This is a genomic window from Mycolicibacterium sp. ND9-15, from assembly GCF_035918395.1.
GTDB lineage: Bacteria > Actinomycetota > Actinomycetes > Mycobacteriales > Mycobacteriaceae > Mycobacterium.
The window spans coordinates 1175734-1232800 of sequence record NZ_CP142362.1 but is presented as its reverse complement, the minus strand read 5'-3'; the positions used below and the strand labels follow the sequence as shown (position 1 = coordinate 1232800).

50 protein-coding genes and 3 pseudogenes (2 of these 53 running past the window's edge) are annotated in these 57067 nt (G+C 68.4%); 31 read left to right on the top strand and 22 right to left on the bottom strand.

Annotated elements, in window-relative coordinates; translation table 11 throughout:
- On the bottom strand, positions 1-777 hold the 5' portion of the coding sequence (locus tag QGN32_RS06020; RefSeq protein ID WP_326547720.1) for a purine-nucleoside phosphorylase. It extends 18 nt beyond the left edge of the window; 777 of the gene's 795 nt are visible here — the first part of the coding sequence; it begins with the start codon at positions 775-777; its stop codon lies beyond the left edge, outside the window.
- A 56-nt stretch (positions 778-833) separates the two neighbouring features.
- On the opposite strand from QGN32_RS06020, the gene QGN32_RS06015 reads away from it, so the two are divergent.
- The 3 genes from QGN32_RS06015 (at position 834) to QGN32_RS06005 (ending at position 4259) form a co-directional block, all read left to right on the top strand.
- Positions 834-2015 carry a M20 family metallopeptidase gene (locus QGN32_RS06015; protein ID WP_326547719.1) on the top strand — a complete coding sequence of 394 codons (1182 nt, stop codon included), beginning with the start codon at positions 834-836 and terminating at the stop codon, positions 2013-2015.
- Positions 2012-3184, top strand: a complete 1173-nt coding sequence (locus tag QGN32_RS06010; protein ID WP_326547718.1) for an amidohydrolase — start codon at positions 2012-2014, stop codon at positions 3182-3184. Before QGN32_RS06015 ends, QGN32_RS06010 begins: the two co-directional genes overlap by 4 nt.
- A gap of 187 nt (positions 3185-3371) precedes the next feature.
- On the top strand, positions 3372-4259 hold the full coding sequence (locus QGN32_RS06005; protein WP_326547717.1) for a type IV toxin-antitoxin system AbiEi family antitoxin: 888 nt from the start codon (positions 3372-3374) through the stop codon (positions 4257-4259).
- A gap of 67 nt (positions 4260-4326) precedes the next feature.
- Here the strand turns inward: QGN32_RS06005 and QGN32_RS06000 are convergent, their stop codons facing one another.
- Complete coding sequence (locus QGN32_RS06000) at positions 4327-4800, bottom strand: gamma-glutamylcyclotransferase family protein (protein WP_326547716.1); 474 nt, start codon at positions 4798-4800, stop codon at positions 4327-4329.
- Positions 4801-4865: 65 nt separating this feature from the next.
- Here QGN32_RS06000 and QGN32_RS05995 point away from each other — a divergent pair, with 65 nt between their 5' ends.
- The 3 genes from QGN32_RS05995 (at position 4866) to QGN32_RS05985 (ending at position 8979) form a co-directional block, all read left to right on the top strand.
- Entirely contained in the window at positions 4866-6281 is a 1416-nt protein-coding gene (locus QGN32_RS05995; protein WP_326547715.1) for an NAD(P)H-quinone dehydrogenase, read from the top strand.
- A 104-nt stretch (positions 6282-6385) separates the two neighbouring features.
- Entirely contained in the window at positions 6386-8125 is a 1740-nt protein-coding gene (locus QGN32_RS05990) for a glycerol-3-phosphate dehydrogenase/oxidase (RefSeq protein ID WP_326547714.1), read from the top strand.
- The gene (locus QGN32_RS05985) at positions 8122-8979 is read left to right on the top strand and encodes a pseudouridine synthase (protein WP_326547713.1); all 858 of its coding nucleotides are present in this window, start codon (positions 8122-8124) and stop codon (positions 8977-8979) included. Before QGN32_RS05990 ends, QGN32_RS05985 begins: the two co-directional genes overlap by 4 nt.
- 1 nt (position 8980) lies before the next feature.
- On the opposite strand, the gene QGN32_RS05980 is transcribed toward QGN32_RS05985, so the two are convergent.
- Positions 8981-10915: a glycoside hydrolase family 2 protein gene (locus QGN32_RS05980; protein ID WP_326548956.1), complete on the bottom strand. Its 1935-nt coding sequence runs from the start codon at positions 10913-10915 to the stop codon at positions 8981-8983.
- 599 nt (positions 10916-11514) lie between these two features.
- Here QGN32_RS05980 and QGN32_RS05975 point away from each other — a divergent pair.
- Entirely contained in the window at positions 11515-11829 is a 315-nt protein-coding gene (locus QGN32_RS05975; RefSeq protein WP_326547712.1) for an RNA-binding protein, read from the top strand.
- Positions 11830-11858: 29 nt separating this feature from the next.
- Complete coding sequence (locus tag QGN32_RS05970) at positions 11859-12629, top strand: SDR family NAD(P)-dependent oxidoreductase (RefSeq protein ID WP_326547711.1); 771 nt, start codon at positions 11859-11861, stop codon at positions 12627-12629.
- On the opposite strand, the gene QGN32_RS05965 is transcribed toward QGN32_RS05970, so the two are convergent.
- Positions 12595-13383: an enoyl-CoA hydratase/isomerase family protein gene (locus QGN32_RS05965; RefSeq protein WP_326547710.1), complete on the bottom strand. Its 789-nt coding sequence runs from the start codon at positions 13381-13383 to the stop codon at positions 12595-12597. The two genes, QGN32_RS05970 and QGN32_RS05965, sit on opposite strands and share 35 nt — an antisense overlap.
- Before the next feature lie 26 nt (positions 13384-13409).
- Complete coding sequence (locus QGN32_RS05960; RefSeq protein WP_326547709.1) at positions 13410-14096, bottom strand: TetR family transcriptional regulator; 687 nt, start codon at positions 14094-14096, stop codon at positions 13410-13412.
- A gap of 69 nt (positions 14097-14165) precedes the next feature.
- On the opposite strand from QGN32_RS05960, the gene QGN32_RS05955 reads away from it, so the two are divergent.
- Both QGN32_RS05955 and QGN32_RS05950 read left to right on the top strand, forming a co-directional pair.
- Complete coding sequence (locus tag QGN32_RS05955) at positions 14166-15245, top strand: ferredoxin reductase (RefSeq protein WP_326547708.1); 1080 nt, start codon at positions 14166-14168, stop codon at positions 15243-15245.
- Between the two features lie 16 nt (positions 15246-15261).
- The gene (locus QGN32_RS05950; RefSeq protein ID WP_326547707.1) at positions 15262-16392 is read left to right on the top strand and encodes a fatty acid desaturase family protein; all 1131 of its coding nucleotides are present in this window, start codon (positions 15262-15264) and stop codon (positions 16390-16392) included.
- Between the two features lie 65 nt (positions 16393-16457).
- Here the strand turns inward: QGN32_RS05950 and nei2 are convergent, their stop codons facing one another.
- The 3 genes from nei2 to QGN32_RS05935 form a co-directional block, all read right to left on the bottom strand.
- A complete protein-coding gene (nei2, locus tag QGN32_RS05945; protein WP_326547706.1) occupies positions 16458-17216 on the bottom strand; it encodes an endonuclease VIII Nei2 in 759 nt (252 codons plus the stop codon).
- A gap of 52 nt (positions 17217-17268) precedes the next feature.
- Positions 17269-21795 carry an ATP-dependent helicase gene (locus QGN32_RS05940; protein WP_326547705.1) on the bottom strand — a complete coding sequence of 1509 codons (4527 nt, stop codon included), beginning with the start codon at positions 21793-21795 and terminating at the stop codon, positions 17269-17271.
- A gap of 91 nt (positions 21796-21886) precedes the next feature.
- Positions 21887-22537 carry a TetR/AcrR family transcriptional regulator gene (locus QGN32_RS05935; protein WP_326547704.1) on the bottom strand — a complete coding sequence of 217 codons (651 nt, stop codon included), beginning with the start codon at positions 22535-22537 and terminating at the stop codon, positions 21887-21889.
- Positions 22538-22637: 100 nt separating this feature from the next.
- Between QGN32_RS05935 and QGN32_RS05930 the strand changes: the two genes are divergently transcribed.
- The gene (locus tag QGN32_RS05930) at positions 22638-23039 is read left to right on the top strand and encodes a hypothetical protein (RefSeq protein ID WP_326548955.1); all 402 of its coding nucleotides are present in this window, start codon (positions 22638-22640) and stop codon (positions 23037-23039) included.
- Between the two features lie 91 nt (positions 23040-23130).
- Complete coding sequence (locus QGN32_RS05925; protein ID WP_326547703.1) at positions 23131-23970, top strand: SDR family oxidoreductase; 840 nt, start codon at positions 23131-23133, stop codon at positions 23968-23970.
- Here QGN32_RS05925 and amaB read toward each other — a convergent pair.
- Together amaB and hglS are read right to left on the bottom strand one after the other, a co-directional pair.
- A complete protein-coding gene (gene amaB, locus QGN32_RS05920) occupies positions 23967-25541 on the bottom strand; it encodes an L-piperidine-6-carboxylate dehydrogenase (protein ID WP_326547702.1) in 1575 nt (524 codons plus the stop codon). The genes QGN32_RS05925 and amaB overlap by 4 nt on opposite strands.
- Positions 25538-26772 (bottom strand): annotated as a pseudogene (gene hglS, locus QGN32_RS05915) (2-oxoadipate dioxygenase/decarboxylase). The gene amaB and the pseudogene hglS overlap by 4 nt, the downstream one beginning before the upstream one ends.
- Positions 26773-26803: 31 nt before the next feature.
- Here hglS and QGN32_RS05910 point away from each other — a divergent pair.
- Positions 26804-27280 (top strand): Lrp/AsnC family transcriptional regulator, encoded by a 477-nt coding sequence (locus QGN32_RS05910; RefSeq protein WP_326547700.1) that lies wholly within the window; start codon positions 26804-26806, stop codon positions 27278-27280.
- A gap of 9 nt (positions 27281-27289) precedes the next feature.
- On the opposite strand, the gene QGN32_RS05905 is transcribed toward QGN32_RS05910, so the two are convergent.
- Entirely contained in the window at positions 27290-27676 is a 387-nt protein-coding gene (locus QGN32_RS05905; RefSeq protein WP_326547699.1) for a hypothetical protein, read from the bottom strand.
- 118 nt (positions 27677-27794) lie between these two features.
- The gene (locus QGN32_RS05900) at positions 27795-32294 is read right to left on the bottom strand and encodes a cation-translocating P-type ATPase (RefSeq protein ID WP_326547698.1); all 4500 of its coding nucleotides are present in this window, start codon (positions 32292-32294) and stop codon (positions 27795-27797) included.
- Positions 32295-32699: 405 nt separating this feature from the next.
- On the opposite strand from QGN32_RS05900, the gene lat reads away from it, so the two are divergent.
- Positions 32700-34052 carry an L-lysine 6-transaminase gene (lat, locus tag QGN32_RS05895; RefSeq protein WP_326547697.1) on the top strand — a complete coding sequence of 451 codons (1353 nt, stop codon included), beginning with the start codon at positions 32700-32702 and terminating at the stop codon, positions 34050-34052.
- Here the strand turns inward: lat and QGN32_RS05890 are convergent.
- Complete coding sequence (locus QGN32_RS05890) at positions 34045-34617, bottom strand: restriction endonuclease (RefSeq protein WP_442791825.1); 573 nt, start codon at positions 34615-34617, stop codon at positions 34045-34047. The two genes, lat and QGN32_RS05890, sit on opposite strands and share 8 nt — an antisense overlap.
- Positions 34618-34719: 102 nt before the next feature.
- Here QGN32_RS05890 and QGN32_RS05885 point away from each other — a divergent pair, with 102 nt between their 5' ends.
- Together QGN32_RS05885 and usfY are read left to right on the top strand one after the other, a co-directional pair.
- A complete protein-coding gene (locus QGN32_RS05885) occupies positions 34720-35400 on the top strand; it encodes a PAS and ANTAR domain-containing protein (protein ID WP_326547695.1) in 681 nt (226 codons plus the stop codon).
- A gap of 249 nt (positions 35401-35649) precedes the next feature.
- A complete protein-coding gene (gene usfY / locus QGN32_RS05880) occupies positions 35650-35958 on the top strand; it encodes a protein UsfY (protein ID WP_326547694.1) in 309 nt (102 codons plus the stop codon).
- Between the two features lie 53 nt (positions 35959-36011).
- Here the strand turns inward: usfY and mbp1 are convergent, their stop codons facing one another.
- The 5 genes from mbp1 to QGN32_RS05855 form a co-directional block, all read right to left on the bottom strand.
- The gene (mbp1, locus tag QGN32_RS05875; protein WP_326547693.1) at positions 36012-36248 is read right to left on the bottom strand and encodes a microaggregate-binding protein 1; all 237 of its coding nucleotides are present in this window, start codon (positions 36246-36248) and stop codon (positions 36012-36014) included.
- An 82-nt stretch (positions 36249-36330) separates the two neighbouring features.
- Positions 36331-36684, bottom strand: a complete 354-nt coding sequence (locus QGN32_RS05870; RefSeq protein ID WP_326547692.1) for a PRC-barrel domain-containing protein — start codon at positions 36682-36684, stop codon at positions 36331-36333.
- Positions 36671-37066 (bottom strand): hypothetical protein, encoded by a 396-nt coding sequence (locus QGN32_RS05865; protein ID WP_326547691.1) that lies wholly within the window; start codon positions 37064-37066, stop codon positions 36671-36673. Before QGN32_RS05865 ends, QGN32_RS05870 begins: the two co-directional genes overlap by 14 nt.
- Complete coding sequence (locus QGN32_RS05860; RefSeq protein WP_326547690.1) at positions 37063-38292, bottom strand: Nramp family divalent metal transporter; 1230 nt, start codon at positions 38290-38292, stop codon at positions 37063-37065. The genes QGN32_RS05865 and QGN32_RS05860 overlap by 4 nt, the downstream gene beginning before the upstream one ends.
- Positions 38292-38753 (bottom strand): hypothetical protein, encoded by a 462-nt coding sequence (locus tag QGN32_RS05855; protein ID WP_326547689.1) that lies wholly within the window; start codon positions 38751-38753, stop codon positions 38292-38294. The genes QGN32_RS05860 and QGN32_RS05855 overlap by 1 nt, the downstream gene beginning before the upstream one ends.
- Before the next feature lie 451 nt (positions 38754-39204).
- On the opposite strand from QGN32_RS05855, the pseudogene QGN32_RS05850 reads away from it, so the two are divergent.
- Positions 39205-39921 (top strand): annotated as a pseudogene (locus QGN32_RS05850) (glycosyltransferase family 1 protein); the annotation flags it as partial.
- A 16-nt stretch (positions 39922-39937) separates the two neighbouring features.
- Here the strand turns inward: QGN32_RS05850 and QGN32_RS05845 are convergent.
- The gene (locus QGN32_RS05845; protein ID WP_326548954.1) at positions 39938-41182 is read right to left on the bottom strand and encodes an IS701 family transposase; all 1245 of its coding nucleotides are present in this window, start codon (positions 41180-41182) and stop codon (positions 39938-39940) included.
- A 121-nt stretch (positions 41183-41303) separates the two neighbouring features.
- Between QGN32_RS05845 and QGN32_RS05840 the strand changes: the two are divergent.
- Positions 41304-41612 (top strand): annotated as a pseudogene (locus tag QGN32_RS05840) (glycosyltransferase); the annotation flags it as partial.
- Positions 41613-41635: 23 nt separating this feature from the next.
- Entirely contained in the window at positions 41636-42862 is a 1227-nt protein-coding gene (locus QGN32_RS05835; protein WP_326547688.1) for a glycosyltransferase, read from the top strand.
- 5 nt (positions 42863-42867) lie between these two features.
- Here QGN32_RS05835 and QGN32_RS05830 read toward each other — a convergent pair whose 3' ends face one another.
- Positions 42868-43752 carry a glycosyltransferase family 2 protein gene (locus QGN32_RS05830; RefSeq protein WP_326547687.1) on the bottom strand — a complete coding sequence of 295 codons (885 nt, stop codon included), beginning with the start codon at positions 43750-43752 and terminating at the stop codon, positions 42868-42870.
- Between the two features lie 37 nt (positions 43753-43789).
- On the opposite strand from QGN32_RS05830, the gene QGN32_RS05825 reads away from it, so the two are divergent.
- The 9 genes from QGN32_RS05825 to QGN32_RS05785 are packed head-to-tail and all read left to right on the top strand — an operon-like array spanning position 43790 to position 53800.
- Positions 43790-44767, top strand: a complete 978-nt coding sequence (locus QGN32_RS05825; protein WP_326547686.1) for an NAD-dependent epimerase/dehydratase family protein — start codon at positions 43790-43792, stop codon at positions 44765-44767.
- Positions 44767-46422 (top strand): carbamoyltransferase family protein, encoded by a 1656-nt coding sequence (locus QGN32_RS05820; RefSeq protein ID WP_326548953.1) that lies wholly within the window; start codon positions 44767-44769, stop codon positions 46420-46422. Before QGN32_RS05825 ends, QGN32_RS05820 begins: the two co-directional genes overlap by 1 nt.
- Positions 46419-47912: an HAD-IIIA family hydrolase gene (locus QGN32_RS05815; protein ID WP_326547685.1), complete on the top strand. Its 1494-nt coding sequence runs from the start codon at positions 46419-46421 to the stop codon at positions 47910-47912. Before QGN32_RS05820 ends, QGN32_RS05815 begins: the two co-directional genes overlap by 4 nt.
- The gene (locus tag QGN32_RS05810; protein WP_326547684.1) at positions 47909-48928 is read left to right on the top strand and encodes a glycosyltransferase family 9 protein; all 1020 of its coding nucleotides are present in this window, start codon (positions 47909-47911) and stop codon (positions 48926-48928) included. The genes QGN32_RS05815 and QGN32_RS05810 overlap by 4 nt, the downstream gene beginning before the upstream one ends.
- Positions 48929-48933: 5 nt before the next feature.
- The gene (locus QGN32_RS05805; protein ID WP_326547683.1) at positions 48934-49503 is read left to right on the top strand and encodes a D-sedoheptulose-7-phosphate isomerase; all 570 of its coding nucleotides are present in this window, start codon (positions 48934-48936) and stop codon (positions 49501-49503) included.
- Positions 49496-50854 (top strand): PfkB family carbohydrate kinase, encoded by a 1359-nt coding sequence (locus tag QGN32_RS05800; RefSeq protein WP_326547682.1) that lies wholly within the window; start codon positions 49496-49498, stop codon positions 50852-50854. Before QGN32_RS05805 ends, QGN32_RS05800 begins: the two co-directional genes overlap by 8 nt.
- Positions 50855-50871: 17 nt before the next feature.
- Positions 50872-51567, top strand: coding sequence for an SDR family oxidoreductase (locus tag QGN32_RS05795; RefSeq protein WP_326547681.1), 696 nt, complete (start codon positions 50872-50874; stop codon positions 51565-51567).
- On the top strand, positions 51564-52505 hold the full coding sequence (locus tag QGN32_RS05790; RefSeq protein ID WP_326548952.1) for a glycosyltransferase family 9 protein: 942 nt from the start codon (positions 51564-51566) through the stop codon (positions 52503-52505). The genes QGN32_RS05795 and QGN32_RS05790 overlap by 4 nt, the downstream gene beginning before the upstream one ends.
- Positions 52502-53800, top strand: a complete 1299-nt coding sequence (locus QGN32_RS05785; protein WP_326547680.1) for a UDP-glucose dehydrogenase family protein — start codon at positions 52502-52504, stop codon at positions 53798-53800. Before QGN32_RS05790 ends, QGN32_RS05785 begins: the two co-directional genes overlap by 4 nt.
- Here the strand turns inward: QGN32_RS05785 and QGN32_RS05780 are convergent.
- Complete coding sequence (locus tag QGN32_RS05780) at positions 53794-54813, bottom strand: DNA topoisomerase IB (RefSeq protein ID WP_326547679.1); 1020 nt, start codon at positions 54811-54813, stop codon at positions 53794-53796. The genes QGN32_RS05785 and QGN32_RS05780 overlap by 7 nt on opposite strands.
- A 262-nt stretch (positions 54814-55075) precedes the next feature.
- On the opposite strand from QGN32_RS05780, the gene QGN32_RS05775 reads away from it, so the two are divergent.
- The gene (locus QGN32_RS05775; RefSeq protein ID WP_326547678.1) at positions 55076-55519 is read left to right on the top strand and encodes an ATP-binding protein; all 444 of its coding nucleotides are present in this window, start codon (positions 55076-55078) and stop codon (positions 55517-55519) included.
- A complete protein-coding gene (locus QGN32_RS05770) occupies positions 55516-56304 on the top strand; it encodes an RNA polymerase sigma factor SigF (RefSeq protein WP_326547677.1) in 789 nt (262 codons plus the stop codon). Before QGN32_RS05775 ends, QGN32_RS05770 begins: the two co-directional genes overlap by 4 nt.
- On the opposite strand, the gene QGN32_RS05765 is transcribed toward QGN32_RS05770, so the two are convergent.
- Complete coding sequence (locus QGN32_RS05765) at positions 56239-56712, bottom strand: STAS domain-containing protein (RefSeq protein ID WP_326547676.1); 474 nt, start codon at positions 56710-56712, stop codon at positions 56239-56241. The two genes, QGN32_RS05770 and QGN32_RS05765, sit on opposite strands and share 66 nt — an antisense overlap.
- 272 nt (positions 56713-56984) lie before the next feature.
- Here QGN32_RS05765 and QGN32_RS05760 point away from each other — a divergent pair, with 272 nt between their 5' ends.
- A protein-coding gene (locus tag QGN32_RS05760; RefSeq protein WP_326547675.1) for a nucleotidyltransferase family protein crosses the window boundary here: on the top strand, positions 56985-57067 show its 5' end (the start). 454 nt of this gene lie beyond the right edge of the window; 83 of the gene's 537 nt are visible here — the first part of the coding sequence; it begins with the start codon at positions 56985-56987; its stop codon lies beyond the right edge, outside the window.

Sequence of the window (57067 nt, the reverse complement as noted above, 5' to 3'; positions counted from 1 at the left end):
CGCGGCGAGCAGGGCGCCCATCCGCGTCGCCGACTGACGCCCGGCGTCCAGCACCTCTTCATGGTTCAGCGGTTGCCCCGTCATCCCCGCCGCGAGGTTGGTCACCAGCGACACCCCCAGCACCTGCGCGCCCGCTTCGCGTGCGGCGATGGTCTCGTGCACGGTCGACATGCCGACCAGGTCCGCACCCAAGGTGCGCAGCATGCGGATCTCGGCGGGGGTCTCGTATTGCGGTCCCGGCAACCCGGCGTAGACGCCGTCGGACAACGACGGGTCGATTTCGCGGGCGATCCCGCGCAGCCGCGGTGAGTACGCGTCGACCATGTCGACGAACCGCGGCCCCAGCAGCGGCGACCGTCCGGTCAGGTTGAGGTGGTCGCTGATCAGCACCGGTTGGCCGACCGTGAAGTCCTCGCGCAGGCCACCGGCGGCGTTGGTCAGCACCACCGTGTGCACGCCGGTCGCGCAGGCGGCGCGAATCGGATGCACGACGTGGCGCAGGTCGTGCCCCTCGTAGGCGTGGGTCCGGCCCACGAACACCAGCACCCGGTGGCCGGCGATGGGCATCGACAGCAATCGGCCGCCGTGTCCCTCCGCGGCCGGCGGCGTGAACCCCGGCAATTCGGCGACCGGCACCACCGCGACCGGGTCGCCCAGCCGTTCGACCGCCGGCGCCCATCCCGAACCCAGGACGACGGCGACGTCGTGGCGGCTGACGCCGGTGCGGTCGCCGATCACGGTCGCCGATTCGGCGGGCAGGGCCTGCGCGTCGGTCACAGTCGGCGAGCTTATCTGTCGGAACCGGGACCCGAGGGCAGTGAGATACTGCCAAGATGCCAGCACTCACCGCGTCGGACGCCGTCGAGGCCGCCGTCAGCCGACGCCGTGACGACCTGGTGGAACTTTCGCACTCCATTCACGCCGAGCCCGAACTCGCGTTCGCCGAACACCGCAGCTGCGCCAAGACGCAGGCGCTGGCGGCCGAGTACGGGTTCGCGGTCGAGTCGGCACCCGGCGGGCTCGAGACGGCGTTTCGCGCCGTGTACGGCAGCGGCCCCCTCGTCGTCGGGGTGTGTGCCGAGTACGACGCGCTGCCCGGGATCGGGCACGCCTGCGGACACAACATCATCGCGGCGTCGGCCGTCGGCACCGCCCTGGCGTTGGCGGAGGTGGCCGACCGACTCGGGTTGACCGTCGTGCTCCTCGGCACCCCGGCGGAGGAGGCCGGCGGAGGCAAGGTGTTGCTCCTGAACGCGGGGGCGTTCGACGACATCACCGCGACGGTGATGCTGCATCCGGGTCCCCTCGACATCGCCGCCGCGCGGTCGTTGGCGCTGTCGCAGGTCGCCGTGCGGTACGACGGCAGGGAAGCGCACGCCGCCGTGGCGCCGTACCTGGGACTGAACGCCGTCGACGCGGTCACGGTGGCTCAGGTGGCGATCGGACTGTTGCGACAGCAGATGGCGCCGGGTCAGATGGCGCACGGCATCGTCACCGACGGTGGTCAGGCCACCAACGTCATCCCGGCGCGCGCCGAGATGCAGTACACGATGCGGGCCAACGACGCCGCGTCGCTGCGCGAACTAGAACAGCGGATGGCGGACTGTTTCCTGGCCGGAGCGGTGGCCACCGGATGCGGTCACGAGGTCACCGAGACCGAACCCAGCTATCTGGAACTGACGCCGGACGACTGGCTGGCGGAGACGTTTCGTGCCGAGATGCAGCGGGCGGGTCGTGAGCCGCTGTCCGCAGACCTCGAGGCCGCGTTGCCGTTGGGCAGCACCGACATGGGCAACGTCACGCAGGTGATGCCCGGCATCCATCCGATCGTCGGTATCGATGCGGGCGGCGCGTCGGTGCACCAGCCCGCGTTTGCGGCGGCCGCAGTGGGGCCCGGCGCCGACAAGGCCGTCGTCGAGGGCGCGATCATGCTGGCCCGCACGGTCGTGCGGTTGGCCGAGACGCCGCACGAACGCGACCGGGTGATGGAGCTTTTCGCGAGGCGGGCGTCATGAGCGTGCTGCCCCACGCCGCCGCACGGTGGCTCTCGGCCCACTACGACGAGCTCGTGGAGTGGCGCCGCCACATCCACATGCATCCGGAGCTGGGACGTCAGGAGTTCGCGACCACGCAGTTCGTCGCGTCGCGGTTGGCCGACGCGGGCCTGAACCCGAAGGTGCTGCCCGGCGGCACCGGGTTGACGTGCGACTTCGGGCCCGAGCACGCGCCTCTGATCGCCTTGCGGGCCGATATGGACGCCCTGCCGATGACCGACCGCACCGGCGCGCCGTACGCGTCACGGGTGGCAGGCGTCTCGCATGCCTGCGGGCACGATGCGCACACCGCGATCTTGCTGGGCGCCGCGCTGGCGCTGGCGTCGGTGCCCGAGCTTCCGGTCGGGGTGCGGCTGATCTTCCAGGCCGCCGAAGAGCTGATGCCCGGCGGCGCGATCGACGCGATCGCCGCCGGTGCGTTGACCGGGGTGTCACGAATCTTCGCGCTGCACTGCGATCCGCGGCTGGCCGTGGGCAAGGTGGCGATGCGGCCCGGGCCCATCACCTCGGCGGCCGATCAACTCGAGGTGACGCTGCACTCGTCCGGCGGCCACACGTCGCGGCCGCACCTGACCGGCGACCTGGTCTACGGTCTCGGGACACTGATCACGGGAGTGCCCGGGGTGCTGTCGCGCCGCATCGATCCCCGCAACAGCACCGTGATGGTGTGGGGTGCGGTCAACGCGGGCGTGGCCGCCAACGCGATCCCGCAGACCGGGACACTGGCCGGCACCATCCGCACCGCGAGCCGTGACACCTGGGATTCCCTCGAAACGATTGTGCGCGAGGCGATTTCGTCGTTGTTGGCGCCGCTGCATATCGAACACAGCGTGCAGTACCGCCGCGGTGTGCCCCCAGTGGTCAACGAAGAGATCTCGACGCGCATTCTCACCCACGCGATCGAGGCGATCGGTCCCGACGTGCTGGCCGACACCCGTCAGTCCGGCGGCGGCGAGGACTTCTCGTGGTATCTGGAGGAAGTGCCGGGTGCCATGGCCCGCCTGGGTGTGTGGACCGGCCGAGGCCCCCAGTTGGATCTGCATCAGCCGACGTTCGACCTCGACGAGCGGGCGCTGGCGGTGGGGGTGCGGGTCTTGGTCAACATCGTCGACCGCGCCGCCGCATTCTGACTTGGGTTTCCCCTTCTCGCGAGCGGCCGTGTTTGCACGCCGACACGCCGGTTCTAGCGGGCAATTCGCGGTCTTCCCCGACTCCGTGTGGGCCCACGCGCGGATTGATTGTCCACATATTGCTTTTCATCCACAGTCTCGGGCGACGCCCTTCCCGCGAAAGTCGTACCTCGCTGACGATCGGCATGTGAACCCCGACCTGGTACGACTTTTCGACGCGCAGGCAGGACTCGCCACGAGTGGCCAGATCCTGCAACACATGACGAGACGCGGCTTCGAGTCAGCGCTCGAAGCCGGTCCACTGCAACGGCTTTGGCCTGGTATTTACTGCTTGGAAGAACCTGACGACATGTTGCGGCTGCGGGGATTGGATTTCCGCTGCGGCACGCCGGTCGCTGCTTGCCTTCATACAGCGGCGGCCATGTTCGGCTTCGATACCGAAGAGCCCGACGGACTTCATGTGCTCAGCCCACCGGGCTCACGGTTGCGCTCAACCGACGGCTTGGTGGTCCATCGTCGTGAGGGTGCGCCGCTGACCGTCATCGACGGCAGACCAGCAACCGCGCCCGCCTGGACCGCCGTGGAGGTGGCCCGCTCACAACGCCGGCCGAGAGCGCTGGCCACTCTTGACCTCGCTCTGCGCAGCGGTTCCTGCAGTCGGGTCGAACTGTGGCGCGCCGCGGTCGCGCAGGCCGGGCGACGTGGCATCGTCGCCATTCGGGACCTGATTACCTTGGCCGACGCGCGCTCGGAGTCGCCGATGGAGAGTGAAGCTCGGCTCGCGATGATCGATGGCGGCCTGCCGACACCCGAGCTGCAATACGAGGTCATCGACGGAAACGGGGAGCAGCGTCGCCTGGACTTCGCCTGGCCCGGCGCGCAGGTGGCCGTCGAGTACGACGGTCTCGACTGGCACAGCGACGCCGCGGCGATGCGGCGCGACCGCAGGCGTACTGCCGCGCTGCTCGACGTCGGCTGGGTGATCATTCCAATCCTCTTCGAGGACGTCCGGCACCGGTCGTGGGAGTTCGTTGCTCGCATCAACAAGCAGCTTCGGGTCGCTCGCGCGGCCTGAGTGACCGCGAACTGTCAGCGACATACGGCGTGTCGGCGTACAGACACGGTCGCTCGCGGCGAAGAGGTTAGGTTCCCGGACCGATGTTGCGCGCCGGGCGGGTTCGCAGGCTGTGCACGTAGTCGGCTGGTGCGCCCGCGATTTCGGCGGCATCCGCCATCACGCCGAGATAACGTGCCGACGGCAGGCCGCCCTCCCACGCGTCGACCACGTACAGCCAGGCCAGCACGGGCTCGAAGTCGGTGTCCGACGAAATGCGGTGCACCCGGCAGCGGATCTTCTTGTGGATTCCGAGCTCTGAGCCCTCCCAGCGGTCGAGGAGCTGCTCGTCCTCCTTGGTCATGTCGTAGAGCACGACGAAGACCTTCGAGGTCGGGTCCTCGACGACCGTGGCGAGCGCACCCTCCCAGCCGATGTCCTCTCCGCCGAACGTCAGTCGCCAGCCGTGCAGCCACCCCGTGCCTGCCATCGGAGAATGAGGCGCCCGCTGCAACATCTGCTCCGGATGCATGTTGGATCCGTACGCGGCGTAGAGCGGCACCAGGAAAGACTAAGCGTTCGTGCATCGGGTGGGTGATCAACCTCCCGCTTCGTTAGGTTGGGGGCGTGGCAACCCGCATCGTGATCATCGGCGGCGGGCCCGCCGGCTATGAGGCCGCACTGGTCGCCGCGGCGCGCGGACCCGAAGTTGCCGAGGTCACCGTCGTCGACTCGGGCGGCATCGGCGGGGCCTGCGTGTTGTGGGACTGCGTGCCGTCCAAGACGTTCATCGCGTCGACGGGGGTGCGCACCGAACTGCGTCGTGCGCCCGACCTAGGCTATGCGCTGGAGTTCTCCGACGCCGAGATCTCGCTGCCGAAGATCAACGAGCGGGTCAAGGGGCTGGCCGCGGCGCAGTCCGCCGACATCGCCGAGCGGCTGCGCAACGACGGTGTCACGCTGATCGCGGGCCGCGGCGAACTGGTCGACGACCTGCAGGGCCTGGCGACCCACACCGTCAAGGTCACCGCACATGACGGCGCCGTCAGCACCATCAAGGCCGACGTCGTGCTGATCGCCACCGGCGCCAGCCCACGCGTACTGCCCGGTGCCGAACCCGACGGCGAACGCATCCTGAACTGGCGCCAGCTCTACGACCTCGAGGAGCTGCCCGAGCATCTCGTGGTCGTCGGTTCCGGGGTAACCGGCGCGGAGTTTGTCAACGCCTACACCGAGCTGGGGGTGAAGGTGACGGTGGTGGCCAGCCGCGACCAGATCCTGCCCCACGAGGATTCCGACGCCGCCGCGGTGCTGGAGGACGTGCTGGGTACCCGCGGTGTCACGTTGGTGAAGAACGCGCGTGCCCAGTCGGTGACTCGGGGCGACGACGGCGTCCAGGTCACGATGACCGACGGCCGCTGCGTCGAGGGCAGCCACGCATTGATGACGGTCGGGTCGGTGCCCAACACCGGTGGCCTGGGCCTCGAGCGGGTGGGCATCGAACTGGGGCCGGGCGATTACCTGAAGGTCGACCGGGTGTCGCGCACCAAAGTGCCGGGCATCTACGCCGCCGGTGACTGCACCGGCCTGATGCTGCTGGCATCGGTGGCGGCCATGCAGGGTCGGATCGCGATGTATCACGTGCTGGGAGAAGCCCTCGAACCGATCCGGCTGCGCACCGTGGCCGCCGCGGTGTTCACCCGGCCGGAGATCGCCGCGGTCGGGGTGCCGCAGTCCAAGATCGACGACGGGTCGGTGGCCGCGCGCACGATCATGCTGCCGCTTCACACCAACGCGCGGGCCAAGATGTCGGGACTGCGCCGCGGCTTCGTCAAGATCTTCTGCCGTCCGGCGACGGGGGTGGTGATCGGTGGGGTCGTGGTCGCGCCGATCGCCTCCGAGCTGATCATGCCTATCGCGTTGGCGGTACAGAACGGCAACGACGTCGAGGATCTGGCGCAGACGTTCTCGGTGTATCCGTCGCTATCGGGTTCGATCACCGAGGCGGGCCGACGGTTGATGGCGCACGACGATCTCGACTGATCACAGCGCAGACCGGCGATCACCCCGTGATCTCGACGGCACAGCGACGACGACCGGGCAAGTAACCTGGTTTCGTACCGACGAGTAACTAGGAGTCGATTCCGGTGAGCGACCCGATCCCGGCCAACGGGCAGACCCTTCTGGGTCCCCAGCAGCGGGCCGAAGCCTGGGAGCGGCTCGGCGGCGAGCAGTTCGACGTCGTGGTGATCGGCGGTGGAGTCGTCGGCGCGGGTGCGGCGCTGGATGCAGCGACGCGCGGGCTCAAGGTCGCCCTCGTCGAGGCCCGTGACTTCGCCTCGGGCACGTCGAGTCGATCGTCGAAGATGTTCCACGGCGGGCTGCGCTATCTCGAGCAGTTGGAGTTCGGGCTGGTGCGCGAGGCGCTGTACGAGCGTGAGCTGTCGCTGACGACGCTGGCGCCGCATCTGGTCAAACCGCTGCCGTTCCTGTTTCCGCTGACCAATCGGTGGTGGGAGCGTCCGTATGTGGCAGCGGGCATCTTCCTCTACGACCAGTTGGGTGGCGCGAAATCGGTTCCCGCGCAGAAACACTTGACGAAGTCCGGGGCGCTTCGGCTCGCGCCGGGGCTCAAGCGGTCGTCGCTGATCGGCGGCATCCGGTATTACGACACCGTCGTCGACGACGCGCGTCACACCATGACCGTGGCCCGCACGGCCGCGCACTACGGGGCCGTGGTGCGGACGTCGACGCAGGTGGTCGCGTTACTCCGCGAGGGCGACCGGGTCACCGGTGTGGAGGTCCGCGACTCTGAGGATGGCGCGGTCACCGAGGTGCACGGGCACGTCGTCGTGAACGCCACCGGCGTCTGGACCGACGAGATCCAGGCATTGTCGAAGCAGCGCGGGCGATTTCGGGTGCGCGCCTCCAAGGGCGTGCACATCGTGGTGCCGCGCGACCGGATCGTCAGCGAGGTGGCGATCATCCTGCGCACCGAGAAGTCCGTGCTGTTCGTGATCCCGTGGGGCACGCACTGGATCATCGGAACGACGGACACCGACTGGAATCTGGATTTGGCGCACCCGGCGGCCACCAAGGCCGACATCGACTACATCCTCGAAACCGTCAACACGGTGCTGGCGACGCCGTTGACTCACGACGACATCGACGGCGTGTACGCCGGCTTGCGACCGCTGTTGGCCGGGGAGAGCGAGGAGACGTCGAAACTCTCGCGCGAGCATGCGGTTGCGGTGCCGGCGCCGGGCCTGGTGGCGATCGCCGGCGGCAAGTATACGACGTACCGGGTGATGGCCGAGGACGCGATCGACGCTGCGGCGGAGTACATTCCAGCGCGGGTGGCGCGGTCGATCACCGAGAAGGTGCCGTTGATGGGCGCCGACGGCTACTTCGCGTTGATCAACCAGACCCAAAGCGTCGGAAAGCATTACGATTTGCACCCGTATCGGGTGCGCCATCTGCTGGACCGTTACGGCTCGCTGATCGGCGAGGTGCTCCAGATGGCGGACGGGCGTCCGGAGTTGCTGACCCCGATCACCGAGGCGCCGGTCTACCTGAAGGTCGAGGCGTGGTACGCCGCGGCCGCCGAGGGCGCGCTGCATCTGGAGGACATCCTGGCGCGGCGGATGAGGATATCGATCGAGTATCCGCACCGCGGGGTCGACTGTGCGCGTGAGGTCGCCGAAGTTGTTGCGCCGGTGCTGGGTTGGACGGCAGAAGACATCGACCGCGAGGTGAACACGTACCTGGCGCGGGTGGACGCCGAGATCCGCTCGCAGCAGGAGCCCGACGACGAGTCGGCCGACGCGTTGCGCGCGGCGGCACCGGAGGCACGCGCCCAGATCCTCGAACCGGTGCCGCTGAATTGAGGCGGGTGGCGCCGTTACCGGTGCGCGATGGCTTGGGCCCGGCGCGGGTGCGGTTACGTGGCGGGGCGGTGCTGGTCGAGCTGGCATCGCGGTTCGGCGAGGCGGCGGCGGCGAAAGTGTTTGCCGGCGAGGTTGTTTGCGCGGACGGCACCGTGGTGAGCGCGGGGACGGTGCTGCCGCCGGGTGCGTTCGTGTACATGTACCGGGAGTTGCGTGACGAGGTGCCGGTGCCGTTCGACATGCCGATCCTGTATCGCGACGACGACATCGTGGTGGTCGACAAGCCACACTTCCTGGCGACGATGCCGCGCGGCCGTCATGTGGCGCAGACGGCAACGGTGCGGTTACGACGCGAGTTGGGGTTACCGGAGTTGTCGCCGGCGCATCGGCTGGACCGGTTGACCGCGGGGGTGCTGGTGTTCACTGCGCGACGCGAGGTGCGGGGTGCGTATCAGACGATGTTCGCGCGGGGTGAGGTACGAAAGACGTACTCGGCGCGGGCAGGACTGGATCCGGGTCTTGAGTTCCCTTTGACGGTGCGGAGCCGGATCATCAAGCGGCGCGGTCAGTTACAGGCGGCGGAAGAGCCGGGAGAGCCGAACGCGGAGTCGGTGGTCGAGCACCTCGGTGGGGGACTGTACCGACTGACGCCGCGGACGGGCCGGACGCACCAGCTGCGGGTGCACATGGCGTCGCTCGGGTTGCCGATCATCAACGACCCGTGGTATCCGGAGGTCCTCCAAGTCGCGCCGGATGACTTCTCGCGGCCGCTGCAGCTATTGGCGCACCGTCTCGAGTTCAGCGACCCGGTCAGCGGTCGTCAACGAAAGTTCGTCAGTACCCGGACGCTGTGAGTCAGCGGCGCTCGAGCGGCTCGTCCACCCGGGCCCCCGCGGCGATCACCGCGCGGTTGCGTTCGGCGACCGTGCGCAACGTCACCTTGACCAGCCAGCGGTCGTAGGTCATGAATCCGTTGACCTCGTTCTCCACGTCGGTGGTCTGGGTGTAGATCGCACCGGACAGGCCGCCCCTGCGTACCGCGTCTTCCAAATGGCGGCTGACCTCTACGTAGCGCTCCGTCAACCGCGCCCGGCTGTCGGTCATCTCGTAGGCCTGCGGTTTCCCCGGCCAGCGGTTGCCCTCGGGTACCAGTCCGAGGCCGCCGTACTCACCGTCGACCACGACCCGGTGTTCGAGTGGAATGGGGCGGTTGCCGAGCATGGTCCGCTCGTCGCTGGGGGTCGCCGGGTTGTCGTGTAGCACCGGACGACCGGGTCCCACATACGTGTGATCGTCGTAGACGTCGCCGGCCCTGCTGTCGGGTCGTGACTTGCAGCAGTTCACCCCGCTGTTGGCGTTCACCATCCGGGAGGGGTCGGCGGCTTTGGCCATGCCCGCGATCCTCGCAGTGTCGAATTCGCCCCAGCCCTCGTTGAACGGAACCCAGCCGACGATCGAAGTGACACTGCGCAACTGGTCGATCATCTCGACGAGTTCGCGCTCGAAATTGACCTTCGCTTCGTGCGACGGCTCCGGCGCCGGGCCGACCGGGACATCGAGGGACACGTCAAGCGACGGCATGTCTTGCCACACCATGAGCCCGAGCTTGTCGGTCCAGTAGTACCAGCGCGCCGGTTCCACCTTCGCGTGCTTGCGGACGAAGTTCATGCCGAGCGCCTTGGTGCGCTCGAGGTCGAACCTCAGCGCGTCATCGGTGGGCGCGGTGAAGATGCCGTCGGGCCAATAGCCTTGGTCCAGCGGGCCGTGCAGGAAGGTTATCTTGTCGTTCAACGCGATTCGTGGCCGTCCGCGCGGATCCTTGACCGTCTTGATCGTCCGCAGGCCGCCGTAGCTGGCCACCTCGTCGACAACCTTGCCGCCCGGGCTCACCAACCGCACCGTCAGGTCGTACAGGTACGGGTCGTCCGGCGTCCACAGCTGCGGGTCCGGCACCTTGACGCGTATCGGCTTGCCTGGTTCACCGGAGGAGCGGGCCAGTGTCGCACCATCTGGGGCGGCCACGACCACCTCGGCCCGCTCCGCAGTTGTCCCGGAGGTTCGGGCGGTGACGGTGAAACCCGTCAGATCCGCTGTGACGTCGAGCTTGTCGACATGGGCGGCGCGCACCGGTTCCATCCACACGGTTTGCCAGATTCCCGACGCGCCGGTGTAGAAGAGCCCCTTCGGATCGTTGCGCTGCTTGCCGACCGGGAAGGGCCCGGCCTCGTTGCGGTCCTCCGCTCGCACCACGATCTCCTGGCCACCGGTCCAGCGCAGCGCATCGGTGACGTCCGCGCTGAAACCGGTGAACCCGCCCTCGTGGTGGGCCACGCGCTGGTTGTTCACCCAGACCGTGGCGGTCTGATCGACCGCGCCGAAGTGCAGCAGTACACGCTGTCCGCGCCACGTACCGGGCAGCTGAAAGACCTTGCGGTACCACATCTGGTCGTCGTGACGCTTGATCCCGGACAGCGCCGACTCGGTGGGGTAGGGCACCAAGATCTTCTCGTCGTACTCATCCGCCGCGGGCGGTGTCGTCACCGCGGTGTCCGAGGACCGGCCCGTATAGGCCCACACCCCGTTCAGGTTCAGCCACCGCGACCGCGCCATCTGGGGGCGGGGGTACTCCGGCAGCGCGTTGTTCGGTCCGACCAGGTGGGTCCACGGCGTCGACAGCGGGGGGCTCTGCCGTTGCCATGCCTCGGCCGCGTTCGCCGGCGCGGCGAGGACTGCAAGGCCGGTCACCAGCACGACGGGCACGGCTGCGACACGGCCCACCACCTTGCGCATCCGGCGGCGGTCGTTCGACGGCTCGGTGTCTGCGGACACTACGTAGTCCCCCCTGCTGGAAACCGGTGACGAATGCGGTCGAGTGCGATACCTGAACCCCCATGGCAAACCTAATCAGCGGTAGGCCACGCTGGAATCAGGAGTTTCCCTATGCTTTGCATCGGCATGCCGAACGAACATGTCCGGTCAGGCGCCGGCGAGCCGACGGTGAAGTCGATCAAGATCGCGTGGATGCATGAGTAGTGTTGTGGCACTTCATCGATGCGAAGTCGGTACGCTTGGCGAGCCTAGCATCTTGCTGTGTCAGACGCCACCGGGCAAGCCGGTGGAACGGCCCGTGAGGCACGCTGACCGACGTCGATGCCGTGGGGGACCTATCGAGCTATAGACGGCACAAGCAAACGTTGGATAGCTGTGCTCAGCGTGGCATGCGGCCCACGATACGCAAAGGGATGCATCAGGCATCACTGAAGACATCGATGTGGTGCCGGGCTTCGTTACTGACCCGCCGATCGCATTCATTTCGATCCCGGGCCGCCTCACCACTGACACAATCGCGGTGGCGACGGCGTCTCGGCATGTCGCCCGAAGGAGGAGATGTGCGCAAGCTATTGCTGTGCGCTGCTGCGGCCCTGTTTGCCGGGGGACTGGTGAACGTGAACCCGCCGAGCGCTGAGGCGACGCTCTGCGGTTCGGTCGGCGGCAGGTTCGTCGACGTGACGGGGTGTGCGGACCCGCTCTCGTATCTCAACGAGTTACCGCCGCCGCCACCACCGCCGCCGCCGCCACCACCCGGCGAACCGCCCCCACCACCGCCTCCGCCGCCGCCACCGGCGTACATCCCGCCTCCGGCGCCGAACGTCAACGTCTGCGCGAGCATCGGGCGACGGGTCAGCGTCAGCGGTTGCATCTGAGACGAGGCCACTCTGATTGACTGACGGCCGTGGACCGCACTTCATTCGACCGTCTCTTCGATATGACCGACCGCACCGTGATCGTCACGGGCGGGACCAGGGGGATCGGCCTCGCGCTGGCCGAGGGTTTCGTCCTGGCGGGCGCGCGCGTCGTGGTCGCCAGCCGCAAGCCCGACGCCTGCGAGCAGACCGCCCGGCATCTGCGCGACCTCGGGGGCCAAGCGATCGGTGTGCCGACCCACCTCGGTGACACCGACGCCCTCGAGACGCTCGTGCAGCGCACCGTCGACGAGTACGGCGGCATCGACGTCGTGGTCAACAACGCTGCCAATGCGCTGGCGCAACCCCTCGGTGAGATGACAGCCGAGGCGTTGACGAAGTCCTACGAGGTCAACCTGCGCGGGCCGGTGTTTCTCGTGCAGTCGGCGTTGCCTCATCTCAAGGCCAGCGCGAAAGCCTCGGTGATCAACATGGTTTCGGTGGGCGCGTTCAACTTCTCGGCGATGACCTCGATCTACTCCTCCAACAAGGCCGCGCTGATGTCGTTCACCCGATCGATGGCCGCCGAGTTCGCGCCGTCGGGCATCCGGGTCAACGCGATCGCTCCGGGTCCCGTCGACACCGACATGATGCGCAACAACCCGCAGGAGGCGATCGACGGGATGGCCCGTAGCACGCTCCTCAAACGCCTGGCGTCACCTGACGAAATGGTCGGTACCGCACTGCTGCTGGCGTCCGACGCCGGCAGCTACATCACCGGCACGGTCATGATCGTGGACGGCGGCGGAACGCCTCGCTAGCCTCGCGCATCTCACCGCTGGTCGAGGCCAGGATCTGGCTGCGGTTCTCCAGGTGCAGCGCGGCTTCCAGACTTGACGCCTCGAGATTGGCCCACAGCACCTGTTTGGTCGACTCGACGCCGAATTTGCCGTAACCGCACAGCGTCTCGGCGATTGCCATGGCGTCGAAGATCACCGCTTCGTCGGTCGACACCCGCGACACCAGGCCCAGCCGCAGCGCTTCGGGGGCGTCGACCGCCCGCGCGGTCAGGATGAGATCGAACGCCGGCCCGGCGCCGATGATCCGCGGGAGCGTGTAGCTGACGCCGATGTCGCAGCCGCCGAGGCCCAACTTGATGAACTGGGTGCAGAAGCGCGCCGACTCCGAGGCGATGCGGATGTCGCAGGCCAACGCGACTCCCATTCCGCCGCCGTACGCCACCCCGTTGACCGCCGCGATGACGGGTTGGCGCAGCCGGTGGATGCGGGCGGTCAGGTCGGCGATGCGCTCCTGCCAGCGCATGCCCGAGCGGGGGAACTCCGTTCCTTCGCCGGCCTTGTCGGGATTCGCATCGGTCAGGTCCAGTCCGGAGCAGAAGCCGCGGCCGGCCCCGGTGAGCACGACGACCCGGCAGTCGTTGTTGTTGTTGATCTGCGCCAGCGTCGAGTGCAGGTCCTCGACGAGTTCGTAGGACAGCGCATTGAGCTTCTCGGGCCGGTTCAGCGTGAGCACGGCGATGTCGGGACGGGGGTAGGCCAGTTCGAGGTGCGGCATGCGCACACGCTAACCCGCCGCCGACCTCAGACGCTGCTGCGCCAACCGGCGACGCCGACCGCGATCATCCGCAGCTGTTTGACGGCAACCCGTTTGATCTCGTTGAGCGCGGCCTGGTCGTGGGCGTCCTCGATGGCCTCGGCGATCACGATCATCGAGTTGACGAACACGCTGGCCAGAATGTTGAGGTCCTCACTGCTCCAGGTGTTCAAGCCGGGAAACCGAGCCAGGTCGATCGCCAACTCCGAGGTGATCAGCCGGATCTCGGTACGGATCGCGTACCGCAACACGGTGACGCCGCTGTTGCGTTCGCGGCCGATGAACCGCCAATGCTCCCGGCGCTCGTTCACGCCGTCGATCAGGATGTCGACGCTCGACTCGATGACGCGCTTGGGGTCGAGCTTGCCCGCACGGGCGCCGCGCAACATGTCGCGCAGGCTGCGGAACGACTCGTCGATGAGGACGAGGCCGAGGGCTTCCATCGAGTCGAAGTGCCGGTAGAACGCCGCGGGCACGATGCCGGCTTCGCGGGTGACCTCGCGCAGGCTCAGCGCAGAGAAGCTGCGCTCCTCGAGCAGTCGCAGGGCGGCGGCGACGATCGCCTGCCGCGTGGCCTCCTTGCGCTCCTCACGCGACAGGCTCGAACGCGAGTCATCGCGTGACCGGGACCGACCCGATCGACTCGACCGTGAGCCAGGCGTACGACTGTTCACTATGTGAAACCTAGCACAACCTGGACTAATGGGTTGACGAGATGCTACGAAGCCGTAGACAGTGTACATATGTTCACCCAAACTTTGACGCGCGGTCTGCGGGACAGGGTGCTCGGGTCACCGCTGGTCGACCTGCTCACCGGCCCCCACGGCGTGGACCGATACACCGAGCTCGTCACCCCCACCTGGACCCGGGCGGACGCTCGCGCAGAAGTCGTCGCGGTGCGGCGCCAGACGCCACGGAGTGTCACCCTCACCCTCGAACCGAATCAGGCGTTCACCGGTTTCCGTGCTGGTTTCCGTGCCGGGCAGCACATCAACCTCACCGTCGAGATCGACGGCCGTCGCCGCACCCGGCCGTACTCGCCGGCCAACGCCGAGAACGCTCCCTACCTGGAACTCACAGTGGGGCGTCACGACGGCGGTCTGGTATCGGGGTATCTGTGCGAGCACGCCCGCCCGGGCATGGTGGTGGGCTTGGATTCGGTCGGCGGCGAGTTCGTGCTGCCCACCACTAGGCCCCAGCGCATCCTGTTCGTGTCCGGCGGCAGCGGCATCACCCCGGTGATGTCGATGTTGCGGACGCTGCGGGCCGAAGGCTTTTCCGGCGAGGCCGCGTTCATCCACTACGCCCGCTCGGCCGAGGAGGCCTGCTACCGCGCCGAGCTCGACGCGATGCCGGGCGTACGGGTTCTGCACGGCTACACCCGGTCGACGGCCGGGTCCCAACTCGACGGCCGGTTCGGCCCCGCGCACCTGGCCGCGGCCATACCCGAGCCTGACGCGGTGTTCGTCTGCGGGCCACCCGAACTGGTGACCGCTGTGCGCGAGCACTGCCCGAACGTTCGCTCCGAGAGCTTCGTCCCGCCGGCGTACACCATGTCGACCGAACCCTCCGGTGGCACCGTCACCTTCGCCGACAGCGGGGTCGCGGTGACCGATGACGGCCGCCCGCTGCTGGAGCAGGCCGAGGGTGCCGGGCTGAGCCCGGAAAGCGGATGCCGGATGGGCATCTGCCACAGCTGCACCCGCCGCAAGACCCGCGGCGTGGTGCGCAACGTGATCACCGGCGCGGTGTCGACCGCCGATGAAGAGGACGTGCAGATCTGCGTGTCGGCCCCCATCGGCGACGTCGACCTCGCGCTCTGAAACCGAAGGAGATGACATGACCGTCACCACCGCACCACAACGAATCATCGAGAAGACCGTCGCCGGGGAGAAGATCAGCCTCACCGCAGACCAGGCCGAAGCCTTCGGCCGCGAGCTCGACGCGCTGAAAGACCGCGTGATCGCCGACCTCGGCGAGCGCGACGCCACCTACATCCGTCGGATCATCAAGGCGCAGCGGGCCTTCGAGGTCGGTGGCCGGGCCCTGCTGTTCGGCGGCATCTTCCCGCCGTTCTGGTTGGCCGGCACCGCCATGCTCGGCCTGTCGAAGATCCTCGACAACATGGAGATCGGCCACAACGTCATGCACGGTCAGTACGACTGGATGGGCGACCCGGCGTTGTCGGGAAAGAAGTTCGAGTGGGACACCGCCTGCCCGGCCGACCAGTGGCGACACTCGCACAACTACATGCACCACACCTACACCAACATCGTCGGCATGGACCGCGACGTGGGCTACGGCATCCTGCGGATGAGCAAGGATCAACCATGGGAGCCCTACTTCCTCGGCAACCCGGTGTACGCCTTCCTGCTGATGGTGTTGTTCCAATACGGCGTCGCCCTGCATGAACTCGAAACCGAACGCATCCGCGCCGGCGAGATCACCGTGGCCGACAAGCGAGAAGTCCTCGAGGGCATTTGGCGCAAGACCAAACGCCAGACGGTCAAGGACTACGTGGCGTTCCCGTTGCTGGCCGGCCCCTTCGCGCCGTGGGTCTTCGCGGGTAATCTCACCGCGAACCTGATCCGCAACGTGTGGTCGTACATGATCATCTTCTGCGGCCACTTCCCCGACGACGTCCAGGAGTTCTCCATCGAGGAGACCAAGGCCGAGACACGTGGGCAGTGGTACTTCCGGCAGGTGCTGGGATCGGCGAACCTCACCGGGTTGTTCCCCCGTCGCTTCGCTCGCCCCGGATCGGCAAGGCTGTTTCACATTCTGAGCGGCAACCTGTCGTTCCAGATCGAGCACCATCTGTTCCCCGACATCCCGGCGCACCGGCTGGCCGAGATCTCCGAGGAGGTCAAGGAGATCTGCACCCGCTACGGGATTCCCTACAACATGGGGTCGCTGCCGCGGCAGTTCGCGACGGTGGTGCGCAAGATCGTCAGGCTGGCGCTGCCGTAACGCGAGACTGCCGATTGTGATGGAAATCGGCTGAGATCCGTCACAAACCGTAGCCTCGGCGTGGCTCAGGTCTGGCAGACCGGGCACCAGTAGGACACGCGATCGCCGGCGCTGTCCGACGCGATGGGCGTGCCGCACCGGCGGCACGGCCGACCGCGGCGGCCGTAGACCCACAGGTCGCGGCCGATGCGGGTGTCGCCGGTGGTGGTGCGATTGACCCGAGAGCGGTTCAGCCACAGCATGTCTCGGGCCCGCTGCACCATACGCAGCGGGTCGTTGACGTTGCCGACCGGGGTGGTGGGCAGATAGCCGGTGACGAAGCACAGTTCATTGGCATAGACGTTGCCGATGCCTGCCATCACCCGTTGGTCCAACAACGCCTCGGTAAGCGGGCGGTCCGGATCCGCGACGAGGTTGGCCCTGGCGACGCGCGGTTCCCAGTCGTCGCCGAGCAGATCCGGCCCGAGATGGGCGACGGTTTCCATATCGTGGTCGCGCCGCAGAATCTCGAGCACGCCGAGGTCGACACCTGCCGCGCGAGAGTCGCTGGTGTGCAGCAGGATCCGGATCTTGAATTCGGGTACGCGGCGAATCTGGCCGCCGATCAGCCAGGCGCCTTCCATCTTGAGATGCGAATGGATGCTGGCATCACCGACTCGGATGAACAGGTGCTTACCGCGGCTGAGCACCTCGTCGACGACGCGACCCGTCAGGTCGACGGTGGCGAACCGCGGCACCCGCACGTCGCAGCGTGTGAGTTCCTTGCCCTGCAACGCTTCGCGAAGTTTGGTGGCAGTGCGGAAGACGGTGTCGCCTTCGGGCATCACCTGCTCCTACATGCGCCGAGCGCACGATTGTCTGCCGGTTGTCTCGGGGTCAACGTAGCCGCAGTCCGCGCGGAGTGCGGGCGAAGCCGGCGCCCGACAATGCGTCCTGTACCGCCGCTCGCTCGCCCTCGGCGCCCGGCTCGAGAACCGGCACGCCGTTGACCTTCTCGACGAGGAAGGAGCCGACGCGGCCGCTGCTGACCAGATCCGCCAGGGCTGCTGCCGCGGCGATATGAGCGTCGGCGTCACCGGTGAAGCCCAGCAGCGAGCGCCCGCCGCGTTCCAGAAACCACACGAGTTCGCCGTCGACGAGCGCTACCAGCGCGCCCGCCTTGCGTCCCGGCCGGTGCGCGACGTCGTCATCGGACCGCTTCGTCGGCCACGGCAGCGCGGCGCCGTAGGGGTTGGCCGGATCGGCCGCCGCCAGCACCACCGCCTGGTATTCACGGTGATCCTGGTCCACCCCGTCCAGGTAGGTGCGCAACCGGTCGACCGTGGAGGCGACCGCGAACTGGGCACCGCCCAGCGACTCGACGAAATAGCCGCGTTGGCATCGTCCGGCGTCCTCGAACGCCGTCAGCACCTTGTAGAGCATCGCGAAGCCGCCGGGCACGCCCTCCGCGCCGACCGCGCCCTTGGTCAGCACACCGTGCCGGTTGAGCAGCAGCTCAGCCTGAAAGTGTGCGCGCACAGTCGATTCCGGCTCGGCGGCGGGCAGCTCCGACCACCGTCCGGCCACTGTGGGGTCGGCAATGCGGGTCTGGGCATGCGCTACGCTGTAGCGGCTCAACCGCGGCGCGCGTTGCCGCTGCCGGTGCGCGGGTGCGCTCCGTCGCCCCGCCGGGCCGCGGGTGCCCATCAGCTTCGCCCGCACGGGGGCGAACGTGTCGCCGGTGATCCAGCCCGCCCAGATCAGGTCCCACAGCGCAGTCTTGTGCTCCTCGGTCGGGTGGTCCGCGAGCCGGCGGAAGAAATACGCGCCGCCGCCATTGAGCGTGTCGAGGATGGCCTGATGGGTTTCGGTGAACTCGATCTCGGCCCGAGCGGCCAACGTCAACGGCGCCGTCTCCGCCGGATGGAAGGCGATCCAGCCGTCACCGCCGCCGATCTGCCCCGCACCCGACCACGTGACCTCACCGGAGGCCAGCAGTTCGTCGAGCATCGCGGGGTGGTAGTCGCGGACACGCTGACCGAACACCAACGGCTCGACGGCAGACGCCGGAACCGGCACGCCCGCAAGCTGATCGATCGCTGCCGCGAGACCGTCGACGCCGGTGTTGTGCGTCGAACCGACCAGCTGCCACGCGGGTAGGAACCGGCCGTAAGCGGCGGTGCTGACCGGCTCGATTTGCGCACGTAACGCGGCAAGCGAGCGGCGGCGCAGGATCTTCAGCACGTCGGCGTCACACCACTGCTCACTGTCGAGGGCGGCGCTGGCGAACTCGCCGCGAATCAGCTTGCCGTCGATCGCCTTTCGGCCCAGCACGTCGGCGGTGACCCGCAGACCGAGGCCAAACCGGGCGGCCGCGTCATGGGTGGTGAACGGTCCGCGGGTGCGGGCGTACCGGCCGAGCAGCTCGCCGAGTGGATCATCGACCGTCTCAGTGAACGCCGTCGGCACCCCGACGGGTACGGCGACTCCGACCCCGTCGCGCAGTAGACCGATGTCCTCGATGGCCACCCACCAGGTCTCGTCGGCGAAGGAGACGGTCAACGCGCGCTTGGCGGCGCGCAGGCCCTCGAGCCAGCCGCCGATGTCGTCAGTCGTGCAGCGCTTGGCGATCTCGGCTTCGGTCAGTGGACCCAGCAGCCTCAGCAGGTCGGCGATGCCCTCGGCGTCGCGGGCGCGGCGGTCGTCGCTGAGGTGCTGGAGTTGGCGGTTGGTGCTCTCGATGACCTGCGGGTCGAGCAGCTCCCGCAGCTCCACGCGGCCCAGCAACTCGGCCAGTAGCACGCTGTCCAGCGACAGCGCCGCGGCCCGGCGTTCGGCGAGCGGGCTGTCGCCCTCGTACATGAACGCGCCGACGTAGCCGAACAACAGCGACGCCGCGAACGGCGACGGCGTGGTGGTCTCGACCTCGACGATCCGCAGCCGGCGCTGCGCGACCCGGTGCATCAGCTCCGTCAGCGCGGGCACGTCGTAGACGTCCTGCAGGCACTCCCGCACGGCCTCGAGCACGATCGGGAAGTCGGGATACTTGCGCGCGACGTCCAGCAACTGCGCGGCGCGCTGGCGCTGATGCCACAGCGGTGAGCGTTTACCGGGGTGGCGGCGCGGCAACAGCAGTGCGCGCGCGGCACATTCGCGGAACCGCGACGCGAACAGCGCCGAGCCACCGACCTCGGCGGTGACGATGGGCTCGATCTCGTCGGCGTCGAACACGAACAGGTCGGCGCCGGGAGCTACGTCTTCGGTGTCGGGCAAGCGCACGATGATGCCGTCGTCGGATGCGGTGGGTTTCTCCTCGATGCCGTAACGCTCCCGCAGCCGGCGTGACACCGCCAACGCGAGCGGCCCGTGCACCCGCAGGCCATAGGGGGAGTGCAGGATGACGCGCCAGTCGCCGAGTTCGTCGCGGAACCTTTCGACGACGAACGTGGTGTCTGACGGGACGACGCCGGTCGCCTGGCGCTGATCGTCGATCAGCCGCCAGAGGTTGTCGGCGGCGAAATCATCGAAACCCATTGCACGGCAACGCTGGTCGAACTCTTCCTTGCCGAGGCTGGCCAGCTCACCGGTGTACGCACCGACCGCCGCGCCCAGCTCGGCCGGTCGGCCGACACCGTCGCCGCGCCAGAACGGAAGCCGCGCCGGCTGTCCGGGCGCCGGGATGACCAGCACGCGGTCGTGGGTGATCTCGGTGATCCGCCAGCTCGTCGCGCCCAAGGAAATCACGTCGCCGGGGCGCGACTCGTAAACCATTTCCTCGTCGAGTTCGCCTACGCGGGAAGGCTTCTCGGAGTCGGTGGCAAGATACACGGTGAACAGGCCGCGGTCGGGGATCGCACCGCCGCTGGTGACCGCGAGGCGCTGGGCACCGGGGCGGCCAGTGAGCGTGCCGGTGTCGCGGTCGTAGACCAGCCGGGGCCGCAGCTCGGCGAACTCCGTCGACGGATACTTGCCCGACAGCAGGTCCAGCGTCGCCTCGAACGCGCTGCGTGGCAGGGTCGCAAACGGGGCGCTGCGCCGCACCGCGTCGAACCAGCGGTCGGCGTCGAGAGGTTCCAGCGCGCACGCCGCAACCGTGTGCTGCGCGAGCACGTCGAGCGGGTTGGTCGGCACCCGCATGCTCTCGATGTCACCGGCCAGCATCCGTTTCACCGTCACCGCGCAGCCGATCAGGTCCGTGCGGTGCTTGGGTAACAGCACGCCCTGCGAGATTTCGCCGACCTGGTGGCCGGCGCGGCCGATGCGCTGCAGGCCGCTGGCCACCGACGGCGGCGCCTCGACCTGGATGACGAGATCGACGGCGCCCATGTCGATGCCCAGTTCCAGGCTCGACGTCGCGACGACGGCCTTGAGCCGGCCGCTCTTGAGGTCGTCCTCGACGATCGCGCGCTGCTCCTTGCTGACCGAACCGTGGTGCGCGCGGGCCAACAGCGTCGGCGCGCCCGACGCCTGACCGCTGCCCATGATGTGGGCCGGCGAACCGCCCGCCACCCCGGTGTTGGGTCCTGTCTTCAGGTCGACGCCGGTTCGTTCGGCGTGAATCTCGTTGAGCCGCGACGTGAGTCGCTCCGCGAGCCGCCGCGAATTGGCGAATACGATCGACGAGTTGTGCGACTCGATCAGATCGACGATGCGTTCCTCGACGTCCGGCCAAATCGTGTTGCTTTCGAGGTTGGCCATGTCAGGCACCGGCACCTGGACCGACAGGTCGAACGTCTTGGCCGCGGGCGGGGCCACGATCGTCGTGCGGGCCTGACCCGACAGGAACCGCGCCACCTCTTCGGGTGGACGGACGGTGGCCGATAGTCCGATCCGCTGCGCGGGCGTCTCGAGGAGTTGGTCGAGGCGCTCGAGCGAGAGCGCGAGATGCGCACCCCGCTTGGTGGCCGCGACCGCGTGCACCTCGTCGACGATGACGGTCTGGACGCTCGCGAGAGTGTCGCGGGCCGCGGAGGTCAACATCAGGAACAGCGACTCCGGCGTGGTGATCAGGACGTCCGGCGGCCGGGTGATCAATTCGCGGCGCTGAGCGGGGGACGTGTCGCCCGAGCGCACGCCGACGCTGATCTCCGGCGCCGGGACTCCGCGCCGATCGGCCACGCGGGCGATGCCGGTCAGCGGTGTGCGCAGGTTGCGTTCGACGTCGACGGCGAGCGCCTTGAGCGGCGATACGTAGAGCACTCGGGCACCGGCCCGGGGCGGCTTCGGTTCGGCGGCCAACCGGTCGATGGCCCACAGGAAGGCGGCCAGCGTCTTACCCGATCCGGTCGGGGCGATGACTAAAGTGTGGTCGCCGTCGGCGATCGCCGCCCAGGCTTCGGCCTGGGCGGGCGTCGGCTCGACGAACGTGCCGCTGAACCACTCCCGGGTCAGGCCGCTGAACCGGGCGAGAGCGCTGGTGCTCATCAGACCATCGTGCCAACCGGGTCCGACACTTCTCGGCGGTTTCGGTGCGCTACCAGTCGCTGAGCGACCGGTTGCGCACCGAAATCACTGGTCAGCGGTGGTCCGGTGAGACCGCTGTGCGCAGAGCAGAAGGTATGCCGGGCACCCGGCCGACCGCGTCCAGGAGGGCGTGCGCGCAGCGGTCGGCGACCTGGCCGGCGTCGATCGACGGGTCGATCAGCCGCTGCCTGCACATCTCGAAGGTGAACGCCAGCCAGCCGTAGACGGTGATGCGCAGGTCGCGCTCGACCTTGGCGTCCCCGTCGCCGCCGAGCGCCGCGCGGATCCGCGAGAGGATCCGCTCGGCCTGGCGGTCGTTGTCGATGTCCTCGATGCCGCGCAGCACGGGGTCCGAGCGGCCCATGCCCACATACGCCGCCCACGCGCCGTGCGGGTGCTCGTCGTCGTAGCGCAGGTAGGCCAGCACGCCCTCGCGCACCTGATCGAAAAGGCTCTGCCCGGGCAGCGGGGGTGTGTTGGTGGCCGCGAACAGTCGCTCGCCCTCGGCGCGCACCACCGCGGCGAAGAATTCGCGCTTGTCGGGAAAGTAGTGGTACATCAGCGCGCGCGACACCCCGGCGCGCTCGGCGATCTCGTCGATGCGGACTTCGTCATAGGGCCGTTGCCCGAACACCTCCGCGCCGAGCGCCAGCAACTCGCTGCGTCGGTCGGCGGGGGAGAGCCGCCGTCGGGACTCGGCCATGTCCCCATCGTAGTGAACACATGTCCAACAGCGGTTCGCGCTCACCGCGGCGGCGGTAGTCTGGATGGTTACCCAACGCATAACCGAGGCAGGGATGACGATGGACATTGTCCGAGGCGCAACGCGATTCGTCACCAACACCGCGAACGCCACGACCGCCGCCGCCGGGGCGGTCAGCGGCGCGGCGATCAACGGCGTCATCGGCGGGGTGAAGGGCACCGCCAGCGGCATCCGCGACGGCCTGTCCAGCGGCAGCCACTCCACCCCCGCGGCGCTGTTGACGGTGGGCGCCGTCGGCGCCGCCGGGCTCGTGGAGTGGCCCGTGCTGCTCACGCTCGGCGGTGCTGTCCTGCTCATCCGCCAACTAGGGTCGCGCAACGGCGAGCAGCCCGAACCCGCCGCTGTGGCCGCGAAACCCGCGTCGACGCGGAGCACACCGGCCAAGTCGCCCGGCAAGCGTGCCGGCAGCGCTCCGCGTAAGCGCAGCGCGGCGAAGAAGTAGGCCCGCAGAGAACGGTTCGCTGCTCGTGGCGGTTCATTGCCTACGCATGGGGTAGCCAAGGCCCGACCGTTCAACTGGAAGGACCTGATCGATGAGCTTTCCCGAGCAGCAGCAGTCGCCTCCTGGCATACAGGCCCAGATGCAACCCCTGCCCGATTGCGGCGAGAGCAGCTACCAAGGGCATGGACGGCTGGCGGGCAAGCGGGCGATCGTCACCGGCGGCGACAGCGGTATCGGGCGCGCGGTCGCGATCGCGTTCGCGCGTGAGGGCGCCGACGTGCTGATCGCCTACCTCAACGAAGACCAGGATGCGCGCGACGTCGAGCGCTACGTCACCGAAGCCGGACGCAAGTGTGTGCTGGTGCCCGGCGACCTCTCCGACCCCACGCACTGCAGGGCGGTGGTGGACAAGGCGGTCGAGCAGTTCGGCGGCATCGACATTCTGGTGAGCAACGCCGCGTACCAGATGACCCACGAGACCCTCGACGAGATCACCGACGAGGAATTCGACTACACCTTCCGCCTCAACATCGGCGCGTACTTCTACCTCGTCAAGGCCGCACTGCCGCACATGGGGCCCGGGGGTTCGATCATCGGCAGTTCGTCGGTCAACTCCGACATGCCCAACCCCAAGCTCGCACCTTACGCCGCCACCAAGGCGGCGATCGCGAATTTCTCGGCCAGCCTCGCCGAGATGTTGGGAGAGAAGGGAATCCGCGTCAACAGTGTCGCTCCGGGCCCGATCTGGACGCCGCTCATCCCGTCGACGATGCCCCCGGAAAAGGTCAAGCAGTTCGGCGAGAACGTGCCGCTGGGCCGGGCCGGTCAACCGGTGGAACTGGCGCCGGTGTATGTGATGCTCGCGTCCGACGAGGCGAGTTACGTGACCGGCGCGCGGGTGGCGGTGACGGGCGGGCGGCCGATCCTCTAACCGAAGTGCACGCCCTGGGCGAGCGGCAGTCCGGGCGAGTAGTTGACGGTGTTGGTGGCGCGGCGCATGTATGCCTTCCAGGCGTCGGAACCCGACTCACGGCCGCCGCCGGTCTGCTTCTCGCCGCCGAACGCGCCCCCGATCTCTGCGCCCGACGTTCCGATGTTGACGTTGGCGATGCCGCAGTCTGATCCGTCGGCGGCCAGGAACCGCTCGGCCTCGCGCATGTCGAGCGTGAAGATGGAGGACGAAAGCCCCTGTGGGACAGCGTTGTTCATCACGATAGCCTCATCCAGCTCGGTGTAAGTCATGACATAGAGGATCGGGGCGAAGGTCTCGTCGTGGACGACGTCGGTCTGGGCGGGCATGCGCACCACCGCGGGTGCGACGTAGTAGGCGCTTTCATCACCGAGGTCGTGACGCTCGCCGCCGATGACCTCACCGCCGTCGGCGGCGGCCCGTTCGAGCGCCCGTACCATGTCGCGGTACGCGGTCTCGTGGATCAAGGGCCCGACCAGCGTGCCGTCGGCAGCCGGGTTTCCCAGCGGCAGTTGGCGATACGCCGCGACGATCCGGTCGACGAGATCGTCGGCGATCGAGGCGTGCACAATCAGCCGGCGCAGGGTGGTACACCGCTGACCCGCTGTGCCGGCCGCCGAGAACACGATCGCGCGCACGGCGAGGTCCAGATCTGCCGACGGCGTGACGATCGCCGCGTTGTTGCCGCCCAGTTCCAGGAGCACCTTGCCGAACCGCTGCGCCACCCGCGGGCCGACCTGCCGGCCCATCCGCACGGAACCGGTCGCCGAGAGCAGCGCCACCCGCGAATCGTCGACGAGATGCTCGCCCACCTCGCGGCCGCCCTGGATCAGACGGGTCACCTCCGCGGGTGCGCCGACATCGCGGGCGGCGCGCTCGATGAGCGCCTGGCACGCGAGCGCGGTCAACGGCGTCAACTCAGAGGGCTTCCACACCACGGTATCCCCGCACACCAGGGCAATCGCGGTGTTCCACGCCCACACCGCGACGGGGAAGTTGAAGGCGGTGACCACCCCGACCACGCCCAGGGGGTGCCAGGTCTCCATCAGCCGGTGCCCGGGCCGCTCGGACGCGATCGTCTTGCCGTACAACTGCCGTGACAGGCCAACCGCGAACTGGCAGATGTCGATCATCTCCTGTACTTCCCCGAGTGCCTCGGAGGTGATCTTGCCCGCCTCGATTGTCACCAGCGTCGCGATGTCGTCCCGGTGCGTGACCAGAAGCTCGCCGAGCCGGGCCACCAGCGCCCCGCGCACCGGTGCCGGTATGGTGCGCCACGACGAGAACGCCTGCGCTGCTTGGTTGATCGCCTCGTCGACCTGCTCGGCCGTGGTCTCGGGGAGGGTGAACAGGACTTCACCGGTGATCGGCGTGCTGGCATGCAGGCCCGATAGGGATGTCGCCGGCTCTCCGGCACCGTGGAAGCCCGGCTCGCCGAAATCGCCGCGCCAGCCGACAGCGCGCAGTGCTGCGAGGGCTCGGGCCCGTAGGGCATCCGCGGTCGGGAGCGCCGATGTCGTCATGGTGGTCATGATGCCGCCTTCTCATACAGTGCGTAGGGGTCGTGGATGGGGTGGCCGATCTGGCCGGCCATCCAGTCCTGGCTGTACTGCGTGTCGTCGCGTCCTGCGCCGGCCACGGTGTCGGAGTCGAGGTTGGAGCCGAAGATGCCCGCCGCCGAGGCGGGTAGGAAGTCCTCGTAGACAACGGGTTCGGCGGGATCGCCCCCGCGGTAGTACGCCAGGCCCGACGCCGCCAGTTCGGCGTCGGTGGCGGGGAAGTAGGCCGACCACACCGCCGCCGGGTCGGGGGTCGACATCGCCCGGTCGTATCGGGCGCGACCGTCGGAAGTCAGTGCCACACCACGCGCCTCGACCTCGCCGAAGCGCACCCGCAACGTGCCCTCGGACACGGTGCCGTCGACGTCGCGGAACCAGCGGGGTTCGGCGAGCGCGCGAAACGACGTCTGCCGCAACAGGACCGAGGGTCCGTCGCGGCGGGCCCTGAATCGCGTCGATCATCGTGATGCCGCGGGCGGTCATACGTCGGTACAACTCGTCGATGTCGAGCGCGCGCGGGGTCAGGTGGTTGAGGTGGGTGCTGCTCACCCCGGCAATGTCGGCGGCGACGGCCGAGACGCGGGTCAGTTCGTCGTACCACGCTTTGTCGATCGGTTCACGCGAGAGCGCGAACGCCGACACCGCGGCACCGACGAAGCGTTGTGCGCGTTCGCGATCGGCGCCGCCGTCAGCGGCGATTCCCCGAGCCTCGGCGATCAGGGCCGGGTCGAACAGTTGCCGTCGGGCCACGAACCGTTCGATCCTGGCACGCAATTCCACTCCGAAGAAAGCGCTCGTCGGAACTGGCCAGCATCGAGGTGAACATCCGGAAAGGGTTGCGCGTCAACTCGTTCGGCTCGACCGGCCGGAACGCGGTGGAGACCACGGGCACCGGTGGGGTGGCGGTGCGCAGATCATAGAAGCCGACGGGGTACATCCCGAACGCCGAGAAGAGGTCGGCGACATCGGCCAGTTCGCGTGGACTCCCGACGCGGACCGCACCGTGCCGTTCGGCGGTGACCCGCTGCAGTGAACCCAGCCGCTCTGCGCCCGGGGTGGCGGCGACGTAGCCCCGGTTCACCTCGGCGCTGACGTCGACGAGCGTGGTGTAGGCCGGAACCTCGGCGCCGTACATCCTCGACAGTCCCGCGGCGAAGGCCGCGCGCAGCTTCCAGGTATCCCAGCGGTCCGTGCATTGGCTCATCGCGGGTCACCCGCTCGGATACAGTGCGGCCATGGGTGAAGCCGAGGACCACCCCGCCGTCGCGCAGCTCGACGAGATCGATCGCATCCTGACGCGCGAACTTGTGGCCGACGGTCGCGCCACGCTGGCCCATCTCGCCGCGACGGCCGGCCTTTCGGTCTCGGCGGTGCAGTCGCGGGTTCGTCGACTCGAGTCGCGCGGCGTCATCGGCGGGTACACCGCACGGGTCGATCCGGCCGCGCTCGGGCACATGTTGTCGGCGTTCGTGGCCATCACTCCTCTCGATCCGTCCCAACCCGATGATGCTCCGGCCCGCCTCGAGCAGATCGCCGAAATCGAGTCCTGTCAGTCCGTGGCGGGCGAGGACAACTACATCCTGTTGGTCCACGTCGAGTCGGCGCGAGCGTTGGAGACGCTGCTGCAGCGCATCCGCACTGCGGCTAACGTCCAGACGCGCAGCACGATCATCCTGCAAACGTTCTACAGTGGACGGCGCTATGTGCCGTAATAATTCCGGTCAGGTGCCGCGGGAGGTTGTCTTCTTACCGGGCATCTTCTTACCGGGCACCTTCTTGGCGGGTGTCTTCTTTGCGGTGGCCTTCTTCGCCGGGGCCTTGGGCGAGGCCGCCGGTGCGTCCGGGCGAGACCCGTCGGCGACGGGCTCTCGGTCGTCGAAATGCCGCGCGACCACGACCTGCCCGATGCCGATGGCCGCCGCTACCGGCCACTCGATCGCGCCGAGAGCGGCCAGCACCCCTAGGACTCCGAAGAACGCGAGCTGATCGGGCGGCGGGACCCCGATCCGGCCCACCACCGGAAGCCGAACCGCGAACTTCTCAGCTTCTTTGACGAGCTCGGAGGCGTCGCGATGGGAGGCGACAAACGACCGCGCCTTATCGAACATTTCGCACCCCGTTCAACTGGATGTCCCCGAATTCACCCACTGGCGAGGCTACCTTTCGGGTGTGTCCGACTTCACGCGCACTGCCAGCCCCGACACACTGATCACCGCCGGTGTCCATCTACTCACTCCGCCGGTCCGAGCCATCTACGCCATCCTCGTGCAGGCCGGCATCGTCGTCGTCGACGACGGCGACTGACTCGTCGTCCACGATGGACGCGATGCGTTCCCGCACCGCGTCCGTGGCGCGGCTGAGCAACTCCGGAGCGGTCGTCGACAGCAGGGCTGCCACCGCCGTGGCCGAGAACGCCTGACCCCAGCCGAGGGGACCCACCGGCGTGCAGCCGAAGACCTGGCTGAGGCCGGGTGTGCTGATGATCCCGGCCAACGTCGCGAACGAACCCGCCGCCGTGAGCACCACCAGCGGGCTGCGGGAGTCGATCAGGGTCTGGGCCAACTGCGTCGACACCAGCCCGATCAGCGCAACGGTGGAGGCGCGCTGCCCAGTGCCCGTCACCCTCGCCATCACCCACGCCGACGTGGCCCCGACGGTGGTCGCTGCGCCGCGGACGCCGATCGCGCGCCACATCGCCGCTTCGTCCAGGTCCACCTGTCCCGTCGTGTCGGTCTGCCGGCTGACGGCCAGCGCCGCGGCCGGCAATGCGTCGGTCAACATGTTGACCAACAGCATCTGCCGGGCGTTGAGGACGGAGCGCCCGGTCAGCAGGCTGGTGACGAGCGCGAACGTGACCTCGCCGGTGTTGCCGCCCAGCAGCATCGATACTGCCGACTGGACGCGGCGCCACAGCTGCTTACCCTCGTCGAGGGCGTCGAGCAAGGCCTCGATCCGTCCGTCCAGCAGCACCACATCGGCGGCGGTGCGGGCCGGATCGCTGCCGCGCGCGGCCACCCCGACCCCGACGCTCGCCGCCCGGATAGCCGCCGCATCGTTGGCGCCGTCGCCGACCATGGCCGTCACCAGGCCGATGCGTTCCAGCGTCCGCACCACGTCGATCTTGTGTTCGGGTGACATTCGGGCGTAGACGAGCCGCGAGCGCACCGCATCGGCGCGTTCGTCTGTCGTCAGGCACTCCCAGTCGGCACCGGTGATCACTTGCTCGGCGGCGACCGCCAGGCCGAGTTCGCCGGCGATGACCGCCGCGGTGACCGGATGGTCGCCGGTGATCAGCCGGATTCCGATATCCCGGTTGACGAGTTCCTTCAGGACCTCCTGCGCACTCTCTCGTGGAGTGTCGGCCAGTCCGAGGAGCCCGATGGGGGTCAGGTTTGAACGGCACAACTCCTCGAACGCGGCGGCGTCGGCGGCCGCGGCCGCGGCCTGCTCCGGGGTGAGTTGACGCTCGGCCACGGCGATCACCCGCAGGCCCTTGGCGGCCATGTCGTTGACCGCGGCCACCACCGGACCATTGGCTTGGGTCAGGGCGGATGCGAGCATCTCGGGCGCGCCCTTGATGGTGAGCCGGGTGCCGACGATCGCTGCCGCGAACGGCCGGCCGGCCTGGAATGGCAGGAACGCATCGCGCTCGATCGCGGTCGTGCCTGCTGGGTTCTCGTCACCGTGGACGGCCCGGCGGATCGCGTCGTCGGTGGCGTGATGGGCTCGATGACCCGGCCGGACGTAGATCGTGGTCAGGGCCGCGTCGAGCGCTTGTTCCTCGGTGAGGTCGTCAATCGCGCGTACCGCTTTGACCTGCAGCCGGTTCTCACTGAGCGTTCCGGTCTTGTCGAAGCACACCACTTGCAGTCGAGCCAGCGCCTCGATCGACTGAGCGTTGCGGATCAGCACCGACTCGCCACTGAGTCGCCGGGCGGAGGCCAACTGTGCCAGCGTGGCGACCAGCGGCAGTCCCTCGGGAACGGCGGCCACGGTCAATGCGACGGCACTGCCCACGGCCTCGCGCAGCGGTGTGCCGCGGGCCAGGCTGAGCAGACCGACCAGGGCGCCGCCGCCCACGCTGAAGGGCAGTGCGCGTTTGGTGATCCGGCTCAGCTGGCGCTGTAGGCCGATCTCGCGCGACTTCTCCGGCGCCATCGCCAACGCGCGGCGCATCTCGGTGCGCGACCCGACCGCGGTGACGATCGCGATTGCGGTGCCTGCCACCAGAGTGCTGCCCGCGTAGAGCATGCATGCCCGTTCGGCCAGCGGTGCTCCCGGTGTGGGATCGGACTGCTTGGGCACTGGCAGCGACTCTCCGGTCAGCGTCGACTCGTCGGCCTCGACGTTGGTGGCCGCGAGCAGCCGCGCGTCGGCGGGGACGATCTCGTCGGCGCGCACTTCGATGATGTCGCCGGGGCGCAACCGGTTCGCCGGCACCTTTTCCTTGCCGCCTTGATCGAGTGGGCCGACCCGCCGTCGAGCCAGCGGCTCCTCGACGGCCATCAACCGCTGCAGAATCCGTTCGGCGTGCAACTGCTGCTCGGCCGACAGTGCAGCGTTGGCCAACAGCACACCACCGACCAGCGCGGCGTCCAGCGGCGAACCGAGCAGTGCGCTGGCCACGGCCCCGGTGGCCAGCAGCGGCGTGATGGGATCGGCGAGGTCCGCCCGCATCTCCACGGCGAAATCGCGCGCCAGATGCCACGACCACGTGGCGACGCGTCCGAGCACGCGCAGCGGGGGCAGATCGGCCAAACCTGTTGACACATCGGGCTGTTCGTCGGGTGGGCGGGGTAACAGGCGCTGCACCTCGGTGACCGGCATCGCATGCCAGTCGTGTGTGGTCTCGGGCTCCGGTGCCCGGTCCCTGAACACCTTGTTGCCTGCGGTGAACCCCGACCACAGCGCGCCGATGACGCCGACGTTCACCGATTCCGGACCGCTCCCGGGCACGCCGGGTATCAGCATCAGCGCGCCGAGCGCGGTGGCGGACACCGACAGTCGCACGCCCCTGGCGGTGACGGCTCGCGCCGTCGGTAGCGAGTGCAGGATGCGCCAGACCGACAACAGGTCCGGCACGAACACGTCGGCGCCCCACGGCGGGCGGCCGGGACGTTCCAGGCCGATGGTGAGGTCGACATCCTGGTTGGCCGACATGGCCGGCGTGGTCAACAGTGCGATGGTGGCGCCGTCGGCTTTCAGTTCGGTTATCGCCGCGGCCAGCGCCTCGTCGATCGAGTCGCCGACGGGATGCAGCCGGTCGAAACCCTGGGCCAGCGAGCGCAGCCCGTCGTCAGCGACCGACGTCACTCGCGGCTTGGTCCGTCGCGCCTCGGTGACCACGGCATTGGCGAGGGGATCGCGTACCGGGCTCACCAGTGCCTTGCCCGACCGACCCGCTCCCGGAATGGTGGCGAGCTCGTGCCAGCCCGGCTGCAAGCCGTCGGCGTCCAGCGCCGCCCGGACCGCCTCCCAGGCGCGGGCGCGGCGTGAATTCGTCACTCCGACAACGCGAGTCACCGTCAGTCGATCGGTATAGAGAGTGCGCGGATCAATGACGATCGCGTCGAGTCGGTCCAGGTGCCGCAATGCTCGCGGCCGGACGACGACGGCGTTGTGCCGGGTGGTCAGGCCGCGCGTCATCGCACAGCCGAACGCTTCCCGGGCGGCTCGTGACGGTTTGGGCGCGGTCACCAGTGCGGCACTTCCTGCGATGGTCGGGTTGCGGGTCACCGCACCGACCATGGCCGCGGCCACCAGGCCGAGTTCGCCGATCCGCTCCGAATAGCGCTCGCCTGGACCGTAGTCCCATTCCAGGGTGCCGCGATCCGGGAAGCCACCCTCCGGCGGAGAGACGGCCAGTCGCGGTTCGTGGCGCCGCCACGCCAATCGGGCGTGCCACGCCTCCGCGGCGAGCAGCGTGCGAGTGGCGGCCTCGGCGGCCGCGGAGGTCGGTGAGGCGGTCAGCCCCGCGGACGCGGCGGACATCAGGCTCAGCAACAAGTCGGTGCTGTCGCGGCCGAGCCTTCTCTCGAACTGGCGGCGCACCTGCGGGACGTTGGCGGCCGCGGTGGGTATCACCGAGAGCAGGTCCGGCCCCCTCGGCAGGCGCAGCGTGTTTCCGGTCACCGACAGACCGAGCCCGACGGCGGCGGCCAGCGCGCCCAGCGTCCGTGCCGCCAGCAGCGCGTCGTCTCCGGGCAGCGTGAGCGACCGGTGCCGCTCGCCGCAGGGCCCGGTTCGGGCGCGGCGTTCGGCGTCGGCCACGACCACTGCCAGGTCGGCGGCGGGTCCCGCGGGTTCGGTGGTGACGATCACGCGCGCCACCGAGCGGTTGATCTCGGCGTGGGTGACCCCGTCGACGGCGTGCACGGAGGCGAGCACTTCCTCGGCGATCGCGTCGGCGTCGGGTCCGCTCAGGCCGCACACTTCGATCCAGTGGTGCGAGTTCAGGCGGCTGGTGCGCTTGACGGGGTGCCCGCCGAGGGCCTCGGACGTGATGGCGGCCGCGGTGCGTGCCGCGGCCGGTGCGCCCGCCGCCGCGTCCTGGATCATCCCGGCCGCGGCGCGGGCGGTCGACGCTGCGCCCGTCGCGACATCGGTCACCACTCCGGTGGCGGTGCCCGCGACGGCCCGCCCGGCGCCGAGCGCGGCGTCGCCCGCCAAGAGTGCCGTCCCCCCCGCGAGTTGGACGAGCTTGCGCGACGAGCCGAGCAGCCTCATGACGGCCGGTCCGGAATGAGGCACGGCGTCGACGGCTGTAGTGCCTGCGCAGATCGCGTCACCTCGACCACCCACCGTAAGACCAATTCGTCGGCGGCCGTCTGCCGCCCAAACCGATTCGCGATGAATGCCCTTCCTTTCGTGGTGCCACACCGGGAATCGTGGCAAGGCTTCGGGCCGGGTGCTCGAAGCCTATACGCGGAAACCGGTAGTGATGGCTCGGCGCCGTTCGACCACGTCGCTGGGGCAATTGATGCGGCCATAGTTGTCTGACCCGGTGAACGGCGACTTGCGGTCGCATGGATCGGAGATGAACACCGGGTCCGCCGCTGGTGAGAACGGAGGCGCCGAAGTAAATCGCCTGAGATGATCGGTTGGCCGGAAAACATCGAATAAAATGAACGCATGACCGATATTTTTGTGCCAAGCTACCGGTCTGCGCTGCCGCAAGCGGATGTCGTCGGCCCCGACGAGGTGCGTGACGTCCTGGCCCGCAGCATCCTCGCCGACGGCCTGGACCTGGTGCTAGACCTCGAACGGTCCCACGGGTCGTTTCTAGTGGACGCCAGGACCGGTGAGCGCTTCTTGGACATGTTCACGTTCTTCGCGTCCTCGGCGCTGGGCATGAACCATCCGTCGTTGGCCGGCGACCGGGAGTTCCGCGCCGAACTCGCACGGGCCGCCGTCAACAAGCCGAGCAACTCCGACGTGTACACCGTGCCGATGGCCCGGTTCGTCGACACATTCGTGCGCGTGCTGGGGGACCCGGCCCTGCCACACCTGTACTTCGTCGACGGCGGCGCGCTCGCGGTCGAGAACGCGCTCAAGGCGGCGTTCGACTGGAAGAGCAGACGCAACGAGTCGCGGGGACTCGATCCCGGTCTGGGCACGAAGGTGCTGCACCTGCGCGGCGCCTTCCACGGTCGCAGCGGCTACACGCTGTCGCTGACCAACACCGACCCCGACAAGGTGGCACGGTTCCCGAAGTTCGACTGGCCGCGTATCGATGCGCCGGTGGTCCGCCCCGGCTTGGACGACGAAGCCATGGACGCGGTCGAGGCGGAGTCGCTGCGCCAGGCAAGGGCGGCGTTCGAGGCGCATCCGCACGACATCGCGTGCTTCATCGCCGAACCGATCCAAGGTGAGGGCGGCGACCGGCACTTCCGGCCGCAGTTCTTCGCCGCGATGCGGGACCTGTGCGATGACTTCGACGCACTGCTGATCTTCGACGAGGTACAGACCGGCTGCGGGTTGACGGGAACGACGTGGGCCTACCAGCAACTCGGCGTGACGCCCGACGTGGTCGCGTTCGGCAAGAAGACCCAGGTCTGCGGCATCATGGCCGGCCGCCGGGTCGACGAGGTGGCCGACAACGTCTTCTCCGTGAGTTCGCGGCTCAACTCGACGTGGGGCGGCAACCTCGCCGACATGGTGCGCGCACGCCGGATCCTGGAGGTCATCGAGGCCGACGGACTCGTGTTGCGCGCCGCGAAGGCCGGCCGCTACCTGCTGGACCGGCTCGAGGCGCTGGCCGCGGAGTTCCCCGGCGACGTCCTCGATGTCCGGGGCCGCGGCTTGATGTGTGCGTTCAGTCTGCCCACGCCGGCGCTGCGCGACGAGTTGATTCGCGAGCTGTGGGACCGGCGGGTGATCGTGCTGCCGAGCGGCGGCGAGAGTGTGCGGTTCCGCCCCACCTTGACCGTGACGAGGGCGGAGATCGACGCGGCGGTGGCCGCGGTGCGCGACGCGCTCAACTGATCTCGGTCGGCGCCGACGGTTCCAGCAGCCGCCGGATCGTCGACCGCAGACGCGGGAGGTCCGCCCCGCCGACCAGCTCGCATCCGTGAAGTGCGGCGAGTTTGCGTGCAGCAGAGGTGAATCCGTGGTTCGTCACGACCATGGTCTTGGCGCAGTCCTGCATCGGCGCGCCCGCGACCACTTCCTGCACCGCGCTGGCGCCGACGGGACGGGACTGGCGCTTGCACTGAACCGCAAGACGATTCGGCCGCTTGCCGACGATGATGTCGACACCCCAGTCGCCGGTGATGGCGGTCATGATCACCGGCGCGCCGCACGACCGGGCCGTGCGCGCGACGTAGTCCTCGAACTCGGCACCCGACATCGCCGCGGTGACGTCCTCGCGGGCACCGGGAGTCATCGCGCCGACTAACGCCCCGGCGAGGAATCTCGGCGCCGCGACGACAAGCAGTGGCGTGACGAGCCCGAGCGCCAGGCTCCACTGCGGGGCGACCCCGAGGAGCCACGCTCCGACGCCCGAAGCGGCGGCCGCCACCGGGTACACCTTCACCGTCACCCGACGAATCCTAGGACGGCATACTGACACCGGCTGCGCCGATTGTCCGGAAAACGAATACCGGACCTGCCGCAATACCCGAGTGCGGGGGTGCGCGTTAACCTGCGATTCATGACCGACGAGCTGGTTGAGTCCGACGACGGGCAGACACCCGTCGAGCAAGCTCTCGCCGGCGGCGATCCGCATCGGGTCGGCTGGTTCCGGTTCTACTTCGCCGACGAACACTGGGAGTGGTCGCCACAAGTCGAACGGATACACGGCTACGAGCCGGGTACCGCGCAACCGACGACCGACCTCGTGCTGTCTCACAAACATCCCGAAGACTATGGCCAGGTCGCGGCGACACTTGACGAGATCCGCCGCACGGCGGGCGCGTTCTCCACCCGCCACCGGATTATCGACACCAACGGCGAGGTGCATCACGTCGTGGTGGTCGGCGACCAGCTCTTCGACGACGGAGACCAGGTGGTCGGAACCCACGGTTTCTATGTCGACGTCACCCCGTCGACGGTCAAGCGGCGCGACGAGGTGTTCAGCGCGGCGGTCGAGATGGCCGAGGCCCGCGGGCCTATCGAGCAGGCCAAGGGCATGCTGATGTTGATCTACCGGATCTCCGCGGACTCGGCGTTCGAACTGCTCAGGTGGCGTTCGCAGGAGACGAATACCAAACTGCGAGCGCTGGCCGAGCAAGTCGTCACGGATTTCCTCGGGTTGACCTACGACGACGAGTTGCCGCCCCGCTCCACCTACGACAGGTTGCTGCTGACCGCACACTGCCGGGTGCAGCCCTGAGGTTTGCCGACCGATTTCGCCGGGAACTCCCCGTCACACCAAATCAACGCTGTCCCAACAGCCCAAGCCCGTCGCGGCGACGACCGCAGTGGCCCGCAACGCCGCTCATCTGGCGAGAGCCCTGAGGGTCGATCACTGCCGCCCTACCAGTGAGGTTCCGGCGTCAGTTTCTCTGACGCGCAGTCGGGTAGTTCTACCGTTGTCCAGTAGCCCACGTCCGGGCGGAGGTATGCCTGGAGAGGAGTACCGATGAAAGGCCCGAAGAATCCCGTCGATCACGCAAGGACGACGCGTCCCCACGCCGGGGAGTCGATGAAGGACAACAAGAACATGCCGGGGCTGATCGTCATCGGGGTGGCGTTGGTGCTGTTCGTTTCGGCGCTGGCGGCGCACGGCGCCGGCCATCACGGCGTGGGCATCGGCTTAGGCAGTGGCTCGGCCGCGCTGTTCGTCATCGGCGGCGCCTGGTTGCTCGTCGCGCATCTGCGGGTGCGCAAGATCGAAGACCGTTGGTACGCCGCGCATCCCGGTGCCGAACGACAACGGCCCAGCAGTTGACCCACACGAGAAAAGCCCAGCCGTTCCGGCTGGGCTTTTCTACTTGCAGTGCCTTACTGCTCGGACTCCTGGCGCTTCTCGGCGGCGTCGGCGCCGGCCCGTGCGGACTCGGCCTCGGCTTCCTTCTTGGCCGCGTCCTGCTGGGCGTCGGCCTTGTCCTGCTGGGCCTTGCCTTCGCGGACCATGTCGTCACGACCGGTTACGGTGCCGACCGTTTCCTTCGCTTTGCCCTTGACGTCTTCGACGACGCCCTTGACGCCTTCTTGAGGGCCACTGTTCTTCTCGGTCATGCTCACCTTCCCGCAGTGCAGTGAATCGTCCATCACGGGGAGCTTCCCCGCGCCTCCGTCGTGTTCCCGAGTGCCTGAGGGGCTAAACGTCACCGTCGTCGGCGCCGGGCAGCACCGCCGAGAAGCGCGTGTATCCCGGCCGCAGTCGCACCCCGCTCAAACCCACCCGCGCGACGTCCTCCCATGCCGCGAGGAACGTGCCGCGATGTCGCCACCGGGCGATCCTGGCCAGCATCGCCGGGGCGGTCGCCGTCGATCGCTCGAACCCGAGATAGGACGACCGGGTCTTGGGGCTGACCACGATTCCGAGTACCCGCGGCGCCGGCGGATCGTCTGCGGGGTCTCCGCCGGTGACGAGACGGACGTCGATGACCGTGCCGACCGGTTGCGACCCGGCATCGACCACCCGCAGTCCCAGCAGGCTACTCAGCTGCATGTCGGCCTCCTGGAATGCGTTTCACGATGTGGTCGCGCAGCCAGCGTTCGACCCATCCGACGTCGAAGGTGATGTCGGTCGGTTTGAGTGTGACCACCACACCGACGGAGGCGACCAGCTTCCATGGGATCTCCTGGAGCCGCGACCGCGGCGGGGACCCGCCGAAGATGCGGGTGGCCACGACCTGTCCCGACAGCAACCCGCTCACGCGTGGCGGCTGCGCGCCCGCTGGGATGTCCTGATCGACGTCGATTCCGGTGAGCTCGATGTCATCGACGATGCCGATGGGATCGCCCGAATCGTCGAGCATCTGGCGGTCGAGCAGGTGGAGACGGGCGTCCAACAAGCGGCCGCGGTGACGTTTGGTCGGGAGCCGGCTCATTGTCCCGCTCCCGTCACGATCATCAACGGGATCGCGGCCAGCGACGCCACCAGGATGACGACCAGGTACACCGAAGCGAGCATGTTGGTCACCCGTCCGTTGGTTTCCCCGCCCATGTACTGAGAGTCGTTGGCCACGATCAGGATTGGCAGATAGGTCAGTGGGAGCGCGATCGCCGAGAACACCACCGAGTATTCGGTGACCAGGATCGGGTCGACGCCGGTGAACAGTACCGCGGCGCAGGCGACGATCGCGACGAAGATCACCACGTGGAAGCGCGCGGCCTCTGTGGGTCGACGGAACTTGCCCCATGGCCAGCCGAGGAACTGCGCCAGAATGTATCCACTGGACAGGGCCGTCTCCAGGGCCGCGCCGAACGTCGCCGCGACGACGCCCACGATCACGAACGCGAGCGTGAGTTTCCCGCCCGCGGCGACGACCGGCATGACCGTCTGTGACAGCGAGGACACCTCGATCTGCCGGGGCAGCAGGAAGACGGTCGCCGAGGCCGCGATGCTCAGCGAGAGCAGACCGCCGAGCGGAAAGCCGACGAGCACGTTGATGCGCGAAGTGCTCAGGTCCTTGGGTGTCCAATGTTCTTCGACCGCGCCCGATGAGAAGAAGAACACCTCGTAGGGCGTCATCGCGGCGCCGAACAGGGCGATGGCGAAGTACCAGTAGGTGGCCGCGGACTCCTGTTCCGGAATGACCGGTGTCATGGCCTGATCGGCGAGATCGGCCCAATCCGGCTGCAGCAGAAAGACGCTGACGACGAATACGATCAGGAACAGACCAAGCAAGCCGGCGACATTCTCCATGATCTTGAACTTGACCCGCCACACCACCACCCAGATCGCGAACGCCGCCACGGGCACCCACATCATCGGCCCGGCGTCGGTGGCCAATTGCAGGGCCAATGCGACGCCTCCGATCTCGGCGGTCAACGTCATCAGCGTGATGAAGAACGACGCTGCCAGGTTGGCCGCGGCGGTTCGCGGACCCAGCCGCTCCCGGATGATCTCGAAGGTCGCGCGACCGCTTACCGCGGCGACCCGGCCGGCCATGTTCGCATACAGGCAGATGCCGATCACACCGACCACCACCACCCATGCCAGCGCCAGCCCGAATCGTGATCCCACCACCGCGTTGGTGACCAGATCGCCGATGTCGACGAAACCGCCGATCGCGGTGAGGATTCCGAGTGCGACCGAGAGGAGCTTCTTCATCAGCGGTAGCGGCTTTCGAGTGCGGTCGTCGCCGCCAACAGGTCGGCGCGTGCGCGCTCTGGGGCCGGTTCGGTGGTGACCTGCCGGATCCGCGCCGTGGCCGCGTTGAGGATGCCGATGATCTCGGTCATCGAGCCGGTCAGCAGCCTCTGCCGCTCGATGTCCGCCGCATCCTCGGCCCGTAGTTCAGCGACACCCTGGTACGCCTCGACGACCTGGTTACGCGCGTCCGAAATCTGCACAGCGGCAAGCTGAGCAGTCGAACGCCGCTGTGACCACAGATCCAACGCCGAAGCGCCACTGCGTGCCGCTGAGGTGGTTTCCGCCATGGCGGTGGCTAGTCGGCCCGGTATCCCGTCGCGGTTGGCCGGGCAACGGGTCATCAGGCCACCCAGGGCGACCAGAACGACCACCAGGGCGAGCAGTGTCCGGAGATGTCGGGAACGTTCCTGGTCGGCCATCAGACTCCGTCACTCCGCTGGGGGCGCTTGTACCGTATTACGGCCGATGGATGTGCGGAGCTCAAGGACACGATCGGGTCTGTATCAGTCGGCGAGCACGTCGTGCTCGGGGTCGATGTCCACCGTCTCCAGCTGCTCCTGCCAGTCGGCGGGCGAGGCCTCGAGGGGCGGACTCCAGTGCTGGCTCAGCGGCCGCCTCTTCGTCGAGAACCGGTTCGCTGGCGGCGCGCCGTTGCTCGACGCGTCGGCGACGGCAGCGTCGTCGGGAAAGCTTTCGCTGTCTGGCAGGCCCGCTGTTTACCCGGCCAACCAGGGCGGAAAAGCCACCGCTGCTGCGTCCCTCCGCGAGCCGAAATGAAGTAGTCCGCAATGCGAATCCTCAAGTGTCCACTATACGAAGAGTCGAACGGAGAACCGTTTTGCCCGAGAAGCGCTCGGGTAGGCGGCTCTCATGTCCGGCCTGTCGGCTCCCCGTTCGGTGCTGCTGTGGCACGTACACGGGTCCTGGACCGAATCCTTCGTCTCGGGACGGCACCGCTGCGTGTTGCCTGTGAACCCCCTGAAAGACGCGGATGGCCGTGGCCTGTGTGGCAGGGATTGGCCACGTGCCCAAGAGGTTTCGACCCTCGACTTGCGCGACGAAACCGTCGACCTGGTGGTGTTGCAGCGTCCGGGGGAGATCGATCTGGTGACCCGCTGGCTGGGACGTCGGCCGGGTGTCGACATACCCGCCGTGTACGTCGAGCACAACGCGCCGCGGCCGTTCGCCGTCGACAGCGTCCATCCACTTGCCGATCGTTGCGACATCCCGATTGTGCACGTGACCGATTTCAACCGGCTCATGTGGAACAACGGCGAGGCGCCCACCCGCGTCATCAATCATGGAATCGCCGACCCCGGTTGGCTTTACAGCGGCGAGGTGGCGGCGGCCGCGACCATGATCAACGAACCGTGTCGTCGGTGGCGCACCGTCGGTGCGGATTTGCTGACCGTGCTCGGCGAGCATGTCCCGATCGACGTCTGGGGCATCGACACCGATGTGCTCACCGAGTGCGTCGTCAGCCCGCACGTGCGGGGCAGGGGCGACGTGCCCACCGCGCAGCTGCTGCCCGAAGTGGCGCGCCGCCGGGTGTTCCTGCACACCGCTCGGTGGACTTCCCTAGTACTGCAGCCGTAGATCGGGATCATTGATTTAGGCGTCGTCGGTAGTGCGATATCCGTGCTCGGTACTGGTGGCGTCTTCGCCATCGTGACCAGGCCAGCAGGCTGGTGAGGGTCTGGTTGGTGACGAGCAGCAGGGCGTCGAATAGTCGACGAAACTCGTTGACTGTCAAGGCGATCAGGCCTGTCGGGGCGGGTTGAGTGTCGCGTTCGATGGCGCAGGCCACGGCCAAGAAGGCATGCGCGAGCATGGCCAAGGTGGTCCAGCGATACCAGGAAGTCCAGCGCCGGACCTGATGCTGGTCGAGGCCGACAAGACCTTTGGCAGCTTGGAAGGATTCCTCGATGCGCCAGCGTTGTCCGGCCACGGCAACCAGGGTGCGCAGCGGGACCGGCCGCGGGCTGTAGCAGCGTAGGTAGGCGTGCTCGCCGGTCGTATCGTTGCGGCGGATCAGCAAATGGTGCACACCGTTGTCGGTGTCGTCTTCAGGTAGCAGCCGAAACCACGCCCAGGAGTACAGCCGGGGGCCGTGTGCCCCGGCGCCGGCGGAATGGCGCTGCCAAGCGTGAGCCGGGATCAACGCCGGCAGCGCATCGACGCGTATCGGACCGGCGTGAGTGGGCACCCGGCGGTTGGCCGCGATCGCCAGCACGTAGCCCAGGCCGTGCGTGCGCACGTCGGCCCGCAGGCGCGGGTCAGCGCCGTAGACTTCATCGCCGGCCACCCACCCCGCGGGAATCTTCGCCTCGACAGCGCGGGCGATCAGCGCCCGGGCCAGCCCCGGCTTAGTCGAAAAACCCCTGTGCTCGTGGGGAATCCCCGCATCGGTGCAGCGGTCAGGATCCTCGGTCCAGGACTTGGGCAAATACAGGGCCCGGTCAATCAGAGCGTGTCCGCGGGGTGCGGCGTAGGTCAGATACACCGCCACTTGGGAGTTCTCGATGCGGCCCGCGGTACCAGAGTATTGGCGCTGCACACCGACCGAGCGGGTGCCCTTCTTGACATCCCCGGTTTCATCGACGACCAGGATCGCCTCGTGATTTCCGAAGGCGTCGATGACGTAGTCGCGCAGATCGTCGCGAACGTCATCGGCGTCCCAGCTGGCGCGTGCCAGCAGATGCTGCAGACCATCGGGCGTGGCCGCGCCGCGGTGCTCGGCGATCGTCCAGCAATTCTTGCGATCCAGACCCGACACCAGTCCGGCCATCAACGCGCCGGCATGCCGCAGCGGCTCGTAGCGGGCAAAACGCGGCGCGATGCGGTCCAACACCGCCGAGAACTCGGCCTGCCATCGGTCAGGGTCTACGCTATGAACCGCGGCGGCCGCGGCATTTTCTGTTGTCTTCACAAACTCTGAACAATGCCGCGGTCACCGCCTCGACCTGGGCAGACACGCCGAATCCCACCACACCCGATCTACGGCTGCAGTACTAGGTCTGTCGCTGATCGAGGCGATGTTCATCGGAATGCCGGTGGTGGCCGTGGCCTCGACGATGGCGCCGCTGGCCGTACCGCCCGAGGCCGGGGTGGTGAGCGCCGACATCGACACGCTCATCCGAGCGTTGGAGACCTTCGTCGCCGACGGTGCGGCCGCCTCGGCGGCGGGTAAGGCGGCACGCGATTTCGCGTTGGCGCGGTTCGGAATCGAACGGTTCCTCGCGGACTGGGACGACCTCATCGACGAGCGCTGCCGATGAAAACGGATGGACGGAGGGTACCGATGAAGATCGCAATGGTGTCCGAGCATGCCAGCCCACTCGCTGTGCTCGGCGGGGTCGACGCCGGCGGGCAGAACGTGCACGTGGCCGAGCTGTCGGCGGCACTGACCAGACGCGGCCATCAGGTGACCGTCTATACCAGGAGGGACGATCCAGACCTGCCCGACCGCGTCGAAACGCCGCAGGGCTACACCGTGGTGCACGTTGCTGCCGGACCCGCGGCGCCACTGCCCAAAGACGAAATCCTGCCGTACATGGGACCGTTCGCCCAGTTCCTCGACGCAGAGTGGGCCGTCGACCGGCCCGACGTGGCACATGCCCACTTCTGGATGTCGGGCATCGCGACGCAACTCGCGGCACGACATCTCGATCTGCCTGCGGTGCAGACCTTTCACGCCCTCGGGGTGGTGAAACGTCGCCACCAGGGGGTGCAGGACACCAGTCCGCCGGATCGCCAGCACCTCGAGGCGATGGTGGCGCGCACGGCAACATGGGTCGCGGCCACCTGCACCGATGAGGTGTTCGAGCTGATGCGCCTCGGCCGGTCCCGCGACCGGATCTCCGTGGTGCCCTGCGGCGTGGACCTCGACCTGTTCAGCCCGGACGGTCCCGTGGCGCCCCGCAGCGGCATGAACCGCATCGTCAGTGTCGGCCGGTTCGTCCCGCGCAAGGGCTTCGACGTGGTCGTTCGCGCGTTGCCGCAGTTGCCCGACACGGAGCTGGTGATCGTCGGCGGACCCGACAAGTCGCGGCTCGGCGCCGATCCCGAAGCGTGCCGGTTGATGGGCCTGGCAACGCAGTTGGGCGTCGCGGACCGGGTGCGGCTGTACGGTTCGGTGGCGCGCGGCGACATGCCCGCGGTGCTGCGGTCGGCAGACGTGGTGGCCTGCACCCCGTGGTACGAACCGTTCGGCATAGTGCCACTGGAGGCGATGGCGTGCGGTGTGCCGGTGGTCGCCTCGGCGGTGGGCGGGATGCTCGACACGGTCGTGCACGACGTGACTGGGCGCCTGGTCAAACCCAAGCGGCCGGACGAGGTCGCCAAGACAATCAACGATCTGATGCGCGACGACTTCCTTCGCCAGAGCATGGGGGCCGCCGGGCGTGATCGCGCTCGGGCCCGCTACTCGTGGGACCGGATCGCCGCCGACAGCCAACGGATCTACGACCGACTGGTTCCGCTGCGGGGCCCGCATGCGGAACCGGCGACGAGTCTGTCGTCGGGATGACCGGCTCAGCCCGACTCCAGCATCCTCACCGCTTCCTCCACGGCGTGGGGAAGCGGCCGACGGTGGGTGATGACATCCGGCAAGCGCGCGACGGCCTCGAGCGCACCGCGGGCATGGTCGCGATCCCGCAGCGCCGCCAGGATCAGGCGGCCACTGGCATTGAGGCAGTGGCGAATCGGTCGACGCAGCCACGTGGTGAGCACGTCGTTGCGCAACTGTCGCGCGGTCTGGGCCGTCGTGGTGGCGCGCACCGGGGACGGTTGGTGAATCGCCACCAAGGGCGCGTAGTAGCAGAGGTCCCAGCCAGCCGCGGCCATGTCGAGCGCGAGCAGTTGCTCCTCGCCGCGGAAATGCAGGATGTCGCTGAAGCCGCCGGCCTGCTCGAATGCCCGTTTACGCACCATGGCCGCGCAACTCATGAAGCCGAGGATCGAGGGACCGGGCAGGTCGGGTCGTCGGCCCAGCGCGCTGTGGGCCAGCAGGGCGCAGAACGGGTCGTCCCGGCGCTGCGGCCACACGATCGTGCGGGCCGCCAGCAGCCCGACCGACGGATACCGTCCGAACGCCTCTGCGCCGATCGCAGGCGCCTCGGGTGTCCACCAGGAATCGTCGTCGCAGAAAGCCACGTACGGCGTGCGGCACGCCCGCACCCCTACGTTGCGGCCGACCGCGCCGAGGTTTTCGTGCAGCGCGATGAGGCGAAGGCGGCCGCGAGACCGCGCCGCCATCCGGTCGACGGTAGCGACGCTGTCATCGCTGGACGCGTTGTCCACCACGACAATCGGACACGGCGTGGCGTCGAGCAGCCGGTTCACGACCGTCGCGAGTTCCGTGGCGCGGTTCTGGCTGGCGATCACGAACGATACCTCGGCGGCGGCTCGGCTCTGCATGACCGTGCTGGCTACCCGCCGATCCGGAAGGCAAACGATGCATGACGTCAAACGCGCGCTGGTGACCGGGGGCGGCGGGTTCCTCGGCGGACACCTGTGCGAGCGACTGCTCGAGCGCGGGGTCGAGGTGATCTGCCTCGACGATTTGTCCACCAGCGCTCCGATCGCCGCAGATCTGTTCGTCGGCCGGCCGGGCTACCGGTTCGTCGAGCACGACATCAGCGAGCCGCTGCCCGACCTGCCGGCCGGGATCGACACCGTCTTTCACCTCGCATCGCCGGCCTCACCGGTGGACTATCTGCGGCTGCCTCTTCAGACGTTACGCACCGGGGCGCTCGGCACGGCACATCTGCTCGAGCTCGCCCAGCAGTGTGGCGCACGGCTGGTGCTGGCGTCCACCAGCGAGGTGTACGGCGACCCGCTGGTGCATCCGCAGGCCGAAAACTATTGGGGCAACGTCAATCCGGTCGGCCCGCGGAGTGTGTACGACGAAGCAAAACGGTTCGCCGAGGCGCTGACGTTCGCCTACCGGCGCGGGCGGTCGGCAGATATCGCCGTGGCACGGATCTTCAACACCTACGGGCCGCGGATGCGGCCCGACGACGGCCGCATCGTGCCCACCTTCTGCCGTCAGGCGTTGGCGGACGAACCTATCACCGTCAACGGCACGGGCGACCAGACCCGTTCGCTGTGTTACGTCGACGACACCGTCGCAGCGCTGATCGCCATCGCCGAATCCGACTGCGCCGGACCGGTCAACGTCGGGAACCCGGACGAGCTGACGGTGCTGCGCATCGCGGAGATCATCCGCGACCTGGTCGGCAGTGCCTCGACGATCGAGTTCCGTCCGCTGCCGCAGGACGATCCGCGACGGCGATGTCCTGACATCTCGCTGGCGCGGGAGCTGTTGGGGTGGTATCCGCGGGTGAGCTACGCCGAAGGTCTGTCCATCACCCTCGACTGGTTCCGTGCGCAGTCCGAACCCGTTGCAGTGCAGAGAAATTGGGGGCCATGATGCGAATTCTCGGAATCAACGCGGTATTTCACGACCCCGCCGCGGCGCTGGTGGTGGACGGCCGGATCGTCGCGGCCGCCGAGGAGGAGCGGTTCACCCGCCGTAAGCACGGCAAGCAGGCGGTGCCGTTCTCGACATGGGAGTTGCCGGTCGAGTCGGCGCGCTGGTGTCTCGAGCAGGCCGGCCTCAAACCGTCGGACGTGGACCTGGTCGGCTACTCGTACGATCCGCGCCTGATGGATGAGTCCGCCGAAGGGCTGGCCGGATTGGACCGCGACTGGGAGTACCTGCGCACGCTCTACGCCGAGCGGGCGCCTCGGTTCCTGCAGTCCGCGCTACCCGGCCTGGACCCGGGGATCGTGCGTCACGTCCGTCACCACGTCGCGCACGCCGCTTCGAGCGCGCTGGCCTCCCCACACCCCGACTGCGCGGTGCTGGTCGTCGACGGGCGCGGCGAGCGGTCCTCGATGCTGGCCGGAAGCTACCGGGACCACAAACTCGACGTGCTGGCGACGCAGTCGCTGCCGCACTCGCTGGGCCTGCTCTACGAGAGCCTTACCGAACACCTCGGCTTCAAGCGGTCCAGCGACGAGTACAAGGTGATGGCGATGGCGTCCTACGGGATTCCGCGGTTCGCCGACACGTTCCGCGAGTTGGTCTATGCGTGTGCGGACGGCGGCTTTCGCACCGAACCCGTGGACTGGAACTCGATCACCCCGGCCCGCGCGCCGGGGGCGGGGAAGGGCCATGCGCTGGACCGGCCCGAACCCGAGCACGCCGATCTTGCGTGCAGCGTCCAGACCGTCGTGGAGGAGGTGCTGCTCGACCTGGCGGGCTGGCTCCGCGAGCGCACCGACCACGAAAACCTCTGCCTGGCCGGCGGAGTCGCGCTCAACTGCGTAGCCAACTCCAAGCTCTTCCGGCGGGGTGGCTTCTCGAACGTCTGGGTTCAGCCGGCAGCCGGTGACTCGGGAACCGCGCTGGGCGCCGCGCTGGCCCTGGCCGGAGAGGCCGGTGAACCGATCGCGCCGATGCCGTCGGCGGCACTGGGCCGCGGGTTCTCCGACGACGAAATCGCCGCGGTGCTCACCGAAGCGGCCGTACCTCACGAGCGGCCCGTGGACCTGGCCGTCGCGGTCGGCGACGCGCTGGCCGACAACAAACTCGTCGGTTGGTTCCAGGGCCGGGCGGAGTTCGGGCCACGTGCGCTCGGGCAACGGTCGCTGCTCGCCGATCCCCGGCGCATCGAGAACCTGGAGCGGCTCAACACCGTCAAGGGGCGTGAACAGTTCCGCCCCGTCGCGCCCATGGTGCTGGCCGAGCGCGCCGCCGAGATCTTCTCCGGCGGTCCGATCCCGAGCCCGTACATGCTGTTCGTGCACGAGGTTGCCGCGAACTGGCGGGACCGGATCCCTGCGGTCACCCACGTCGACGGCACGGCGCGCATCCAGACCGTCGATCGCGGTGATCCGCTGTTGCACGACACCATCGGCCGGTTCGCCGCCCGCACTGGCGTGCCGGTCATCGTCAACACCAGCTTCAACACCGCCGGTCGCCCGATGGTCGACAGCCCGCGCGACGCGCTCGAATGTTTCGGCAGCGCACCGATCGACGTGTTGGCGATCGGACCGTTCCTCGTGAGGCGGCCCGGATGAGCCCGCGGTTCGCGGTCGTGGTGCCGACGGTCGGGCGTCCGTCGCTGTACCGGCTGCTCGCAGAGCTCGATGGCTCCGCAGGTCCACGACCGACCGCGGTGATCGTGGTGGACGACCGCCCGGGCCGCCACACACCCCTGTCGGTGGACACCCTGCTGCCGCTGGCTGTGCTGCGAAGCGGTGGGCGCGGCCCGGCAGCCGCGCGCAACACCGGGTGGCGGGCCGCCGACGCCGACTGGATCTGCTTCCTCGACGACGACGTTGTCCCGCAACCCGATTGGTTCGCCGCGGTAGCCGAGGACCTGGCCAAGGCCGACGTCGAGGCGGCGGCCGGTTCCCAGGCGGTGATCGAGGTGCCGCGCGTGGGTGGCCGTAAGGCCACCGACGACGAGCGCCGCACCCAGCGGCTCGCCGAGGCGCAGTGGATCACGGCCGACATGGCGTTTCGCCGTGACGTGCTGGTCGCCGCCGGCGGCTTCGACGAACGGTTTCCCCGTGCATACCGGGAGGACTCCGACATTGCGGTGCGGATCACTTTGGCCGGGCACAGCATCGTCCGCGGGGACCGTCGATGCACCCACCCGGTCGCGCCCGCCTCGCTGTTCAGCAGTGTGCGTGCCCAGATCGGCAACCGTGACAACGCGTTGATGCGCCGCAAGCACGGCAGGCGGTGGCGCTCGGCGATCGGCGAGGGCCGCGGCCGACTGCCCGTGCATGCGGCGACCACCGCCGCCGTCGGCGCCGCAGCGGCCTGCGCGTTGGCCGGTCAGTGGCGCATGGCGCGATCGGCCGCCGCGCTGTGGGCATTGCTGACCGCCGAGTTCGCGGTCCGCCGGTTCTGGTCCGGCCCGCGCACGCCGGCCGAGGCAGGCCGCATCGCGCTCACCAGCCTGCTCATTCCGCCGGTGGCGGTGTGGCACCGGTTGGCCGGCGAGCGGGCATTCCGCACGGCGCGCCGCGAACCGCCGCTGGCGGTCCTGCTCGACCGCGACGACACGATCATCGAAGACGGGCCCTACCTCAACGATCCTTCCGGGGTCCGTCCGCTGCCCGGCGCATCCGCGGCGTTGAACCGGTTGCGCCGCAAGGGTCTCCTGCTGGCCATCGTGAGCAACCAGTCCGGGGTGGCGAAGGGGTTCATCAGCCCCCGCCAGCTCGCCGCGGTCAACGCCGAAGTCGATGCGGTGCTCGGTCCGTTCGACTCGTGGCACCTGTGCGTGCACGACGCCGATGACGAATGCCGCTGTCGCAAACCGGCTCCCGGCATGGTCGAAGACGCCGCGGCCGCGCTCGGTGTGCCCCCTTCCCGGTGCCTGATGATCGGGGACACCGGCGGGGATATCGATGCCGCGCTGTCGGCCGGTGCCGACGCGGTGCTGGTGCCGACGGATCGGACGCTCCCGCACGAGATCAGCGCGGCACGCGCCAAGGCGCGCGTCGCGGCGGACCTCGACGAGGCGGTGTCCATGGTGTTGAGGGACTGCCGATGACCCGGGCGGTCGTCGCGCGCTTGGACAGCGCCGGTGATGTGTTGATCACCGGGCCTGCGGTCCGCGCCGTCGCCGAGATGCACGACGCGGTGACCTTGCTGGCGGGCCCCCGGGGCCGAAGCGCCGCCGAACTGCTACCCGGCGTCGACGACATCATCGAGTGGCAGGCGCCGTGGGTCGACTTCGACTCACCCGAACTGACCGCGGGCCATGTCGAGGCACTGGTCAAACAGTTGCACGACGTGGCGCCCGAACGCGTGTACATCTTCACGTCGTTTCACCAGTCGCCGCTGCCGCTGGCGCTGATCTGCCGGATGGCCGCGGTGCCCTGGGTCGGGGCGATCAGCGACGACTATCCCGGCACCCTGCTCGACCTTCGCCATCACGCGCCGGACGGCATACCCGAACCCGAGCGCGCGCTGTCTCTTGCGCAGGCCGCCGGTTGCGAACTGCCCGAGGGCGACGACGGCAGGCTGCGGATCAAGCAACCGCCGGCGCTGACCGGTGAACTAGCCGAAACACTGCGCGTCGCACCGTATGTGGTGTTCCACCCCGGTGCCGCCGTCCCGGCACGCCGGCCGAGCACCGAACGCAGCGCCCGAATGGTCGAAGCGTTGGTCGAGGCGGGCCGCCGGGTGGTGGTCACCGGCGACCCGGCCGAACGTGACCTCACCGCGGCCGTGGCGGGCGACGCGGCCGTCGACCTCGGCGGGGGCACCTCGCTCGCCACGTTGGCGGCGGTCTACGCCGACGCACAAGTGGTGGTCGCGCCCAACACCGGACCGGCGCACCTGGCCGCGGCCGTCGGCACGCCGGTGGTCTCCCTGTTCGCCCCTGTCGTACCCGCCGCGCAGTGGAGCCCGTACGGCCGCAACGTTTTTCGACTCGGGAACCAAGACGCCGCGTGCCGGCTCACCCGCGCCCGGTCCTGCCCGGTGGCAGGACACCCGTGCCTGGACGGCATCACCGACGACGAACTGCTCAACGCAGTCAACCGGATTGGAGGACGGCAATGATTCCGATGATCGAAACCCACTTCACCGCACTGGCACAAGCGGTCGATCACATCGGGCCGCAGGCACCCAAGGTGGCCGCATGGGGCCGGCGGCTGGCCGACCTGCTCAGCACCGGCGGTCGGCTACTGGCTTGCGGCAACGGCGGCAGCGCGGCCGAAGCGCAGCACCTCACCGCCGAATTGGTCGGGCGCTTCCGGGACGAGCGGATGCCGATGTCGGCGATCTCCTTGCATGCCGACACCTCGGCGTTGACCGCGATCGCCAACGACTACGGCGTCGACGAGATGTTCGCCAGGGGCGTCCGGGCGCACGGCAGGCCCGGCGACATCCTGGTCGCGCTCTCGACCAGCGGCACCAGCCCGAATGTGCTCGCGGCGGTCAAGGCCGCCCACGAAACCGACTTGACCACATGGGCGTTGACGGGGCCGCAGCCAAATCCGCTCGCCGCGATGTGCGACGACGCGGTCTGTGTCGAGGCGTCGAGCAGCGCCACGGTCCAGGAGATCCACCTCATGTTGGTGCACACGCTGTGCATCGCGGTCGATGACGCGCTGCTCAGGACATCTGGTGACTAGGCCGTTGGTGATCGTCGGCGATTCCATGCTCGACGTCGACATCGAGGGCACCGCCACCCGGCTCAGTCCCGAGGCGCCGGTGCCGGTGGTCGATGCCGAACGGGTCTGGCAGCGCCCCGGAGGCGCCGGGTTGGCCGCCGTGCTGGCCGCCCGCACGGGATGTGAAGTGGTGTTGGTGACGGCGGTCGGTGACGATGCCGACGGTCGGGCGTTGACCGATCTGCTGGCCGAGTCCGGCGTACGAATCGTCGCACTGGAGTTGACCGGTAGCACCCTGTGCAAGACCAGGATCCGGGCGGCCGGTCATTCGATGCTGCGGCTCGACCGCGGCGACGGGTCGGCCGCCGGCTCACCGCTGCCCGCCCGGGTCGCCGAAGTTCTCGACCAGGCCGGGGCGGTCTGTGTGGCGGACTACGGCCACGGCGTGACCGCACACGGCGAGATCCGCGAGCTGCTGAGCCGGGCCGCGCCCCGGGTGCCGGTGGTCTGGGACCCGCATCCTCGCGGCAGCGATCCTGTCCCGGACTGCTGGCTCGTCACCCCGAATCACGCCGAGGCGGACGGGTGTTCGGCGGAGGTATTGCGCGAACGATGGTCGGCGAAGGCGGTGTGCGTCACGCTGGGTTCCAAGGGCGCGCTGCTGGCCACCGGCACCGGCAGCGTGCACCACCCCGTGACCCATTCGACTGCCCGGCCAGGCCACGGCGACACCTGCGGCGCGGGTGACCGGTTCGCAATCGCGGCCACCATGTCACTGGCGGCCGGAAAGGACGTGCAGGACGCCGTCAGCGACGCCGTGAACGCTGCGAGCAGGTTCGTCGCGGCCGGCGGTGCGGCCGGGGTGTCGAGCGCGGCGGCCGTCGGCGGAACATCCTGGGCCATCACGGACTCGACCGTGGTCAGTAGCGACATCGCCGACGTGCGGGATCGCTTGCGCCGTACCGGTGGGACCCTGGTCGCCACCGGTGGGTGCTTCGACCTGCTGCACACCGGTCACGTTCGGCTGCTGCGCCAGGCCCGCGGACTCGGCGATGCGCTGGTGGTGCTGCTGAACTCCGACGCCTCGGTGCGCGCGCTCAAAGGCCCGCGGCGACCGGTGGTGGCAGACCAGGACAGGGCACGGGTGCTGGCGGCGCTGGCCTGCGTCGACGCGGTGATCATTTTCGACGAGCTGTCACCGGAAGCGGCGTTGGCCCAGCTGCGGCCCGACATCTGGGTCAAGGGCGGCGACTACACCGAGGCCGATCTGCCCGAGGCCGATGTGGTTCGAAGCCACGGCGGCGATGTGGTCCTGCTGCCGACCGTCGCGGGCTACTCATCGTCAAACCTGATCGCTGCCGCGCGGTCATGAACCGGAAGGAATCGCAGATGGCTCTCGGCAACATCATCATCACCGGCGGCGCGTCGGGTCTCGGTGCGGCAACGGTGGAAGCCGTTGCCCGCCAGGGTGGGACTCCGCTCGTGATCGACCGCAACGATCCGCAACCCGGGAACGGCCAGGTGGCGTTCGCGCGGGCCGATCTCGCCGACACCGAGGCCGTCGACGTGGCGGTGCGTGGGTTGGCCGAGCAGGTCGGCGGCCAGCTCCACGGCGTGTTCACCGCTGGAGGCACCGACGTGTGCGGCAAGCTCGACGATGTCGCGGTCAAGGACTGGGAACGCGTCATCCACGTCAACCTGCTGGGTACGGCCGCGGTCATCCGCTCGGCCTTGCCCTACTTGAAGAGCACCCGGGGCCGGATCGTCACCTGCGCGTCCACGTTGGGGATCAAGGCGGTCAGCGACGCCACCGCTTACTGCGCGTCCAAGTTCGGGGTCGTCGGGTTCTCCCGCGCATTGGCGGCCGAACTGGCGGGCGAGGTGGGTGTGACGACACTGATTCCGGGTGGTATGCACACAGCTTTCTTCGACAGCCGCGACGAGCAGTACAAGCCGCCGAAGGACGCCAAGCTCAACCGTCCCGAACACGTGGCCGACACCGTGGTGTTCGCGCTGTCGCAACCGGCGGGCTGTGAGGTCCGCGAACTCGTGGTGTGCGCGTCGACGGAGTCTTCGTGGCCATGAGCCCGCAACGCGACACCGTCGTGGTCCTGCGCGCGCTGGGCCTCGGCGACCTGCTCACCGGAGTACCGGCCCTGCGCGGACTGCGGCGAGCCCACCCCGATGCGCACATCGTGCTCGCCGCACCGCATCGGTACGCGGAATTGGCGATGCTCTCCGGTGCCGTCGACGAGGTGGACCCCACGCCGGGTCTGGGTCGTTTGGTCGCCCGCACCGAGCCACCTGCGCTCGCGGTGAACCTGCACGGCAGTGGCCCGGAAAGCATCGCCGACCTGCTCAGTCTGCGGCCTCGCGCCCTGATCAGCCACCGGCACACCGCCTATCCGGGCGTCGCCGGTCCGCCGTGGCGCGCCGAGCTTCACGAAGTCGACCGCTGGTGCGGCCTGCTCGAGTGGGCCGGAATCACCTGCGATCCGGAAGATCTGACGATTCCGCGGCCAACCGGTCCCCCGCAGCGACCTTCGGTAATCGTCATCCATCCGGGTGCCGCATTCGCCGCGCGACGTTGGCCGCCGGAGCGCTTCGCCATGGTCGCCGCCGCGCTCCAGGCTCGCGGTCACGACGTGGTGATCACGGGCGACGACAGCGAAGTCGAGCTCGCCCGATCGGTAGCCGCCGCCGCGGGCTTACCCGAATCACGGGTTTTGGCAGGCACTCTCGGTCTGCTCGAACTCGTCGCACTGATCAGCGATTGTCGGCTGCTGATCTGCGGTGACACCGGGGTCGGCCATATCGCTACCGCGACAGGCACACCGTCTGTGTTGCTGTTCGGCCCGACACCGCCCAATCGGTGGGGCCCCAAGGGCTCCGGCCCGCACATCGCGGTCTGGGCCGGCGACAAGGGTGACCCGCACGCCGATCACCCGCACCGCGGGCTGCTGCTGATCACGGTTCGGCGGGTGCTTGACGCCACCGAGGCCCTGCTGAAGGACTGTGCATGAACACCATTCGAGCCGGGGTGATCGGCGCGGGCTACGTCGGCCTCACGACAGCGGTGTGTCTGGCCGAACGCGGCCACGACACGGTATGCGCCGATGTCGACGCCGGGCGGGTCGACCAGTTGCGCAACGGTGTTCCCCTGCTGGACGAACCCGGGCTCGCTGAGTTGCTGCGCCACGGCCTGGATACGGGGAAGCTGGAATTCACCGTCGACTACTACGATTTGGCCGACTGCGACGCGGTGTTCGTCTGCGTCCCGACACCGAGCCGATCGGACGGGTCGGCGGACCTGTCCGCGATCGACAGTGCGGTCGAGCGCCTCGGCGCGGTGCTGCGGCCGGGTTCGGTACTGGTGCTCAAGTCGACCGTGCCGGTCGGCACCACCCGGCGGATCGCGAAGCGGGTGCAGCGGGCCGGCATCCGGGCGGTGTCCAATCCGGAATTCCTGCGAGAGAGCCACGCCGTCTACGATTTCCGCAACCCGGACCGCATCGTGATCGGATCCGACGACATTGCCGCGGTCGACCTGGTCTCGCGGGTGTACGGGAACCACGCGCAAACCATCCCGATGAGCCCCGAGAGCGCCGAGTTGGCGAAGTACGCGAGCAATTCCTTTCTCGCGATGAAGATCTCCTACGCCAACTCGCTGGCGCAACTGTGCACACGGGTGGGCGCCGACATCGCCGACGTCATCCGCTGCATGGGCGCCGACGTGCGCATCGGCCCGCACTTCCTGCAGCCCGGCCCGGGGTGGGGCGGGTCCTGCCTGCCGAAGGACACCGCCGCCATTCTGGACATCGCTCGCAAGGCCGGCCTGCGGTTGCCCGAGATCGAGTCCGCCCGCTCGACGAACGCCGCACAGTCGGCGCGCATCGTGTCGAGCCTGAGCCATGCCATCGCCACGCCCCTGGAACGGGCCCGCATCACCGCGCTGGGTCTGACGTTCAAGGCCGGTACCAGCGATCTGCGTGACTCGCCGGCGCTCACTGTCTGCGCGGACCTGAGCCGGGCCGGCGCCCAGGTCACCGGATACGACCCTCGCTTGTCGACGATGGATCAGTCGCAACTGCGGACCTCATCGATCGTTGCGGTCGACGATCCGTACCTGGCCACCAAGGACGCCGACGCCATCGTCGTGCTCACCGAATGGCCGGAGTTCCGCGAACTCGACTGGTCCTTGATCGCCGAGGATGCCTCGGGAGCCGTCGTCGTCGATACCCGAAACCTGCTCGACGGGTCAAGGCTCGCCGAGCTCGGCCTGACCTACCTGGGCAATGGAACCGCTTGCGGCTACTGACTTTTGCCGACCTTGCGGATGAGGCGCGCGGTGCTGCGGTCGAGCACCTCCCGACGTTCGGCGAGCGTTTTCGCCCGCGCGGCGCGCCGGGCCGCGGTCGAGATCGTGAGCTCGGACTCATAGGCCCGTACGACCCGCGGATCGACGTACGAGCTGCGGGCCACCGCGGGGGTGTTGCCCAGTTCCTCGGCGACCTCCTTCATCACCGCGGACTCGACCCGCTTGATCACGGTCTTGTTGACCGGTGGGTCGGCGTCGACGAACGCCGTGGCCGCCAGCACCGTGCCGTGCCAGGTGCGCAGGTCCTTGACCGAGTACTCGTCGCCGACGAGCTCTTTGAACCTGGTGTTGAGGTCATCGGCGTGGATGTCGACCCAACCGGATCCGTTGCGGCACACCAGCAATCGCTCCGTGCGCTCCGGACGCCGCATCAGCGCCCGCACCGAGCGGACCGCTTCGGGCTCGTCGATCGTCAGTGTCCATTGCACGCCGCTTTTGGCGGGGAAGTCGAACTCGATGGCGTTGCGCTGCAGCGTGACATGCTCGCAGAGCAGTGTCGCGATCCCGTACGAATTGTTCTCCTCGGCGTACTGCTCGGAGCCGACGCGGAAGTATCCGAGGTCCGCCAAGTGCAGCGCGAGCGCGAGCACGCGGTCTCGGGTCAGCCCGCGGCTCTGCAGGTCCGCCGCGACGCGGCGCCGCATCTCGGGCAGCGCGGCCGACATCTCCAGCACCCGGTCGAACTTCTCCTCGTTGCGCTCCTCCTGCCACCTCTGGTGGTACAGGTACTGGCGCCGACCCGCGGCGTCGGTACCGACCGCCTGGATGTGGCCGTTGGGATGCGGGCAGATCCAGACCTTCTTCCATGCCGGCGGAATCACCAGGTCGTTGATGCGTTGCAGCGTCGGCTGGTCGGTGACCGGCGTGCCGTCGGGACTCTGATAGGAGAACCCACGACCGCGACGGACCCGCCGCAGGCCGGGGCCGGTGACGACGCTACGACGAAGTCGCATGTTTGACCTCCGCGTAGAGGGGGGTATCAAGACCCCACCATGGAGAACTCTGGCTGGATCGCGCCATCGGAACGCCACGCGTCACAGGCGGGTTCGCCGCATTGTCGGGGCGGGGTGCATCCGCGGTCGAGACAGCTCCATGATCGGCTTAATACCCGCATCGGTGTGTGTCACACGTCATCGGTGACGGGGCGCCGGAGTACTCGTGATTAGCCGGGACTCGAGCTGGGGTAATCTCGCTTCGATATTGCCGGGAGGTCAAATGGCCGACATTGCCAATACCGCTGCCAACAAGAACAACGGGGACGGGCACGGCGGACGGTCTGTGGAACTCCGGGTCGCTGCCGAGCTCGAGAACCTTGCGGTGCTGCGTACCCTTGTCGCCGCGGTAGCCACGTTCGAGGACTTGGACTTCGATGCCGTGGCCGACCTGCGGCTCGCAGTCGACGAAGCCTGTACCAGGCTGATCCGGTCCGCGGTGCCCGATTCCGTGCTGCTGCTCGTCATCGACCCGCGTGAGGATGCCGTCGTCATCAAAGCGTCGACCACCTGCAAGAGTTCCGACATCCTGGCCCCGGGCAGCTTCAGCTGGCACGTGCTGAGCTCGCTGACCGATGAAGTCAAGACGTTCCGGAACGGCCAAGGCCCCGAGGACGCGCAGGTGTTCGGGATCTCCATGACAACGAGACGAGCGACACTGCAGTGACGCCGTCGACGTCACAGGGTTCGTCGTCGCGTTCGAACTCTGAGTACGCGGATGTCGCCGACATGTTCCGCGAGTTGAAGGACGTGCCGGAGGCCTCGCCCAGCTTCCAGCGGCAGCGGGACCGCATCGTCGAGCGCTGCCTGCCCCTGGCCGACCACATCGCCCGTCGCTTCGACGGGCGCGGCGAGCCGCGTGAGGACCTCGTCCAGGTGGCCCGCGTCGGCCTGGTGAACGCGGTGATCCGCTTCGACGTCGAGGCGGGTTCCGACTTCGTCTCGTTCGCGGTGCCGACCATCATGGGTGAAGTTCGACGGCACTTCCGCGACAACAGCTGGTCGGTCAAGGTACCGCGGCGGCTCAAGGAGCTGCATCTGCGACTCGGCGCCGCCACCGCGGAATTGTCGCAGCGGCTGGGCCGCGCCCCCACGGCATCTGAGCTGGCCGCCGAGCTGGACATGGACCGCGACGAGGTCGTCGAGGGCCTGGTGGCCGGCAGCTCCTACAACACGCTGTCGATCGACAGCGGTGGCAGCGGAACCGAGGACGCCCCGGCGATCGCCGACACACTGGGCGACGTCGATCTCGGCCTTGATCAGATCGAGAACCGGGAAGCGTTGCGGCCGTTGCTAGCCGCGCTGCCGGAGCGCGAACGCACCGTGTTGCTGCTGCGCTTCTTCGAATCCCTCACCCAGACGCAGATTGCCGAGCGCGTCGGCATCTCACAGATGCACGTGTCGCGTCTGCTCGCCAAATCGTTGACGCGACTCCGGGACCAGCTGCGGTAGCGGCCGCCTGCTCTGTGCGGCCGAGAGCGCCGTCTCAATCCTGTCGCAGACCGGCAACGTGGCATCGGGATCGCAGATGCGCAGCAGCCGGCTCACCGATCTGCTGGGCAGCATGGCCCAGTCGATGTTGTCACCGGCGCTGCGCACGTTGAGAGTGTGTAGCGCGGAAAATCCTGCGGTGCCGAAGAAGTCGACTCCTGACAAGTCGATCACGAGGCGGTCGAGCTGGGCGGCATGGCGCAGCGCGTATTCGACGAACTCCCTGGCGTTCGCGGCGTCGATCTCGCCGTCTGCGGTGACGATCGCGGTGTCCGGTTGCACCCAGCGGGTCGCGAAATGCGCGGTGTGGCAGTCGCGGCGCTCGACGGGTGGGGCCTCGTGGATGGGTGAAGAACGGGTAATAGACATCGGGTGACTCCATCAGTGAATGCGACATTCGTACTGTGGTTCACGTCAAAATTTGGGGCCCTGCGTGTTCAAAGCCTTCGCAGCAGTGGCGGTGGTTCTGCCCTGCACGTCGCTGACGTTCCAATCGGCTGTGAACTCAACCTGTACTGAACCCTACGCTGTTTCACGATCACGGGCAATCGCAACCTGCGCGAGCGTGCGCGTCCGTCGCGCGACACGCCGCAAAACCGCAGCACTTTGCGCACGCTCGAGCAGGGTCGCACACTTGTGCCATGCCGCCGAAGGTCGCCGGCGTATTGCTGGCCGCGGGTGCGGGCATCCGGTATGGGATGCCCAAAGTACTTGCCGTGCAGGG

Coding starts and splice junctions, on each gene's coding strand:
- QGN32_RS06015 (WP_326547719.1), top strand. CDS start 834: ATGCCAGCACTCACCGCGTCGGACGCCGTCGAGGCCGCCGTCAGCCGA.
- QGN32_RS06010 (WP_326547718.1), top strand. CDS start 2,012: ATGAGCGTGCTGCCCCACGCCGCCGCACGGTGGCTCTCGGCCCACTAC.
- QGN32_RS05980 (WP_326548956.1), bottom strand. CDS start 10,915: ATGCGCAAGGTGGTGGGCCGTGTCGCAGCCGTGCCCGTCGTGCTGGTG.
- QGN32_RS05965 (WP_326547710.1), bottom strand. CDS start 13,383: ATGCCGCACCTCGAACTGGCCTACCCCCGTCCCGACATCGCCGTGCTC.
- QGN32_RS05955 (WP_326547708.1), top strand. CDS start 14,166: ATGTTCACCCAAACTTTGACGCGCGGTCTGCGGGACAGGGTGCTCGGG.
- QGN32_RS05950 (WP_326547707.1), top strand. CDS start 15,262: ATGACCGTCACCACCGCACCACAACGAATCATCGAGAAGACCGTCGCC.
- nei2 (WP_326547706.1), bottom strand. CDS start 17,216: ATGCCCGAAGGCGACACCGTCTTCCGCACTGCCACCAAACTTCGCGAA.
- QGN32_RS05940 (WP_326547705.1), bottom strand. CDS start 21,795: ATGAGCACCAGCGCTCTCGCCCGGTTCAGCGGCCTGACCCGGGAGTGG.
- QGN32_RS05935 (WP_326547704.1), bottom strand. CDS start 22,537: ATGGCCGAGTCCCGACGGCGGCTCTCCCCCGCCGACCGACGCAGCGAG.
- QGN32_RS05930 (WP_326548955.1), top strand. CDS start 22,638: ATGGACATTGTCCGAGGCGCAACGCGATTCGTCACCAACACCGCGAAC.
- QGN32_RS05925 (WP_326547703.1), top strand. CDS start 23,131: ATGAGCTTTCCCGAGCAGCAGCAGTCGCCTCCTGGCATACAGGCCCAG.
- amaB (WP_326547702.1), bottom strand. CDS start 25,541: ATGACCACCATGACGACATCGGCGCTCCCGACCGCGGATGCCCTACGG.
- QGN32_RS05910 (WP_326547700.1), top strand. CDS start 26,804: ATGGGTGAAGCCGAGGACCACCCCGCCGTCGCGCAGCTCGACGAGATC.
- QGN32_RS05905 (WP_326547699.1), bottom strand. CDS start 27,676: ATGTTCGATAAGGCGCGGTCGTTTGTCGCCTCCCATCGCGACGCCTCC.
- QGN32_RS05900 (WP_326547698.1), bottom strand. CDS start 32,294: ATGAGGCTGCTCGGCTCGTCGCGCAAGCTCGTCCAACTCGCGGGGGGG.
- lat (WP_326547697.1), top strand. CDS start 32,700: ATGACCGATATTTTTGTGCCAAGCTACCGGTCTGCGCTGCCGCAAGCG.
- QGN32_RS05885 (WP_326547695.1), top strand. CDS start 34,720: ATGACCGACGAGCTGGTTGAGTCCGACGACGGGCAGACACCCGTCGAG.
- usfY (WP_326547694.1), top strand. CDS start 35,650: ATGAAAGGCCCGAAGAATCCCGTCGATCACGCAAGGACGACGCGTCCC.
- mbp1 (WP_326547693.1), bottom strand. CDS start 36,248: ATGACCGAGAAGAACAGTGGCCCTCAAGAAGGCGTCAAGGGCGTCGTC.
- QGN32_RS05870 (WP_326547692.1), bottom strand. CDS start 36,684: ATGCAGCTGAGTAGCCTGCTGGGACTGCGGGTGGTCGATGCCGGGTCG.
- QGN32_RS05865 (WP_326547691.1), bottom strand. CDS start 37,066: ATGAGCCGGCTCCCGACCAAACGTCACCGCGGCCGCTTGTTGGACGCC.
- QGN32_RS05860 (WP_326547690.1), bottom strand. CDS start 38,292: ATGAAGAAGCTCCTCTCGGTCGCACTCGGAATCCTCACCGCGATCGGC.
- QGN32_RS05855 (WP_326547689.1), bottom strand. CDS start 38,753: ATGGCCGACCAGGAACGTTCCCGACATCTCCGGACACTGCTCGCCCTG.
- QGN32_RS05835 (WP_326547688.1), top strand. CDS start 41,636: ATGAAGATCGCAATGGTGTCCGAGCATGCCAGCCCACTCGCTGTGCTC.
- QGN32_RS05830 (WP_326547687.1), bottom strand. CDS start 43,752: ATGCAGAGCCGAGCCGCCGCCGAGGTATCGTTCGTGATCGCCAGCCAG.
- QGN32_RS05825 (WP_326547686.1), top strand. CDS start 43,790: ATGCATGACGTCAAACGCGCGCTGGTGACCGGGGGCGGCGGGTTCCTC.
- QGN32_RS05820 (WP_326548953.1), top strand. CDS start 44,767: ATGCGAATTCTCGGAATCAACGCGGTATTTCACGACCCCGCCGCGGCG.
- QGN32_RS05815 (WP_326547685.1), top strand. CDS start 46,419: ATGAGCCCGCGGTTCGCGGTCGTGGTGCCGACGGTCGGGCGTCCGTCG.
- QGN32_RS05810 (WP_326547684.1), top strand. CDS start 47,909: ATGACCCGGGCGGTCGTCGCGCGCTTGGACAGCGCCGGTGATGTGTTG.
- QGN32_RS05805 (WP_326547683.1), top strand. CDS start 48,934: ATGATCGAAACCCACTTCACCGCACTGGCACAAGCGGTCGATCACATC.
- QGN32_RS05795 (WP_326547681.1), top strand. CDS start 50,872: ATGGCTCTCGGCAACATCATCATCACCGGCGGCGCGTCGGGTCTCGGT.
- QGN32_RS05790 (WP_326548952.1), top strand. CDS start 51,564: ATGAGCCCGCAACGCGACACCGTCGTGGTCCTGCGCGCGCTGGGCCTC.
- QGN32_RS05785 (WP_326547680.1), top strand. CDS start 52,502: ATGAACACCATTCGAGCCGGGGTGATCGGCGCGGGCTACGTCGGCCTC.
- QGN32_RS05780 (WP_326547679.1), bottom strand. CDS start 54,813: ATGCGACTTCGTCGTAGCGTCGTCACCGGCCCCGGCCTGCGGCGGGTC.
- QGN32_RS05775 (WP_326547678.1), top strand. CDS start 55,076: ATGGCCGACATTGCCAATACCGCTGCCAACAAGAACAACGGGGACGGG.
- QGN32_RS05765 (WP_326547676.1), bottom strand. CDS start 56,712: ATGTCTATTACCCGTTCTTCACCCATCCACGAGGCCCCACCCGTCGAG.